Origin of the sequence: Actinomycetospora soli, from assembly GCF_021026295.1 — a bacterium.
Taxonomy (GTDB): domain Bacteria; phylum Actinomycetota; class Actinomycetes; order Mycobacteriales; family Pseudonocardiaceae; genus Actinomycetospora; species Actinomycetospora soli.
This window is the reverse complement of sequence record NZ_JAJNDA010000006.1, coordinates 1-57,529: the sequence shown is the minus strand read 5'-3', so window position 1 is coordinate 57,529 and position 57,529 is coordinate 1. Positions and strand designations below refer to the sequence as shown.

Annotated in this window: 50 protein-coding genes; 33 read left to right on the top strand and 17 right to left on the bottom strand. The window is 75.0% G+C overall.

The genetic code is table 11. The features are described from left to right. Positions 1–16: 16 nt before the first annotated feature. Positions 17–220: a hypothetical protein gene (locus LN037_RS11360; protein WP_230752381.1), complete on the bottom strand. Its 204-nt coding sequence runs from the start codon at positions 218–220 to the stop codon at positions 17–19. Between the two features lie 174 nt (positions 221–394). Between LN037_RS11360 and LN037_RS11355 the strand changes: the two genes are divergently transcribed. Continuing rightward, the gene (locus LN037_RS11355) at positions 395–1,225 is read left to right on the top strand and encodes a FadR/GntR family transcriptional regulator (RefSeq protein WP_230752379.1); all 831 of its coding nucleotides are present in this window, start codon (positions 395–397) and stop codon (positions 1,223–1,225) included. Between the two features lie 58 nt (positions 1,226–1,283). Continuing rightward, the gene (locus LN037_RS11350; protein WP_230752377.1) at positions 1,284–2,453 is read left to right on the top strand and encodes a hypothetical protein; all 1,170 of its coding nucleotides are present in this window, start codon (positions 1,284–1,286) and stop codon (positions 2,451–2,453) included. A gap of 573 nt (positions 2,454–3,026) precedes the next feature. Here the strand turns inward: LN037_RS11350 and LN037_RS11345 are convergent. Then, positions 3,027–3,560: a TetR/AcrR family transcriptional regulator gene (locus tag LN037_RS11345; RefSeq protein WP_230752375.1), complete on the bottom strand. Its 534-nt coding sequence runs from the start codon at positions 3,558–3,560 to the stop codon at positions 3,027–3,029. An 80-nt stretch (positions 3,561–3,640) separates the two neighbouring features. Here LN037_RS11345 and LN037_RS11340 point away from each other — a divergent pair, with 80 nt between their 5' ends. After that, the gene (locus LN037_RS11340; RefSeq protein ID WP_230752372.1) at positions 3,641–4,336 is read left to right on the top strand and encodes an HAD-IA family hydrolase; all 696 of its coding nucleotides are present in this window, start codon (positions 3,641–3,643) and stop codon (positions 4,334–4,336) included. Between the two features lie 253 nt (positions 4,337–4,589). Here the strand turns inward: LN037_RS11340 and LN037_RS11335 are convergent, their stop codons facing one another. Next, entirely contained in the window at positions 4,590–6,440 is a 1,851-nt protein-coding gene (locus LN037_RS11335; protein ID WP_230752370.1) for an HNH endonuclease, read from the bottom strand. A 290-nt stretch (positions 6,441–6,730) separates the two neighbouring features. On the opposite strand from LN037_RS11335, the gene LN037_RS11330 reads away from it, so the two are divergent. From LN037_RS11330 to LN037_RS11295, 8 genes are read left to right on the top strand one after another with little or no spacing between them, the layout of a single operon-like run. After that, the gene (locus LN037_RS11330; protein ID WP_230752368.1) at positions 6,731–8,074 is read left to right on the top strand and encodes a WcaI family glycosyltransferase; all 1,344 of its coding nucleotides are present in this window, start codon (positions 6,731–6,733) and stop codon (positions 8,072–8,074) included. Then, on the top strand, positions 8,071–9,222 hold the full coding sequence (locus LN037_RS11325; RefSeq protein WP_230752366.1) for a glycosyltransferase family 4 protein: 1,152 nt from the start codon (positions 8,071–8,073) through the stop codon (positions 9,220–9,222). Before LN037_RS11330 ends, LN037_RS11325 begins: the two co-directional genes overlap by 4 nt. Next, entirely contained in the window at positions 9,215–9,958 is a 744-nt protein-coding gene (locus LN037_RS11320; RefSeq protein WP_230752365.1) for a class I SAM-dependent methyltransferase, read from the top strand. Before LN037_RS11325 ends, LN037_RS11320 begins: the two co-directional genes overlap by 8 nt. Continuing rightward, entirely contained in the window at positions 9,955–10,635 is a 681-nt protein-coding gene (locus LN037_RS11315) for an acyltransferase (RefSeq protein ID WP_230752363.1), read from the top strand. Before LN037_RS11320 ends, LN037_RS11315 begins: the two co-directional genes overlap by 4 nt. 2 nt (positions 10,636–10,637) lie before the next feature. Then, positions 10,638–11,891, top strand: coding sequence for an MATE family efflux transporter (locus LN037_RS11310; protein ID WP_230752361.1), 1,254 nt, complete (start codon positions 10,638–10,640; stop codon positions 11,889–11,891). Beyond that, a complete protein-coding gene (locus tag LN037_RS33530) occupies positions 11,888–13,330 on the top strand; it encodes an O-antigen ligase family protein (protein ID WP_230752359.1) in 1,443 nt (480 codons plus the stop codon). Before LN037_RS11310 ends, LN037_RS33530 begins: the two co-directional genes overlap by 4 nt. Further along, positions 13,327–14,823, top strand: coding sequence for a tyrosine-protein kinase domain-containing protein (locus LN037_RS11300; RefSeq protein ID WP_230752357.1), 1,497 nt, complete (start codon positions 13,327–13,329; stop codon positions 14,821–14,823). Before LN037_RS33530 ends, LN037_RS11300 begins: the two co-directional genes overlap by 4 nt. Further along, the gene (locus LN037_RS11295; RefSeq protein WP_230752355.1) at positions 14,820–15,527 is read left to right on the top strand and encodes a hypothetical protein; all 708 of its coding nucleotides are present in this window, start codon (positions 14,820–14,822) and stop codon (positions 15,525–15,527) included. The genes LN037_RS11300 and LN037_RS11295 overlap by 4 nt, the downstream gene beginning before the upstream one ends. Here the strand turns inward: LN037_RS11295 and LN037_RS11290 are convergent. From LN037_RS11290 to LN037_RS11280, 3 genes are read right to left on the bottom strand one after another with little or no spacing between them, the layout of a single operon-like run. After that, entirely contained in the window at positions 15,499–16,530 is a 1,032-nt protein-coding gene (locus LN037_RS11290) for a P-loop NTPase family protein (protein WP_230752353.1), read from the bottom strand. The two genes, LN037_RS11295 and LN037_RS11290, sit on opposite strands and share 29 nt — an antisense overlap. A 37-nt stretch (positions 16,531–16,567) precedes the next feature. Further along, a complete protein-coding gene (locus LN037_RS11285) occupies positions 16,568–17,443 on the bottom strand; it encodes a hypothetical protein (protein WP_230752351.1) in 876 nt (291 codons plus the stop codon). Further along, positions 17,440–18,312 (bottom strand): STAS domain-containing protein, encoded by an 873-nt coding sequence (locus tag LN037_RS11280; protein ID WP_230752349.1) that lies wholly within the window; start codon positions 18,310–18,312, stop codon positions 17,440–17,442. The genes LN037_RS11285 and LN037_RS11280 overlap by 4 nt, the downstream gene beginning before the upstream one ends. Before the next feature lie 171 nt (positions 18,313–18,483). Between LN037_RS11280 and LN037_RS11275 the strand changes: the two genes are divergently transcribed. Beyond that, positions 18,484–19,173: a maleylpyruvate isomerase N-terminal domain-containing protein gene (locus LN037_RS11275; protein WP_230752347.1), complete on the top strand. Its 690-nt coding sequence runs from the start codon at positions 18,484–18,486 to the stop codon at positions 19,171–19,173. Positions 19,174–19,191: 18 nt separating this feature from the next. Here the strand turns inward: LN037_RS11275 and LN037_RS11270 are convergent, their stop codons facing one another. Beyond that, positions 19,192–20,202, bottom strand: coding sequence for a patatin-like phospholipase family protein (locus tag LN037_RS11270; RefSeq protein WP_230752345.1), 1,011 nt, complete (start codon positions 20,200–20,202; stop codon positions 19,192–19,194). 34 nt (positions 20,203–20,236) lie between these two features. Next, complete coding sequence (locus LN037_RS11265; protein ID WP_230752342.1) at positions 20,237–21,613, bottom strand: hypothetical protein; 1,377 nt, start codon at positions 21,611–21,613, stop codon at positions 20,237–20,239. 11 nt (positions 21,614–21,624) lie between these two features. Between LN037_RS11265 and LN037_RS11260 the strand changes: the two genes are divergently transcribed. Continuing rightward, positions 21,625–22,233 (top strand): hypothetical protein, encoded by a 609-nt coding sequence (locus LN037_RS11260; RefSeq protein ID WP_230752339.1) that lies wholly within the window; start codon positions 21,625–21,627, stop codon positions 22,231–22,233. Between the two features lie 3 nt (positions 22,234–22,236). Here the strand turns inward: LN037_RS11260 and LN037_RS11255 are convergent, their stop codons facing one another. Continuing rightward, positions 22,237–22,488 (bottom strand): hypothetical protein, encoded by a 252-nt coding sequence (locus LN037_RS11255; RefSeq protein WP_230752337.1) that lies wholly within the window; start codon positions 22,486–22,488, stop codon positions 22,237–22,239. 105 nt (positions 22,489–22,593) lie between these two features. After that, positions 22,594–24,408 carry a hypothetical protein gene (locus LN037_RS11250; RefSeq protein WP_230752335.1) on the bottom strand — a complete coding sequence of 605 codons (1,815 nt, stop codon included), beginning with the start codon at positions 24,406–24,408 and terminating at the stop codon, positions 22,594–22,596. A gap of 469 nt (positions 24,409–24,877) precedes the next feature. On the opposite strand from LN037_RS11250, the gene LN037_RS11245 reads away from it, so the two are divergent. From LN037_RS11245 to LN037_RS11225, 5 genes are all read left to right on the top strand, one after another. Next, complete coding sequence (locus LN037_RS11245; protein WP_230752333.1) at positions 24,878–26,110, top strand: cytochrome P450; 1,233 nt, start codon at positions 24,878–24,880, stop codon at positions 26,108–26,110. A gap of 100 nt (positions 26,111–26,210) precedes the next feature. Then, positions 26,211–28,475, top strand: coding sequence for a transglycosylase domain-containing protein (locus tag LN037_RS11240; RefSeq protein ID WP_230752331.1), 2,265 nt, complete (start codon positions 26,211–26,213; stop codon positions 28,473–28,475). Positions 28,476–28,588: 113 nt separating this feature from the next. Then, positions 28,589–29,644 carry a GDP-mannose 4,6-dehydratase gene (gmd, locus tag LN037_RS11235; RefSeq protein WP_230752328.1) on the top strand — a complete coding sequence of 352 codons (1,056 nt, stop codon included), beginning with the start codon at positions 28,589–28,591 and terminating at the stop codon, positions 29,642–29,644. Between the two features lie 178 nt (positions 29,645–29,822). Further along, positions 29,823–31,502 (top strand): tetratricopeptide repeat protein, encoded by a 1,680-nt coding sequence (locus LN037_RS11230; protein WP_230752325.1) that lies wholly within the window; start codon positions 29,823–29,825, stop codon positions 31,500–31,502. Positions 31,503–31,547: 45 nt separating this feature from the next. After that, a complete protein-coding gene (locus LN037_RS11225; RefSeq protein WP_230752323.1) occupies positions 31,548–31,853 on the top strand; it encodes a Dabb family protein in 306 nt (101 codons plus the stop codon). Between the two features lie 65 nt (positions 31,854–31,918). Here the strand turns inward: LN037_RS11225 and LN037_RS11220 are convergent, their stop codons facing one another. Further along, positions 31,919–32,245, bottom strand: a complete 327-nt coding sequence (locus LN037_RS11220; RefSeq protein ID WP_230752321.1) for a PASTA domain-containing protein — start codon at positions 32,243–32,245, stop codon at positions 31,919–31,921. A 216-nt stretch (positions 32,246–32,461) separates the two neighbouring features. Here LN037_RS11220 and LN037_RS11215 point away from each other — a divergent pair, with 216 nt between their 5' ends. Then, a complete protein-coding gene (locus LN037_RS11215) occupies positions 32,462–32,935 on the top strand; it encodes a hypothetical protein (protein ID WP_230752306.1) in 474 nt (157 codons plus the stop codon). A gap of 1 nt (position 32,936) precedes the next feature. Beyond that, positions 32,937–34,397, top strand: coding sequence for a multicopper oxidase family protein (locus tag LN037_RS11210; protein ID WP_230752304.1), 1,461 nt, complete (start codon positions 32,937–32,939; stop codon positions 34,395–34,397). 25 nt (positions 34,398–34,422) lie between these two features. Here the strand turns inward: LN037_RS11210 and LN037_RS11205 are convergent, their stop codons facing one another. Further along, positions 34,423–36,180, bottom strand: coding sequence for an MFS transporter (locus LN037_RS11205; protein ID WP_308286137.1), 1,758 nt, complete (start codon positions 36,178–36,180; stop codon positions 34,423–34,425). Between the two features lie 94 nt (positions 36,181–36,274). Here LN037_RS11205 and LN037_RS11200 point away from each other — a divergent pair, with 94 nt between their 5' ends. Together LN037_RS11200 and LN037_RS11195 are read left to right on the top strand one after the other, a co-directional pair. Continuing rightward, positions 36,275–38,098, top strand: a complete 1,824-nt coding sequence (locus LN037_RS11200) for an NAD(P)/FAD-dependent oxidoreductase (RefSeq protein ID WP_230752302.1) — start codon at positions 36,275–36,277, stop codon at positions 38,096–38,098. Positions 38,099–38,192: 94 nt separating this feature from the next. Beyond that, positions 38,193–39,161: an aldo/keto reductase gene (locus tag LN037_RS11195; protein WP_230752300.1), complete on the top strand. Its 969-nt coding sequence runs from the start codon at positions 38,193–38,195 to the stop codon at positions 39,159–39,161. A 4-nt stretch (positions 39,162–39,165) separates the two neighbouring features. Here the strand turns inward: LN037_RS11195 and LN037_RS11190 are convergent, their stop codons facing one another. Beyond that, positions 39,166–39,975, bottom strand: a complete 810-nt coding sequence (locus tag LN037_RS11190) for a class I SAM-dependent methyltransferase (RefSeq protein ID WP_230752298.1) — start codon at positions 39,973–39,975, stop codon at positions 39,166–39,168. A gap of 70 nt (positions 39,976–40,045) precedes the next feature. After that, entirely contained in the window at positions 40,046–41,671 is a 1,626-nt protein-coding gene (locus LN037_RS11185; protein ID WP_230752296.1) for a pectate lyase family protein, read from the bottom strand. Positions 41,672–42,077: 406 nt separating this feature from the next. Between LN037_RS11185 and LN037_RS11180 the strand changes: the two genes are divergently transcribed. From LN037_RS11180 to LN037_RS11130, 11 genes are read left to right on the top strand one after another with little or no spacing between them, the layout of a single operon-like run. Next, positions 42,078–43,586, top strand: a complete 1,509-nt coding sequence (locus LN037_RS11180; RefSeq protein WP_230752294.1) for a sugar transferase — start codon at positions 42,078–42,080, stop codon at positions 43,584–43,586. A 23-nt stretch (positions 43,587–43,609) separates the two neighbouring features. Continuing rightward, on the top strand, positions 43,610–44,929 hold the full coding sequence (locus tag LN037_RS11175; protein ID WP_230752292.1) for a glycosyltransferase: 1,320 nt from the start codon (positions 43,610–43,612) through the stop codon (positions 44,927–44,929). After that, complete coding sequence (locus LN037_RS11170; protein WP_230752290.1) at positions 44,926–45,525, top strand: LbetaH domain-containing protein; 600 nt, start codon at positions 44,926–44,928, stop codon at positions 45,523–45,525. Before LN037_RS11175 ends, LN037_RS11170 begins: the two co-directional genes overlap by 4 nt. After that, complete coding sequence (locus LN037_RS11165; RefSeq protein ID WP_230752288.1) at positions 45,522–47,054, top strand: hypothetical protein; 1,533 nt, start codon at positions 45,522–45,524, stop codon at positions 47,052–47,054. The genes LN037_RS11170 and LN037_RS11165 overlap by 4 nt, the downstream gene beginning before the upstream one ends. Beyond that, complete coding sequence (locus LN037_RS11160) at positions 47,051–47,761, top strand: acyltransferase (RefSeq protein ID WP_230752282.1); 711 nt, start codon at positions 47,051–47,053, stop codon at positions 47,759–47,761. The genes LN037_RS11165 and LN037_RS11160 overlap by 4 nt, the downstream gene beginning before the upstream one ends. A 39-nt stretch (positions 47,762–47,800) precedes the next feature. Further along, positions 47,801–49,420 (top strand): tyrosine-protein kinase domain-containing protein, encoded by a 1,620-nt coding sequence (locus LN037_RS33525; protein WP_230752280.1) that lies wholly within the window; start codon positions 47,801–47,803, stop codon positions 49,418–49,420. Further along, positions 49,417–50,178, top strand: coding sequence for a class I SAM-dependent methyltransferase (locus LN037_RS11150; protein ID WP_230752272.1), 762 nt, complete (start codon positions 49,417–49,419; stop codon positions 50,176–50,178). The genes LN037_RS33525 and LN037_RS11150 overlap by 4 nt, the downstream gene beginning before the upstream one ends. Continuing rightward, complete coding sequence (locus LN037_RS11145) at positions 50,175–50,909, top strand: acyltransferase (RefSeq protein WP_230752259.1); 735 nt, start codon at positions 50,175–50,177, stop codon at positions 50,907–50,909. Before LN037_RS11150 ends, LN037_RS11145 begins: the two co-directional genes overlap by 4 nt. After that, positions 50,906–52,186, top strand: a complete 1,281-nt coding sequence (locus LN037_RS11140) for an MATE family efflux transporter (RefSeq protein WP_230752257.1) — start codon at positions 50,906–50,908, stop codon at positions 52,184–52,186. Before LN037_RS11145 ends, LN037_RS11140 begins: the two co-directional genes overlap by 4 nt. Then, the gene (locus LN037_RS11135; protein WP_230752255.1) at positions 52,183–52,893 is read left to right on the top strand and encodes a hypothetical protein; all 711 of its coding nucleotides are present in this window, start codon (positions 52,183–52,185) and stop codon (positions 52,891–52,893) included. Before LN037_RS11140 ends, LN037_RS11135 begins: the two co-directional genes overlap by 4 nt. 2 nt (positions 52,894–52,895) lie before the next feature. Beyond that, the gene (locus LN037_RS11130; RefSeq protein ID WP_230752253.1) at positions 52,896–54,527 is read left to right on the top strand and encodes a glycosyltransferase family 4 protein; all 1,632 of its coding nucleotides are present in this window, start codon (positions 52,896–52,898) and stop codon (positions 54,525–54,527) included. Between the two features lie 9 nt (positions 54,528–54,536). Here LN037_RS11130 and LN037_RS11125 read toward each other — a convergent pair whose 3' ends face one another. From LN037_RS11125 to LN037_RS33520, 3 genes are all read right to left on the bottom strand, one after another. After that, positions 54,537–55,535, bottom strand: coding sequence for a beta-ketoacyl-ACP synthase 3 (locus tag LN037_RS11125; RefSeq protein ID WP_230752250.1), 999 nt, complete (start codon positions 55,533–55,535; stop codon positions 54,537–54,539). Between the two features lie 77 nt (positions 55,536–55,612). Further along, a complete protein-coding gene (locus LN037_RS11120; protein ID WP_230752247.1) occupies positions 55,613–56,470 on the bottom strand; it encodes an LLM class flavin-dependent oxidoreductase in 858 nt (285 codons plus the stop codon). A gap of 72 nt (positions 56,471–56,542) precedes the next feature. After that, the gene (locus LN037_RS33520; RefSeq protein ID WP_230752221.1) at positions 56,543–57,448 is read right to left on the bottom strand and encodes a type IV toxin-antitoxin system AbiEi family antitoxin domain-containing protein; all 906 of its coding nucleotides are present in this window, start codon (positions 57,446–57,448) and stop codon (positions 56,543–56,545) included. Positions 57,449–57,529: the final 81 nt, after the last annotated feature.

The following is a 57,529-nucleotide window of genomic DNA, read 5'->3' as shown; positions in this document are numbered from 1 at the left end:
CGGTTGTCCGACAACCTCAGTGGAGGAGCGGAGCCACGGTCGCGAGGGCCGACGCGGCCGGCTGGAGCGGGAGCGTCTGCGCCATCGCGGCGATCGACACGACCACCTTGGCCAGCACGAGGGCGAGGATGATCGGGATGGCCACGCGCCAGAAGACGATGACGAGGAAGATGCCGAGGGCGAGGACGAGAACCAGCTGACCGGCCGGGATGCTGCTCATGGTGTTCCCCCGATGTCTCGTTGTCTGATGTCTCTCAGCATGAGAAGGAGAGATGTTGTCTGTCAACGCCCTTCTGCTGTCCGACATGTGCTTGTATGCCGTGCTACGTTGAGGTGTCCGTCGTCCGACGTCGTTCGGCGGCACGACGGAGCCGCCGGAGTTCGCGAGGTCGGTATGAGTGCGGATGATCAGGACGAGACGTCCGAGAGCGAACGCTGGTCGCTGCCCGACACGAGGAAGCCCATCCCGGACCTCGTGGCCGACCGCATCCTCGAACTGGTCCGCGACGGGGTCCTCGCACCCGGCGAGAAGCTCATCACCGAACCCGAGCTCGCGCGTCGCTTCGGGGTGGCCCGGAGCTCGGTGCGGTCGGGTCTGCAGCGCCTGCAGGCACAGGGCGTGGTCGAGGTCAACCGGGGCCGCGGCTGGTTCGTGTCGGCGACGCCCGCGCGGACGACGGTCGAGGTGATGCAGGAGCGGATGGCCGCGCGGGAGTTCGACGTCCGGGACGTGATGGAGGTCCGGATCGCCCTCGAGGGGGCGGCGGCCGGGCTCGCGGCCGCGCGGGCCTCCGCCGGTCAGCGCGACGACATCGTCAAGCTCAGCCGGATCGACCAGGCCGCGGACCCCGGCGACGGCGCGGCCCTGCTCAAGGCGGACGAGGAGTTCCACGGCGCGATCGTCGAGGCGTCCGGGAACGAGTACCTGAAGAGCCTGTACGGCATGCTCACCCCGCTGGTGGCCGAGTGGCGCGAGCACAGCTTCACCAGTGCCGAGGTGCACGACCGGTCGGCCCTCGACCACGTCCAGGTGGCGGTGCAGATTCGTCGGGGCGACGAGATCGGCGCCCGGATGGCCATGGCGACCCATCTCCTCGGGCTCTACTCCGGCATCCGCCGTCAGGTCGACGTCGCCTCCGAGAAGCGCGCGCCGGCCACCGTCTCGACCTACATCGAGATCCGGGACACCCCGATGTTCGAGGACCCGCCGCCGGACGGCTCCTGACGATCCCGTCCCGTCACAGTGGTTGTCTCACGCCACTATCGCCACACAAGATGTGAGGGTGAACGGGGGGAACGTTCGGCGCAGCGACCTCGGTCGTCTGCCCTTGGGGCGATGGGCCGCGGGCGGCGTGCTGGTCGCGCTCGCCGGTCTGCTCGTCGTCGTGCTGACGTCGACCGACAAATCGTTCCTGTTCGGCGGTGTCCTCGTACTCGTCGGGTCGCTGGCGGTCGCAGCGGTCGTCGTCATCGGGGTCGTGCGCCGCGAACTCCTCGGGCACGTCGAGTACGTCAACGAGGTCGTCGAACGCGGCGTCGTCGAGGTCCTGCCGCCGGGCCGCGTCGCCGAGCGACTCCTCGACCGCGTCTACGGCCCGTCGCCCTACAACCAGGCGCTCCTGACCGCCCTGCTCGGAGGCGAGGGTCGAGCCGGTGACGGGGGCGACCTGACCATCAGCGAGCACACCGAGATCGACTTCCGCCTCGACAGTCTCGACGACCGCAGCTACCACCTCGTCATCGAGCAGAGGTACTCGTTCCGCAACCGTGTGCCGACCTCCAAGGTCGTCATCTTCGCGACCTCAGAACCGCTGCTGCGGGACTCCATCATTTCCGGCTGCCGGCTCCCGCTCTTCGAACTGTGGTTCGTGCGTGAGGACCCGGACAAGCCTCGTTTCGAGGAGTCGGTGGAGGCGATGCAGCGCTCCATCCACGTCGGACTCGAGTACGCCGATGAGCACGGCCGTAGGCACGAGGTGCCGCTCAGTGACCCGCGGGACGTCATCCGGGAGGTCAAGGTCCAGGAATGGGGCAAGTACCTCACGTTCTTCCGGAGCGACCTCACCGAGGGGCTCGAACTGGACCGTCGCGTGTACATGGATCGTCTACGGATCTTCGAGATCGATCTCCACGCCCTGTCCGGCAGTCGCCACGATGTCGAGACCATCACGCGCCTGACCATCAGTTCGACAACGATCCAGAACATTACCGACGGCTTCAGCTACTGGCAGGCGCCGTATCCGTGTTTCGTCGAGCAGATGACCTTCGACACCAGTTCGTTCTCCATCTCGGAGAACCCGGACCTGCAGTTCAGTATCAAGCCTTTTGCTGTGACCGGCGCCGAGCCTCCGACGTGGAACGCTGGCAAGGGGGTCGCTGTCTTCCCAGCAAGCTCATGGATGCTGCCCGGGCACGGGGTCGCCTTCCTCTGGCGCCCTGCAGCATGGTCGTAGGGCTAGACCAGGTGGCGAACCGTGGACGGGAAGGTCCGCGTGGACGGGGAAGTGCGACCGTCTGGCGTGATAATCCGACCACCAGGCGAACAGTTGAGCTCGTTGGTGGGCTATGCGTCCAGCGGAGGCAACTGGGCTGCGTCCTCAGACATCATAACGATCGCGCAACGGTCAACTGTCGGTCGTGGCGCCACGACTCTCCCTGAGTCGGCGGTGGAAACGCTCCGGAGGAAAACCCGTTTCATGAACGCGTCGCGCGTTGTTCCGCACGTCCGTCAGGCCCAGCAGTGGAACACGCGACGTGAGTTTCTGGTTCGCGCGCCCGGCGGCGGTTGGCAGATGGGTGACGGCCGCTTCGTCCCGCGATCGATCCCGGGCGGCGGCTGGATTCTCGCGGGTGACTCGGAGCTCGACCTTCGCCCGACCACGGCCCCAGGTGGGGGTTGGACTGTGCGGGCATGACCCGATTGCCGCGCTATTGCGGAATCGGAGACGGCCGGTCCGTCGCTCACGGTCGGAACGGTGCGCGCCGCGCTTGAGTTCGTCGACGCTCCGTCGCGTCGACAGCGCCGTCTAATCGGCGGTCGGCGCGGACGTAGGTCGGTCTGCCGCGACGCCGCGAGCGTACTCGAGTGCCTCGGTGGTGCCCTCGAACGCACGCCGGGCGACGGCGCCCTCGAGGAGGAGGAAAAGGAAGTCGGCGCGCTCGGGGTCGCCGGTGAGGCGCTCCAGTTCGTCGCGAACGGCTTGCTTGTGGGCGCGGATCACCGCGAACGCGGGGTGATCGTGCGGCAGTTCGGCCGCGGCGCGCTGGAACCCGCACCCGAGTTCGGTGTCGAACTGGGAGTGCGCCAGGTACGTGTCGAAGACGGTGTCGACACCCGGCCGTTCGGCGAGGCGCTCCTGGAGTTCGGCCCACCACTGGTTGTGGCGGCGCTGCAGGTAGGCGGTGATCAGGGCGGACTTCGAGCCGAAGCAGTCGTACAGCGTCTTCTTCGTGACGCCGGCGGCCTCGGCGATCCCGGCGACCCCGACCGCCGTGATCCCGTGCGCGTAGAAGAGCGCCGAAGCCTGCTCGAGGATGCGCTGCCCGGCGGGGGTGGTCACGACTTGACGGTATACCGACCGGTGGGTCACTGTCTCGACGAGACCGGTCGGTATACCTGGAGGCGAGCATGATCCACGCCATGACGTTCGACGTCGTCGGGACGTTGATCGACTTCGAGTCGGGCATCCTGCGGTGCGTGCGGGAGTTCTCCGCCGTTCCCGACGACGGGTCGGTGCTGGCGGCGTTCGGCGCCGCCGAGGCGGTGCAGCAGCGGAGCACGCCCGAGATGCCGTTCCCGGCGATGCTCGACCCGATCTCGGCGCGCCTGGCCGTCGACCTCGGCATCCCCGAACTGGCGGAGGTGCCCTCGCCTCTACGTCGGTCGATCGGGTCGTGGCCTGCGTTCCCCGACGCGGCGGAGGTGCTGGCCCGGTGGCGGGACCGGTTCGTGCTGATCGCGCTGACCAACGCCGATCGCGCTGCGGTGGAGGCGTGGGGGCCCGCCCTCGGCCATCCGTTCCACGACACGGTGACCGTGGACGAGGTCGGGGTGAACAAGCCGGACCCGCGCATGTTCGAAGCGGCCCTGGCCAAGCTCGCGGCCGTCGGCATCCACCGGGACGAGGTGCTGCACGTCGCGCAGAGTCAGTATCACGACATCGGCGCCGCGCACGCCCTCGGCCTGCGGACGTGCTGGGTCGAGCGGCGGCACGGCCAGGCCGGCACGGGTGCGACACCGACGACGGCCGCCATCACCCGGCCCGACCTCCACGTTCACTCGTTGGCCGAGCTAGAGAGCGCGGACGTGCTCCACGACCGGCGGGCGGCGGGGTAATGGGATCGCCGGGGGAGTGTCCGGCTCGTCCGCCCACGACCGCACGTGTCGCTGATCCACGGTGCCGTGTCGGGCCATCGCGACCCACGGGGCAGCGATCCACCCGACCGCCGCGACGACGGCAGCGCTCAGCGCCACCGTCGCCGCGCGGCGTGGCCCCGGCGCCCGACCGCCCCCTCCCCCCGGCGGGGCGGTGCGTCGGCGCGGGTGGCTCACGCGTCCGATCACACCGCTCCCGCCTTTCGTGGGGCTTTCACGCCGAAAGGTCGGTCGGGTTCTGCCAGGGCCGGTTGTGTCGGGGTTGTCGGGTGGGGTCGAGCCATGTGGGGGGTCGGAACCAGGGCATGTGGTCGGTCATGTGGACGTCCCAGCCGCTGTGGTGGACCAGGTCGTGGTGATACCGGCAGAGGCAGACCAGGTTGTCGGGTTCGGTGTGTCCGCCGTGGGCCCAGTGGATGATGTGGTGGATCTCGGAGTGCCGCGCGCGTCGGCGGCAGCCGGGGAAGGCGCAGTGCCGGTCGCGGCGGGTGACGGCGCGGGCGGTGGCGGTGGGGATCGAGCGGGTCTTGCGGCCGACGTCGAGGACTTCGCCCTTCGAGCCGAGCAGCATGGGGATGATGTCGGCGTCGCAGGCCAACCGCCGCGCGGTGTCGGGGCGGATCCAGGTGGAGTCACCGAGCAACGCCAGCGCGGTGCTGGTGTCGGCGAGTTGTTGGCGCAGCGTCTCGTAGTCGAGGGTGACGGTCAGGGTGACGCGTTCCCGGCCGGGTAGCGCCATGGTGTCGACGTCCGGTGGGGTCCACGGCCGCCGTGGTGGCGACTCTCCCGGATCGGCCTCAGCCTCGGACCAGGACTCGGACTCGGGCTCGGGTTCGGGGGTGGCGCCGGAGCCGCTGCCGGCGGCACCGGTTCCGGCGTCCTGCTCTGAGGCGCCGGGGCCGAACATCGACGGCTCGTCGGCCTCGGCCGCAGGCTCGTCCGTGGCGGACGCTGCGGGCGCGGTGTTGTCGCCGTCGCCGTCGCCGTCGGGGAACGACATGGCCGCCTGCCCGGGGCCGGGCTCGGGGTCGGGTTCGTTGAGGCCGGCGTGGTGGCTGGCGGAGATCAGGTCCAACAACCCCGAGGCTTGCCGGGCCGGGAGGGAGCGGTCGGCCTCGTCGCGCGGGTCGTGCCCACGGTTCCCGTCGGCGGATTCCGGGGCTTCCCCGGTGTCGGGGTCGGCGACCACCGAGGACGCCGGAGCAGGCGTGGCGGCCCGGATCGCGTCGTCGAACAACGCCGCGGCGGCCCGTTCGCGGAGCACGAGTTTGGCGTGCAGGTCCCCGTTGCGGCGCTTGGTGTAGCGCAACTCGTTGCCCGACGCGTCGTCGTCCTTCGGCGCCGCGCCGTCGGGGTCGAGCCGGTCCGCGATCACTCTGGCGGCCGAGAACAGTGCTTTCGGGCTGTGGGTGGTGGCCAGCGCGGCGAGCTGCTCCTCCGCCGTCGCCAGCACCGCCGGCTCCAAGCCAGGGACCGCGCCGAGGCGCTGCATCGTCTTGCGGATCACCTCGACGTGGTGCTCGTCGACCAGCCCGTCGTCGACCACCGCCGCCGTCGCCGGCAGATCCGCCGGTGTCCTCGCCCCGGTGGGGGTGACGGTCTCCCGCAACGCGTCCGCCTGCCGCTCCAGCAGACGGACCGTCGTGGGGTCCAGGCGCAGATGGTCCTCCAGCAGCCGCGACATCCGCCGGTAGCCGGTCTCGTCGAGCACATCGCTGTCACGGATGGCGTTGATCGCCCGGTACAACCGGGCCCCCGCCAACCGTCGGGCCCGGACCGCGGCCGCGCCCTCAGCCAACAGTGACAACGACTCCGCCGACACACCCTCCCCAGAAGAGGGCTCAGCGTCCGAGACTCCCGGCACCGCCCACCCAGGCTCCACCGGCTCGATTGGCTCGGTGGCGAGTGGCGGCTCCTCCTCGTCATGGAAGGAGTACGCCGAGATCGGCGCGAGGGCGTCCTCGACCGCCCACGCCGCGAGCTCCTCGTCCGAGAGCGGCACGAACGGCGCATCGTCAGGCAGCGGCATCCCCGTGTCGGGGTCCCACCCTGCCTCGATCGCCATGCACCCATCATCGAACACCAGTTCGACAAGATCCAGAGGCCATTCGGAGTAATCACGCCTCGTCACCACCACCGCCACCCGATCGGGGCGTAGTGCTCCGATGACGAGCGGTAGTTCTTCAACTTTCTCCGACTTCTCACGTCATGCAGTCACCAGACGCGCGTTCCTCCGGCGTGAGCTACCCCGAACGGGGCAGCGCAAACCACCGATCGGTGGTCCACATGGTTGCTGTCTGTCGGGGACCAGCGATCCAGCGCACGTCAGTTGGTCCACGTCGACGGAGGTGAAGGATGTCCCCGCAGTCGCGGCTACGGGTCACCGTCCTGGGGCTGAACTACGCCCCGGAACCCACGGGCATCGCCCCGTACACGACCGGTCTCGCCCGTTTCCTGGCCGAGGCGGGCCACGACGTCCACGTCGTCACCGGCCTCCCGCACTACCCGCGGTGGCAGGTCGAGCCGGGCTACACGGGCCGCCTGCTGCAGGAGCGCGACGGCGACGTCCGCATCACCCGCGTGGCGCACCCCGTGCCGACCAACCCGACCGGCGCCGGCCGCGTCGCGATGGAGGCGGCCTTCGCCGCCCGCGCCACGCGCGTCGTCGCCCGGCAGCCGCGACCCGACGTCGTCGTCGCGATCAGCCCTGCGCTGCTCGCGGTCGCCGCCGCCGCGACGCTGCGCCGACCGGGCCGCACGGCCGTCGGTGTCGTCCCGCAGGACCTCTACGGCCACGCGCTCGCCGAGACCGGCATCGGGTCCGGCCGCGCCGCTGCGGGCGCCGCCTCCCTCGAGCGCCGGCTGCTCGCCCGGGCCGACGGGGTCGTCGCGATCCACGGACGGTTCCGCTCCTCGCTCGCCGCGATGGGGGTCGCCGAGGACCGCATCACGACGATCCGCAACTGGACCCACGTCCCGACCGTCACCCGCCGGCCCGCCGACATCGCCGCCGTCCGGCGCGAGCTGGGGTGGCGTGACGACGAGATCATCGCTCTGCACGCGGGCAACATGGGCGCGAAGCAGGGCCTGGAGAACGTCGTCGAGGCGGCCCGCCTGGCCGACGTCGACAGGTGCCCGATCCGGTTCGTCCTCCTCGGCCACGGCAGCCGGCGCGACCACCTCCGCGCCGTCGCCCGGGGCGTGCGCCGCGTCCAGTTCCTCGACCCGCTGCCCACCGAGCGCTTCACCGACGCGCTCGCCGCCGCCGACGTCCTCGTGCTCAACGAGAAGGCCGGGGTCGCCGAGATGTGCGTCCCCAGCAAGCTGACCTCGTACTTCGCCGCGGGCCGCCCGGTCGTCGCCGCGACCAACGCCCTGTCCGCCGCGAGCGCCGAGATCGTCGCCTCGCGCGCCGGCGTCACCGTGGCGCCGGGCGCACCGCGGGCCCTGCTCGACGCGATCGTCGACACCCGCCTGCAGCCCGGCGAGTCGGAGGCCATGGGCCTGCGCGGGCAGCTGTTCGCCCACGACGTGCTGCACGTCGACGCCGCCCGCGAGGCCTACGTCGCGTGGGTCGAGGGCCTCGCCGCCTCCCGTGCGCGGCCCGACCACGAGCCCCTCCCGGAGGTGGTCACCGACATCGGCGTGCTCGACGGCGGGGCGCGGCGCCTCCCGAACTCCTGGGTGGAGCCGGCGTGAGGGTCGCGCTCGTCCACAGCTACCACCACACGGAGGTGCCCTCGGGGGAGAACGTGGTGGTCGACGCCCAGGTGCAGGCGCTGCAGGACGCGGGCCACGAGGTCGTGGTCGTCGCCCAGCACAACGACCTCCGCCGGCGTCGTCGCACCTACCCGCTCGAGGCCGCCGCGACCGTGGCGACCGGTCTCGGGCCCGACCCGACGGAGATGCTGCACCGCATCCGCCCCGACGTGGTCCACGTACACAACCTGTTCCCGAACTTCGGGACCCGCTGGCTCGCCCGGTGGCAGGGGCCGCTGGTCGCGACGCTGCACAACTTCCGCCCCATCTGCCCGGCCGGGACGCTGCTGCGCGACGGCAAGCGGTGCACCGACTGCACCCACACCCCGCGTGCCGCGGTGACCCACCGCTGCTTCCAGCACTCGCGGCTGGCGACCCTCCCGCTCGCGGTCGCCACCCGCGGCGGCGCCGTGAACCACCCGGTCATCGCCCGGGCCGACCGGCTGATCACCATCTCGCAGCGCGCCGCCGACGAGTACCTCGCGGCCGGGGTGGGCGCGGAGAAGCTCGTCGTCGTCCCCAACGCGGTGGCCGACGTCGAGCACACCGCCGGTCACACCGACCACGTGCACGACCCCCGCTGGCTGTTCGTCGGCCGCCTCTCCGCGGAGAAGGGCGTCGCGGCCCTGCTCGACGCCTGGCCGGCGCACCTGCCGATCGACGTCGTCGGCACCGGCGACCAGCAGCAGGAGCTCGAGCGCCGGCACGGCGCGCGCCCGAACGTCCGCTTCCTCGGCGGCATGGGCAACGGCGAGGTCCGGGCGCGCCTCGCGCACTACACCGGCCTCGTCGTCCCCAGCCTCTGGGCCGAGGCCGGGCCGCCGCTGACCTACGTCGAGGCCCTCGCCTCCGGCGTGCCCGTCGTCGCGTACGAGGGCAACGGCGCGGCCGACGACGTCGCGCGGCGCGGCACCGGGGTCGTCGTCCGCCCGGGCGACGCCGCCGAGCTCGCCGTCGCCCTCAAGGACGTCCAGCGCGACCGGGCGGCCCTCGGCCACCGGGCCCGCGCGACCTACGAACAGCACTTCTCCACCCGCGCGTGGGTGTCCACCCTTGTCGATCTCTACCGGGAGACCAGCCATGGCTGAAGCCGGCGGCGGCACCTACGCCGCGATCCTGACCGACCTGCTCGACCGCGGCGTCATCGGCCGCGACGACGCGATCCTCGTCCAGTTCGCCGGGGAGTTCGACGAGGACGTCACGGCCCGGGTCGGGCTGACGAACTGCACGTTCTCCAACCTCGCGCCCGACTCGCCGTCGTCGCGGCTGCGGGCGGCCAACGCGGGCGACGCCCACGCGATGCCCTACGCCGACGCGAGCTTCGACCACGTCATCGGCCACGCCGGGCTGCACCACTGCTCCCGCCCGCACCAGGCGCTGCACGAGATGTACCGGATCGCCCGCCAGACCGTGGTCGCGGTGGAGAACCAGGACTCGCCGCTCATGCGGCTCGCCTGCTCGCTCGGCCTCGCCGGGGTCTACGAGCACGACGCGGTCGCCGACGGCGGCGGCACCACGGGCGGCGTCGACGGCAGCGGCGTCCCGAACCACGTCTACCGCTGGACCCGCCACGAGGTCCGCAAGACGGTGGCGAGCTTCGACCCGGGACGGGTCGTCCCGATCGAGTTCCACTCGCGCTGGCTGATCGGTTCCGACCGGGCCCTGACGCCGGGCATGCGCTCGGCCATCGGCGGCCGCGACCGCGTGATCGGCCTGCTCAACGGCGGGCTCAACACGCTCGCCCGCCGCCAGGGCAACATCTTCGGCTTCACCGTCCGCAAGGACCTCGCGGTGGCCCAGCCCTGGGTCGGGGTCGCGGCGTGATCACCCACCGCACCCTGCGCACCCTCGCCGCCGCGGCCGCCGTCGTCGCGCCCGGCCGGCTGCGCCGGTTCGTCCACACCCGCCTGCTCGGCCACGAGCTCGCCCCCACCGCCTCGATCGGGCACTCGTTCGTCGACGTCGACCACCTCGTCATGGGCGACGGGGCCCGGATCGGCCACCTGGTCGCGATCCGCGGCTGCGAGCGCGTCTCGCTGGGCGCGGGCGCCGTGATCCTGATGCTGGTCTGGGTCAACTCGGTCCGGCGCTCCACCGGCTACTTCGCCGGACTCGAGGGCCGCCGCCCGGAGCTCGTCATGGGCGACCACTCGCTCATCACGTCGCTGCACCTGATCGACGCGTGCGACCTCGTCGAGCTCGGCGACTTCTCCGCGATCGCGGGCTTCGGGACGATCGTGCAGACCCACGCGGTGGACGTCGTGAACATGGTCCAGGACGCCCGCCCGATCCGGCTGGGCGAGTACGCCATGGTCTCCACCCGGTGCCTCCTGCTGCCCGGCGCCGCCGTGCCCGCACGCAGCATCGTCGCCGCCGGCTCGACGGTGACCAAGGCGCTGCGCGCCGAGCACCAGGTCTACGCCGGGTCGCCCGCCCGCCCCGCGCGGGCGCTCGACCCGGACATGCCCTTCCTGCACCGCACCACGTCGCAGATCGCCTGACGATGCGTCGGGGGAGGGCGGCGACGGGGATCGCGGACCAGCTCGTCAGCTCGGCGAGCAACTACCTCACCGCGTTCGTGGCGTCGGCGGTCCTGGCGCCGGAGGCGTTCGGGGCGTTCGTCGCCGCGTACGCGGTGGTGACGGTGCTGAGCGCGGCGGCCCGCGCGGTGATCGGGGAGCCGCTGCTCGCGCACCTCCCGACGGTGGACGCGGCGCGGCGCCCATCGTCGGGGACCTCGGCCCTCGCGGCCGCGGCGGTGCTCGGCGCCGGCGGGCTCGCGGTGTGCGTCGTCGTCGGGATCGCCTGGGACGGCCCCGTCGGGGACGCCCTCCTCGCCCTCGCGGTGTGGGTGCCGGGCGCCCTCGTGGTCGACGCGGGTCGGTACGTGCTGCTCGCCCGCACCGACACCCACCGGGCGCTCGTCGTCGACGTCGTCTGGCTGCTTGCCCAGGGCCTCGTCCTGGGTGCCTTCCTGACGACGGGTGGGGTCCTGTCGGTCGCGTCCGTCTCGGCCGCGTGGGGGATCGGGGCGCTGGTCGCGCTCGCCGTGGTCGTGGCGGTGACGCCGGAGGCCCGCCGGGTCGGCCGGCCGCAGCGCTGGTTCGCGGAGTCCCGCTACCTGTCCGGCTGGTTCACGCTCACCTCGGTGCTCGGGCAGGCCCAGGTCTACCTGGTGCTGGCGGTGGCGGGCGCGGTGCTCGTCGCCGACGACGTCGCGGGCCTGCGGGCGGTGCAGCTGCTGGTGTTCCAGCCGCCGGTGACCGTGCTCGCGGCGCTGCTGGTCCTCGCGACCCCGGTCATGGCCCGCCTGGCAGCCGACGGGGACCGGGCGGGGCTGCTCCGCGCCCGGCGGGTCGCCCTCGTTGGGGCGGGGGCGCTCGCCCTGGTGCTGCTCGCCGCGATCCCGCTGCGGGAGGTCCTCATGGGCGCGCTGTTCCCGCAGTACGTCCACCACGCCGGGCTCGTCGTGCCGATCGTGCTGCAGACGGCGCTCGCGGCCCTCGCGGTGCCCTTCCTCGCCCAGATCCGCGGGGAGCGCCGGGCGCGCTCCCTGTTCGCGCTCCAGGTGGTCACGGCCGCCGGGATGCTCGCGGGCGCCGGGGCCGGCCTCGTCGTCGGGGGCGCGGCCGGCTCCGGGGTCACGGGGCTGGCGTGGGGCCTGACGGCCTCGTCGCTGGTCGCGCTGGGCGCCGCCGCCTTCGCGACGACGGGTGCGCGTCCCGCACCCGTCGTCGCGACGGGGGTGCCGGCGTGAACCGCACCGTGGCCCTCGGCGGCCTCGTCGCGCTCGTCGTCGCGGGTGCACTGGTGCTCGACGCGACCCGGCTGCTCGGACTCCAGCTGACCGTCCCGGCGCTGGCGGGCGTCGTCGTGGTCGGCCTCGTCGTGGTGCTGCGCGGCCCGGGCGACCTCGGGGTCACGCTGCTGGCCCTCGCCGTCGCGACCGCCACCTGGAACGGCGTCTCCCTCGGCCTCCCGCTGGGCCACCTGTTCCTCGCCGCGGCGCTCGGGGTGCTCGCCCTGCTCGCCGTCGGCTCCGGGGCGCGGCTCGCGGCGCCGTCGTGGGTGTGGCCGCTGCCGACGGCGCTGCTGCTGGTGGTCGCGTGCTCGGTGCTGTTCCCGATCGACCGCGGCTACCTGACCGCCCGCTTCGGCGTGCCGATCGACGCGGCGACCGCCGCGGCCATCCCGAGCCCGGGCATCGCCAACCTGCTCAACGGGGTCCGCTGGATCGTCCCGGCGCTCGCGCTGCCGCTCGCGGTCTGCCTCGCCGTGGCGGGCCGCGAGCCCGGGGCCCGGACACGGCTCGTCCGGACCCTCACCGCCGCGTGGGTGCTCGGGGCGGCCGTCAACGCGGCCGTCGCGCTCGCCGACGAGACCGGGCTGACCGCGATCAGCGCCCGCTTCATCGCCGTCGACGTCGGCGGCCGGCAGGCGGGTCTGACCGCCCAGCCCAACCACCTGGCCCTCTCGGTCGGGCTCGCCGCGCCGGTCGCCGTGTGGTTCCTGCTCTCCACCCGCGGCCGCGAACGCCTGCTCTGGGCGGGCGCGACCGCGGTGATGGGCGGCGGCCTGTTCGTCTCCGGCTCCCGGGGCGGGCTGGTCGTGGCGCTCGGGGCGGTACTCGTCGCCCTGCTCGTCGACCGCCTCGGCCGCCGCCTGCTGCTCCCCCTCGCGGGCGCGGCGCTCGGCGCCGGCACGCTCCTCGTGGCCTTCTTCCCGACGATGCTCGACCGGCTCGGGCGGGAACTGCGGCTCACCGGCGCGGAGAGCGCCGCGGAGTCCGACGCCATCCGCGCCCGCATCCACGCCCAGGCGCTGCTCGACATCGAGCACTCGCCGCTGCGCGGGATCGGGCTGCACGTGATGACCGAGGGCCACAGCATCTACCTGCAGCTCGGCGCGTCCGGCGGGGCGCTGCTGTTCCTCGGGTTCGTGGTCACCGCCGTCGGGGCGCTCGCCGACGGCCGGGCGATCGCCCGCGCCGGCGGCCCGGCGGCCGGCCTCGCGCGGGCCCTCGTCGTCGCCTTCGGCGCCTGGCTCGTGGTCGGCGTCGTCGAGAACCAGATCGCCGACCTCTACCTCTACGTCCCCCTCGCCCTGCTGGCCGGGCTCGCCGTGTCCGCCGGCGCCCGACCCCCGTCCCCGCAGCCCGTTCCGGCCCTCGTCCGCTCCCCGGGAGAACCGTCATGACCTTCGTCGCCCTGCTCACCGCGATCCGTCGTCGCTGGCTGCTGCTGGTCGCCGGCCTCGCCGTCGGGCTGGCCGTCGCCGCCGGTGTCACGGCGTTCCTGCCGCGGACCTACGCCGGGACCGCCAGCCTCTACGTCTCCGCCGTCGACGACACGACCGCGCAGAACGCCTACCAGGGCGTGCTGCTCTCCCAGCAGCGCGTGAAGTCCTACACCGAGATCCTCACCTCGGAGCGGGTGCTGCGCCCGGTCATGGACGCCGCAGGCATCCCCGGCAGCACCGCCGACTTCGCCGACCACGTCGCGGTCACCACCGACACCGACTCGACGGTCATGAAGGTGACCGTCACCGAGGACTCGGCGCCGCTCGCGGCCGACCTCGCCAACGCGGTCGCCGCCCGGTTCGCCCAGGTGGTCGGCCAGCTGGAGCGTCCGGCGGGCGCGGCCGCGGGGCAGGCGCCCGCGGTCACCGTCGCCACGGTCGACGCCGCGGTGGCCGACCCGTCGGCCGTGTCGCCCCGCTGGTCGGTCAACCTCGTCGTGGGCGCCGTCGTCGGCCTGCTGCTCGGCATCGCCGCCGCCGTGACCGCCGCCGCCACCGACCGCTCCCTGCGCCGCCCCACCGACCTCGCGGGCCTCGCCGGGGCGCCGTCGCTGGGCAGCCTGCCCACCGTGCGCGGCGCGTTCGTGCCGGACGCCGAGGGCGGGTACGCCGAGGCGGTGCGGCGGGTCCGCACGAACCTGGCGTTCGCCGACGTCGACCGGGCCGTGCGGGTCATCACCGTCACCAGCGCGGTCGCGGGGGAGGGGCGGACCAGCCTGGTGCAGGCCCTCGCCAGCGCGTTCGCCGCGACGGGCCGGGTCGCCGTGGTCGAGGGCGACCTGCGGACGCCGGTCCTCGGCGAGCGCCTCGGCCTGCGCGGCCGGCTGGGCCTGACCGACGTGTTGCGCGGGCGCTGCGCCCTCGAGTCGGCGCTGCAGCGCCACGCAGGCGTGGACGTCCTCGTCAGCGGCGAGGTGCCGACCGACCCGTCGGGGTTGCTCACCTCGCGGGCCCTCGGCACCGTGGTCGAGCGGCTGCGCGCGACCCACGACGTCGTCCTGGTCGACGCCCCGCCGCTCGGTCCGGTCGCCGACGCGGCCGTGCTCGCCGCCGGTTCGGACGGCGCGGTGCTGCTCTGCCGGGCCGGCACGACGTCGGCCGAGGCCGTCACCTCCGCGACCGAGGCCCTGCGCGCGGTCGGCGCCCGCATCGTCGGGACCGTGCTGACCGGGGACGGTGAGACCCGCGCGACCGTCGCCCCGACCGCCGCGCCGGGCGCGACCGGCTCGGACGGTGGCTGGGGCGCACCGACCTCGATGCTGGACTTCTCCCCGTCGGCGCGTCCCGCCCTGGTCGGGCTGGAGCCCCGTCCGGCGGCGTCGGTCGCGAGCTTCGACCTGTGGTCCGCCCGGCGGTCGACGGGCGGCGGCGCGCACCGGGCCGCGCGGTGACCCTCTCCCGGCGCGGCGCCCTCGGGCTGGGCGGCGCAGCGCTGCTCGGGGTGCTCGCCGGGTGCGGTTCCGGCGCGGTCGTGCCGACGGCCGGGGCGGTCCCCGACGTCCCGCTGCGTCGGCACACCCGGTGGGCGGGCCGCCCCGACGGCCCGCTGCCGGCCGCGGGGGACGAGGGCGTGCCGTTCACGACGCTGCTCTCGAACGCCACCGCGCCGCCCTCGCTGCGCGGCGGGGTGCTCGTCGGCAACCTGCCCGCGGCCGCGTCCGCGGCGTACCTCACCCAGCCGGTCGGCGCGCCGGTCCGCCGGATCGGGGCGCGGATCGCCTTCGGCCCGGGCTCCACGTCGGGCTCGGCGGCCCTCGTGGCGTGGAACGGCGCCCCGAGCGTCGACCGCGTCGAGGGCCACCTGCACATGGTGTTCACCCCGGACCGCTGGATCGCCGGCGTCCTCGCCGGGGGCCAGGTCCGCGAGATCGCCCGCGCGGACTACGGGCTCGCGCTGCCCCAGGACGGGACCCCGCGGCCGGTCGAGGTGATCACCGCCGGCGACGCGGTGGTGCTGCGGCTGCCCGACGGCACCACGACCACCGTCCGCGACCCCCGGTTCGCCTCCGGCACCGGCACCGTCGCGGTGTGGGAGTTCTACCGGGACGCCGAGGACTCGGCGGCGGTCACGTTCGCGGAGACGTGGGCCGGCTGACGGGCGGGTCGACGCGCGTGCCGCGCACGGTGACGGTGAGGTCGGCGGGGCCGGGGGCGTCGAGCACGACGTGGTCGTAGCGCCCGCGCAGCGGGTCGAGCACGGCGGCGACGTCGGCGTCGGCCAGGGGCGGGCCGCTGCGCCCGGTGGGCAGCACGTCGAGGCCGCCGCGCGCCCACGGCCGGATCGCCCGGTCGGTCCCGGCCGTCCCGGCGATCACCTCCCGGACGCCGGGCGAGGGGTCGGCGATCCGGCGTACGCGCGACGACGACGAGCGCGGCCCGGCCTCGACGAGCAGCACCCGGGCGCCGTCGGCGGCGAGCGCGGTGGCGATCTCGACGGCCGCCGAGACCGGGGAGCGCCCCGCGGACTCGACGACGGCGATCACGTGACCCGCGCGTAGGGAACCGGCCACGCGCCGCGTCGCGGCGACCCGTCGGGCGTGGCGGCGCCCCGTCCCGCGGGTGAGCACCACGGGGTCGCGCCGGGAGCGGGGGAGCCGAGCCGACCCGGCGTCGGGACGGCGCAGGGCGACCAGGCCGGGCAGCAGCCCGAGCAGCGCCCCGGCGGCGAGGACCAGGCCGGGGTGCGGCTGCGGCCCGGTCGGGCGCGGCTCGGCCACCGCGACCACGACGGCGGGTCGGTTGGCCGGGCGGGTGTCGGCCCCGGTCTGCGCGAGCCGACGTGACGCGGCCGTGGCCAGGGCGCGGGCGACGACGGCGGCCTCCTCGGTCGTGGCGGCCCGGGCCCGGACCGTGAGCGTGACCCCGACGAGCTCGACCGACGTGGTCGCGGCCAGGTCGGCGGGGGAGGGGACGCCGCCGAGCAGGGCGGAGGCGTCGGCGCGCACGGCCGGACCGGGCTCGGACGGGGGTGGGGCGCCGGGCGCGACCGTCACCGCGGCGTCGAGGGCCACGCCGGACGCCGGCGGATGCACCGTCAGGACGAGGGCGGCGGTGGCGAGCCCGAGGACGGCCGTCGCGAGCACGACCCGCACGCCCATCACCCGATCGTGGCAGGTGCCCGGCCGGGCCGGAAGATCAGCGGACGCCGGTGAGGACCCGGACGGTGCGGCCGTGGCGGTCGTCGTGCACGGTCGCGTGGTCGCAGAAGCGGGTGAGGTGCGCGAAGCGCGGGTCGTGCACGGCCGCACCGGGGCCGTCCGGGCCGCCGGGGACGTCGGCCCGGCACTCCGCGACCACGGCCTCCGTGCTGACCCGCACGTCGAGGGTGTGCTCCCCGGGCGGCAGGTCGGTCCCGGGCACCAGGTCGACCCCGCAGGCCAGCAACATCGCCTCGTGGGCGGCGAGCACGGCCGCCTCGGCGCGCTCGCCGTCGAGCCCGGCGTCGCGGACCGCCGCCGCGAACCGGGCGCGCAATGCCGCGAGCGCGGCCCCGTCCGGGACGGCGACGGTGTCGACCGACGGGCCGAGCACCGCGGCGGGCACCGGGCTCGTCGTCGCGGGCGGACGGTGGTCGGGGGAGGGCACGGAGCCGTATGGCGTGAGCATCCACGGGTGGGCCGCGCGGGCGGCCTCGACCTGGCCCGGGGCGTAGACGCACAGCACGGCGAGCGTGCGGTCGGCGAGCAGTAGGGTCAGCGCGTCCTCGGCGACCGGGCGGTCCGCGGCCGGGGCGTCGGCGCAGCTGCGACCGATCACCACGGCGCCGGCGGGGAGGTCGGCGAGCCGGTGCCCCAGCCCGAGCGGGTCGACGTCGACCGGGGCGGGCAGGGTCAGCGCGGCCTCGGGGCGGGCGTCGCGGAAGGCGCGGGCGCCGCGGCGGTCGAGCACGATCTCGACGGGGGCGTCCGCGGCGAGGGCGGCGTCGAGCACGGGCAGGCAGAGCCGGACGAGGTCCTCCGGGTCCTCGGCGACGACGGCCGCGTGCAGCAGCCCCGGCCCGCCCGGGCTCACGCGGGGCCGCCCTCGTCCAGGACGATCGTGCCCGGGCGCTCGAGGGCGTCGAGCAGGCGGCGCAGCAGCCGGGGCGGCTCGTGCAGCACGAGCCGCTGGCCGGGTGGCGCGGAGCGGGCCGCGAGGACCATGAGCTGGGCGCACGCGACGTCGACGAACCCGACGCCGGCGAGGTCGACGTGCAGGTCCGGGCTCGCCCCGGTGCCCTGCTCGGCGACCTCCCGCATCCGGCGCATCGCCCCGGTGAGCGCGCCGCCGAAGCGCTGGGCCACGTGGGCGTCGAGGTCGCCGGAGACCCGCCAGCGCCCGCAGGTCTCGCGGGCGCCCCACCCGACGTCGACCACGTCGCGGTGGTGGATGCCGAGCGAGTGCACGACGTGCACCTCGTTCTCCACGGCGGTGGTCAGCTGGCAGAGCACGTGCAGCGGGAAGCGGTCCGCGAGCTCGTCGTAGCCGCCCTCCTGCTGCGCGAAGACCGCCACCTCGTCGGCGTCGACCAGCGGCCGGCGCGACGACTCCTGGGTCATCGCCACCGACGTCCAGCCCTCGTCGAGCGCGCGGTGCAGCTCCTCGGACTGCACCCGGTGCAGCCCCTCCGCCGTGCCGCCCACGACGTCGATCAGCCGGGGGAAGTCCATGAACTCCAGCTGCCCGGTCTCGAGCGCCCGCCGGGTCCGCACCGTCGCCTGCGGCCCGGCGATCCAGTGCTTCTCGAGCCGTCCGTCCTCGCCCAGCCAGCCCTTGTAGAAGACCTTGGCGCCGAAGGCGAGCTCGCGGTCGAGCCAGGCGGCGGTGCCGACCCGCTGCGCGTGGTCGCTCTCCGCGACCTGCAGCAGGTGGGCGCGTGCCGGTCCCGCGTCCACCGTCATCGCGTGCGTGACTCCCGGTCGGTCCGTCCCCCGACGTCCGAGGTGCGGCCTCACCGACCGCAACCGCCGACCAGCATCACCCGCCACCCGCCGTCGGGACGGACTTTCCGCGGATGTTCACCCGATCCGCACCGGTTGTCACGGCGCGTGACCGGCCTAGGGTCCACCGGTATGCCGGTCCTCCTCGGTGACGCCTACCGCGACGCCCACGCCCGGGTCGACGCGCGGATGCGCTCGCTCGCCGCCCTCGACCCCGACGCCCTCGGCACCGCCGTGCCGGCCTGCCCCGGCTGGACGGTGCACTCCGTGGTGTCCCACCTCGCGGGGATCGCGGCCGACGCCCTCGGCGGGCGGCTCTCCGGCCCGCCCGACGACGAGTGGACCGCCGGTCAGGTCGACGCGCGGCTCGGCGTGCCGGTCGAGGACGTGCTCGCGGAGTGGGCGCCCCTGGTCGACCCGATGGCCACCGGGCTCAACGACCGTCGGATCCCGCCCCCGGCCTGCGCCGACCTCCTCGTCCACGAGGGCGACCTCGTCGAGGCGCTCGGCGACGAGGTGCCGCCGGCCGCGTCGTGGGCCGGGGTCGCGGGCCTGCTGTGCGGCGGCCGCGTCAAGGGTCTCGAGGTGCCGGGGACGCTGACCGTGCGGGTGGGGGAGAAGGAGGTCGTCGGCGGCACCGGCGACGGGCCGGCGGCCACCCTGACGATCGCGCCGTGGGAGTTCCTCCGCGGCGTGTTCAGCCGACGCAGCCTCGACCAGATGCGCGACTGGGACTGGGACGGCGACCCGGAGCCGTGGCTCGCGCCGCTGTGCGTGTTCGGGACGCGGACCGACGATGGGGCTCCGCCGCGTGAGCACTGACGGTCGCCATAGCGACCCTTAGTGCTCACGTGCCGCAGGCACCTCGCCGCGGAACCGCTCGCGGTAGGCGTCCCAGTCGAACTCCGCCAGGAACGCCGCCGCCGCGTCGTAGCCGCGCCGGTACAGGGCGTCGGTGCGGCTGCGGCTGATCCCGAAGTCGAGCAGGCCGACGGTGCCGGCGTCGACGTGGATGGTGCGGGCCGCGACCCACGGCCGGTTCAGGTAGGCCTGGTCGCGGCCGACCACCATCGTCGTCAGGAGCTGCTCGAGCAGGCGCAGCGCGGTCGGCTGCGGCCAGCCCGCGAGCGGCGTCCGGAAGAGCGCCACCCGGTCGCCGAGGCCGGGTCGGGTGGTGATCGTGACGCCGAAGGTCGGCCACGCGGGGGCGGCGCCGTCGGTGCGGTCGAGGGAGTCGATCGGGAAGTTGGAGAGCAGCCCGCCGTCGACGAGCGTGGAGGACAGCCCGTCCGCGTGGACCAGCGTGGTCGGGCGGAACAGGAACGGGATCGACATCGACGCCCGCACCGCCTCCGCCACCGGCTGGGTGTCGGGGTCCAGCCCGTACACGCCGCGGTAGTCCCAGGGCAGGCGCACGAGCTGGCCGAGCGTGAGGTCCGAGCAGGTCACGACGAGCCGGTAGCGCTGCTCGGGCGGCAGCGCCGGGTCGTCGAGGCGCAGGTCGGCCCACGTGTGCACGCCGAGCGCGGCGAGCTCGGTGGTGATCCACTCGAGCAGGTACGCGCCCGTGTAGAGCCCGGCGCCCGTGAGCAGCGAGAGCCCCGGCCCGACGAGCGGCACCCGGCCGAGGCCGTGCCGGTCGGCGACCGCCCGGAAGTCGAGGCGCCGCGTGATCTCGCCCAGTCGGTCCCCGCGCGCGCCGGCCGCGGCGATCGCGCCCACCAGCGCCCCGGCGGAGGTCCCCGAGATGCGCTGCGGGGTGTACCCGGCGTCGGTCACGGCGGCGACCGCCCCGGCCAGGCCGATCCCCTTGACCCCACCGCCCTCGAGTACCAGGTCCGCGCGTCGCACCCCGCCGATCATGCTCCGTGCGGCGGCCGGACGCTCACCTGCGGGCGCCGCAGTTCCCGCAGAAGGAGGACGACGCGGGGAAGGGCGTGCCGCACAGCGCGCAGGCCGTCTCCGGTCCCGACGACGGGTGGCGCGGCGCGGGATCCGGGTCCGGGCCCGCCTGCGTGGCGTACCACGGGCCGTGCCCGGTGGCGGGACCGGTCGCGGCCGGCACCGCGGGCGCCGGGCCCAGCGCGTGAACCCGGTCGAGCAGGCGCCGCACGGCGGGCAGCGGGGCGTCGCCGACGTGCGCCCGGGCGTCGTCGGGCACCCACAGCGCGCCGATCACCGTGGCCGCGACGGCGAGCCCGAGCAGCGTCCAGCGGTCGAACGCGAGCAGCGCGGCGAGGCCGGCCAGCCCGGCGAGGACGGTCGCGGTGATCCGGGCGCCGCGCGCAGAGCGCGGCGGGGTGCGGGCGAGGGCCGCGAACACCCAGAACAGCACCGCCGCCAGGCCGGCCGAGAACACGGCGGCGACGAGCACGAAGCCGCCGATCACGCCGAGCAGCCCCCCGAGCGCGGCACCGAACTCGGAGTCGGCGCCCACCGAGGCGCTGACCAGCCCGCCCGCCAGGGCGACGAGCCCGATGACGCCGAGGGCCACCGCGGTGAGCACCCACCCGATCGCCGCGCCCAGCGACCCGGTGCGCACCAGCAGCACCGACACGGGGCTGCGCACGGGACGGCCGTACGGCCCGGTGAACCAGGCCCGCGCGTCGGGGACGACCACGAGCACGACGGCCGCCCCCAGCGTGAGCAGGGCGCCCGCCGCGAGGGGGACCACCAGCAGCCCCGAGACCAGCGCGCACACCCCGAGCACGGCCCCGACCAGCGTGAACGCCCGCGCCGGCCGGCTGCCCAGCGCCACGAACCCGGCGACGAGGCCCAGCCACACCGTGCCGACCAGCGCGAGCCCGGGCGACGGGGTGCCGGCCGCGCTCGCGAGCACGGCCAGCTCGTCGGAGGACAGGGCGTCGGCGGCGGAGAGGGTGCCGATCAACGTCGTCAGGCAGAGCACCGCCGCGAGTGCGAGGGCGCCGATCGCGGCCCAGAGCAGCACCGGCATCGCCTGGGCGCGGCCGGGGTGCGGGCCGTCCGGGTGCGGGCCGCCGTGGGGGGAGTGGCCGTGGGGGGAGTGGGCGCCGGCGGGGTCGCCGTGCCACCGGAGCGTGTCGTGCCGGCGGGCGCCCGGCGCGGGCGCCGCGGCAGGACCCGTCGTCGGGACCGGGGGAGCGTCCGCGGGCATGCCGCACGACCGGCACCATCCGCCCTGGACCGGCCCCCCGCCGCACTGCCGGCACTGCTCCATGGCGCCCATGGCACCACAGAACGGGCGGACCCGGCGGGAGGTGCGGCCGTCCGGCGCCTGCACACTGGCCGATCATGGGACTCGCGGACGCGTGGTTCGCCCTGCTGCGCACGGCGGTCGCCGCCGGGGCGCGCGACCGGGTCCTCACGTTGCCCACCGCGGCGGGCCCGGTGCGGCTGCGCGTGGCGTCGCTGACGTTCGGGGGCGGCTCGCTGCTGCGCCCGGGGCGGGTCCGTGACCTGCGGGTGGAGGCGACGGACGTCGAGTGGTCGGGATTGACCGTGCCTCGCGCGCAGGTGCACGTGGCGACCGTCGACGTCCGGCTCTCGGGGGCGCTGGAGCCCGCGGGGGTGACGGTGTCGGGCACGCTGCCGACGCCGCTCGTGCAGGCCCTGCTCGACCGGTCCGCCACGACCCCCGTGCTGGTGGCGATCCGCGACGGCGTCCCGGTGCTGCGGTGGTCGCGGGTGCCGCGCGCGGCGGCGCTCGAGGTCCGTCCGGAGGTCGACGAGGACGGGCTCGTGCTCCGGGCGGTGGCGCTGCGCATCCGACGACGGCGGTGGCGGCTCCCGGCCCGCCTGCCGCCGCTGCCCGGCAGCGGGATGCCGGTGCCGGGCGGGTTCCGGCTCGAGGACGTCGAGCCGGTGGCGGACGGGGTCGCGGTGCGGTTGTTCCGGGCCTGAGGCTCAGCAGACGAGGAGCGCCTCGCGCACGGGGCTGCGCTGGGCGGGGATCGCGGGGAGGTCGGCCGCGCCCGCCGCGATCACCAGGGCCTCCCGACGACGGGCCCGACGGAGCGCGTCCTCGCGGTCGGCCTCGGCGCGTGCGGCGGCGCGGGCGCGGTCGTCGATCGTGCCGCGGCGCGCCATCGAGACGAACGGTGCGACGAGCCAGGCGCCGGCGGCGGCTCCGGCGGCGGCAGCGACGGTGACGATCATGTGGTGTCCCCCGACATCGTGTGGCGGCCCCGGACGGGGCTCACCGTCGGTGTCGCCCGCAGCCGTCCGGCCGTTATCCCGATCACCCGATCGGACGAGGAACCATCACCCGAGTCGCGCTGCGGTGGCGAATCCGACGACCAGGGCGGCCGCGAGGAACAGGACCACGACGACGACCCCGGTCGCCTGGCCGAGCGGCGTGGAGGCCGGTCCGAGGCGCCCGGAGCGCAGGGCCGGGGGCAGCCCGGGAGCGACGACGGCGCCGAGCAGGCCGCCCACCGTGCCCCACGCCAGGCCGAGCACGACGGCGGTCGCGAGGTCGAGCTGCAGGCCGAAGGGGCCGACGACGACGGTGGTCGCGGGCACCGCAGCGGCGAGCAGCAGGGCCAGGGCCGGCCCGAGCGCCCATCCCCGCCGCACGGCCGCGTCAGGGCCGGGGGCATGCAGGGCCGCGACCATCCCGCCGAGCGTGCACACCACGCCGGCGACGAGCGGGGCGAGCCACCACGACGGTCCCTCGCCGAGCAGGTGCGTCAGGCCGACCTGGGCGTCGGCGAACGGCACGCGCGGGCTCAGCGGCACGCCGAGGGCGACGGCGAACGCGACGAGCAGGGCCGCCGGGGCGAAGACGACGACGAGCAGGACGGCGACGACGGGCGGGGTGTCGGAGCCGAGGGTGCCGCCGAGCGCGGTCGGGGTGGGGACGGCTCCGGAGCGGGCCAGCACGGACGCGACGACCAGGGCGAGGCCGGCGAGCCAGCACGACCCCAGGATCGCGCCGAGCCCCGCCACGGGTCCCGCGAGCAGGTCGCGCAGGCCGCGCAGGGCGGGCGGGAGCGCGTCGGGCCGCCGCCAGGCGATCGCGAGGGCGAGCGCACCGCCGAACCAGACGGCCCCGCCGACCAGCGTGGGGGCGACGCCGACGGTGAGCGTGCCGTCGCCCGCCGCCGCGCGCCCGGTCAGCGCGACGGCCGTGAGCCCGGCGAGGAACAGGACGAGGGTCCGCACGGCCTGCACCGGCACCTCGGCGGCGGGTCGGCTGCGGGCGACCACGAGGGCGGCGCCCAGGGTGACGGCCGCGGCGGTGACGAGCAGCGGGGTCGCGGCGACGGTCGCGCCGAGGCCGATCGGCCCCACCGTGACGCCCACGGGCCCGCCGACCCCGAGCGCGACCGCGATCGGCAGGAGCAGCAGCGGTGACCCGCCCGCCGCGTCCCCGCCGAGCGTGACCGCCAGCAGCGCGCCCGGCAGCGCCAGCACGGCGAGCACGGCGACCGCCGCCAGGAGCGCCCCGCCCCAGTCGGCGGCCGAGCCGACGTGGACGGTCGGTCGGCCGACGGGCGCGGGCCCGCGGGGGACCCCGGCGCCGGGCGTGTGGTGCAGCGGGACCCGGACGCGCCCGGGCTGCTCCGGTCGCAGGACCGGCCGGGGCGCGGGCTCGATCGTCGGCCACGCGGCCGGGCGGCCCTCACCCTCGGGCCGGCGGGGTCGTGGGGCCGGCCTAGACGGGGCCTCGCGACCCGTCGTGGGGATCGGGCCCGAGTGGCGCGCGGACCGTGGTGCCGGGACGGGTGCGGAGGCGGGGCCCGTCGTCGGGATCGGTCCGGAGTGGCGCGCGGGCCGTGGGTCCGGGACGGGCCCGGACGCCGGACCCGTCGTCGGGATCGGTCCGGAGTGGCGCGCGGACCGTGGTGCCCGGACGGGTGCGGAGGCGGGGCCCGTCGTCGGGATGAGGCCCGAGGGCGGGTCGACCGGGTCCTCGGCGCGGGCGCCGTGCCGGGCGCCCGCCTCGACCGCGGCCGTCGCCCGTGCCTCCTGCGGCGCCTGGCGCGGTGCGGGGACGTCGACCGCGCCGCAGGAGCGGCAGAACGCCCAGTCGTCCGTTCGCGGCGCCCCGCAGCGTGAGCACGACCCTGCCACCACACACCCCCGTCCGGCCCGCCCCCCGACGGCGCGGCCCCTGACATCCCACGAGGTCGACGCGCCGGGGTCGAGGGACACGAACGGGGGGCCTCGACGGGCGGTACGGCTGAACGAGTGATCAACCCCGGGTGCCCCGGGTCCCGGTGCACACGCGAGCGGCACCGGGGTGTCCGGCGGCCGCACCCTGTCGCGGTCCGCTGCGGCCACCCGCCGACCTTGTCGCGGTGAGTCCCCGCGACAAGGCGTGGTGTGGAGCGCGGGAGCCCGCGCCAGGACGACGGCGACCGCCACCGGGCCGACCGGGCGCGCAGCGGGACGGGTCGGCCCGACGGGTCGGGGGCGTCGATGGCGTCCTGGACGCGTCCAGTGCGAGCCATCCGCCATCGACGTCGGCCGCCGTGCTCCTGCACGCCCCCGGACCCCGGTATATCGTTAGCCTCAGCAACCAAAACGTGGAGGCTGGGTCATGACGGCGACCGTGGACACCACAGCGGCAGGGACGTCGGAGACCGGGGACCCGCACTACCCGATGGCGCGGCAGTGCCCGTTCGACCCGCCGCAGGAGCTGAACGCCATCCAGGCCACGGAGCCGATCACGCGGGTGACGCTCTGGGACGGCAGCCACCCGTGGCTGGTCACCCGGCACGCCGACGTCCGGGCCGTGCTCGCCGACCAGCGGTTCTCCGCCGACGTGTTCACCCCGGGCTACCCCGCCACCTCGGCGAGCGTCGCCACCCGCCGTCGGACCGCCCCGAGCTTCATCGCGATGGACGACCCGCAGCACGCGTTCTTCCGCAAGATGCTCATCAGCGAGTTCAGCGTCAAGGCGATCCGGCGGCTCCGGCCGATGATCACCGAGGCCGTCGACGACCTGCTCGACACGATGGCGGCGTCCGAGCAGCCCGTCGACCTCGTGCAGGCCTTCGCCCTGCCGCTGCCCAGCCTCGTCATCTGCCGGATGCTCGGCGTGCCCTACGCCGACCACCCGTTCTTCCAGGCACGGTCGCACACCCTGGTCGACACCACGTCGTCCGTGGACGACTCGGTGGCCGCGACGAACGAGCTGGTGGAGTACCTGGAGGGGCTCGTCGCGGAGCGGGAGGAGTCCGGCTCCGAGGACGACCTGCTGGGTCGGCTCGCGGTCCGGCACGTGCTGACCGGCGAGATCACCCGGCACCAGGCGGCGTCGATGGGGCTGCTGCTCCTCGTCGCGGGGCACGAGACGACCGCGAACATGATCGCCCTGGGCACGCTGCTCCTGCTGCAGGACCCGGACCAGGCCACGAAGGTCCGCGACGGCGAGTCGGTCGACGGGGCCGTGGAGGAGCTGCTGCGGCTGCTCACCGTGACCCACATCGGACGGCGCCGCGTCGCCACCGAGGACATCGAGCTCGGCGGGGTGACGATCCGCGCGGGGGAGGGCGTGATCGCGGCCGGCGAGATCGCGAACCGCGACCCGGACGTGTTCGCCGACCCCGACGCGCTCGACGTCGACCGCACGCCCAACCACCACGTCGCCTTCGGCCACGGCGTGCACCAGTGCCTCGGCCAGCAGCTCGCGCGCGTCGAGCTGCAGATCGCCTACCCGGCGCTGCTGCGCCGCTTCCCCGGGCTGCGGGTGGACGCGCCGCTCGAGGACATCGCCTTCCGCGACACGATGGCCGTGTACGGCGTCCATGCGCTCCCGGTCACATGGTGAGGCGCTGACACCGCTTTTCCCGACGACGGGTGAGAATGGTTCCGCAGGGGCGGGAGGACCCGTCGTCGGGAATTGTCCGAATTGGTCAGGTCTGGGGTCGATGACGTCGAAGGTGCGGCTGCTGGCCGTGACGGTGATTGCCGGGATTCTCGTGGCGGGGATGGCGTTCCCGCTGGTGGGGGGCCTGGGGCTGCTGTCGAGTGAGGCCATCGTCGGTGCGCAGGACACGGCGCCGGGGGTGATCGGGGGTGACATGCCCTCGATCACCACGATCACCGACATGAACGGTGCGCCGATCGCGTACCTCTATGACCAGAATCGTCAGATCGTCCGGTCCGACCAGATCGCGGTGACGATGAAGGCGGCGATCGTCGCGATCGAGGACCGCCGGTTCTTCAGCGAATCGGGCCTCGACCCGCGCTCGATCGCGCGGGCCCTCGTGAACAACGGCACCGGCGGCTCCACGCAGGGCGCCTCGACGCTCACCGAGCAGTACGTCAAGAACTACGACGAGTACGTCGCCGCGAAGACCCCGGCCGAGCAGCTCAAGGCCACCGAGGCCACCTTCGGGCGCAAGCTGCGCGAGGCGCGGGTGGCCGAGCAGCTCGACCACTCGCTGTCCAAGGACGAGATCCTCACCCGCTACCTCAACGTGGTGTACCTGGGCAACCAGTCCTACGGCGTCGCGGCGGCCGCGCGCACGTACTTCGACGAGACGCCCGAGCAGCTCACGGTGCCCCAGGCCGCCCTGCTCGCCGGGATGGTGCAGAGCCCGACGGCGTACGACCCGGTCGACCACCCGCAGGCCGCGACCGGGCGCCGGAACGTCGTCATCGACCAGATGCGCCAGCAGGGCGAGCTGACCCCGGAGCAGGCGGCCGCGGCCACGGCGGCCCCGCTCGGCGTGGCGGCTCCGCTGCACGGGATCGCGAACGGCTGCGTCGGCGCCGGCGACGACGGGTTCTTCTGCAGCTACGTCCTCGACTACCTCGACCAGGCCGGGATCACCCCCGAGCAGCTGCGCTCGGGCGGCTACACGGTCCGCACCACCCTCGACCCGGCCGCGATGGCCGCCGCCAAGGCGGCCGTGGACGCGAAGGTCCCGCCGACGCAGCCGCACGTGGCCGACACGCTCGCGATCGTGCAGCCGGGCGCGACGTCGCACCCGGTGCGGGCGCTCGCCGCGAACCGCGGCTACGGGCTCGATGCCGCCGCCGGGCAGACCACCTACGACCTGCCCGCGGAGCCGGAGAACCTCGGCGCCGGGTCGGTGTACAAGATCTTCACCTCGGCGGTGTACCTCCTGGGCGGCGGCGGGATCTCCAACGTCATCCCGGTCCCGCCGTCGGGGTACGCCTCCCCGCTCTCGCCGGGCTTCGTCGTCAAGAACGACGGCAACTACCCGGGGGCGCTCACGCTGCAGGACGCGCTCGCGCAGTCGCCGAACACCGCCTTCGTCAAGCTGGAGGAGACGACGGGCGTGGCGCCGGTGGTCGACATGGCGGTGCGGATGGGCATGACGTCGCTGGCGAAGCCGACGGCGACGGGTGGCCCCTCGATCGCGGACACCGTGAAGGCGCAGAACCAGGCCTCGTTCACCCTCGGCCCGACACCGACCAGCCCGCTGGAGCTCGCGAGCGTCGGCGCCACCCTGGCCTCGCACGGCACGTGGTGCCCGCCCGACCCGATCATGTCGGTCACCGACGCCACCGGGGCCCCGGTCACGATCCCGACGACCGCCTGCCACCAGGCCCTCCCGCCGCAGCTCGCCGACACCCTCATGACCGGCATGTCGAAGGACGACCAGCCGGGCGGCACGTCGGCGGCCTCGGCGGTGGCGGCCGGGTGGAACCGGCCGACGGCGGCGAAGACCGGCACCACGGAGACCTCCGAGTCGGGGGCGTTCGTGGGGGCGACCCCCCAGATGTCGGGCGCCTCGATCGTCTTCGACGACTCGTCGTCGCCGCGGCCCATCTGCTACGGCACCCCGCCGACGACCTGCGCCACCGGCAACCTGTTCGGCGGCGAGACCCCGGCCGCGACCTACTACCAGGCCATGACGACGGTCCTGGCCGGGCAGCCGGTGCTGCCGCTGCCCCCGACCGACCCGCGCTTCGTCGCGGGTGGCAACCGGATCACCGTGCCGCAGGAGATCGGGCAGCCGGTGGACCGGGCGGCCGCCGCCCTGCGGGCCGCCGGGTTCGTGGTGACGACCTCGCAGGTCGACAACCGCTCGCCCGCGGGCACCGTGGTGGGGCAGACGCCCGGCGGGGGCGGGGGACAGGGCATCGCGGGTCAGACGATCGCGCTGGTCTCGTCCTCCGGGCACGTCGCTCCGCCGCCGGCGGCCCCCTCCTCCCCGTGATCCGACCTCACTCCATCGGGTGGTAACGGCCGCGGTTCGCGACAGGCCGTGCGAGGCGGCGCGTCTCGCCCCGGCAGCACGGCACCGCACCGCACGATGGAAGGACCCCGCGCGTGAACCAGGCCCCGACCACGAAGACCGCGTTCATCACCGGCATCACCGGCCAGGACGGCTCGTACCTCGCGGAGTTCCTGCTCGCGAAGGGCTACCAGGTGCACGGCCTGATCCGGCGGGCGTCGACGTTCAACACCCACCGCATCGACCACCTCTACCGCGACCCGCACGAGCCCGGGGCGCGCCTGCACCTGCACTACGGGGACCTGACCGACTCCTCGCGCCTGGTGTCGCTGCTCTCCGAGATCGCGCCGGACGAGGTCTACCACCTGGCCGCGCAGTCCCACGTGCGCGTCTCGTTCGACGAGCCGGAGTTCACGGCGAACACCACCGGCGTGGGCACGGTGCGGCTGCTCGAGGCGATCCGGATGATCGGGCTGGACGTGCGCTTCTACCAGGCGTCGAGCTCGGAGATGTTCGGCGCGACGCCGCCGCCGCAGCACGAGGAGACGCCGTTCCACCCGCGCTCGCCCTACGGCGTGTCCAAGGTGTTCGGCTACTGGACCACCCGCAACTACCGCGAGGCCTACGGGCTCTTCGCGGTGAACGGGATCCTGTTCAACCACGAGTCCCCGCGGCGCGGCGAGACGTTCGTGACCCGCAAGATCGCGCGGGCCGCGGCGCGGATCGCGCTCGGCCTCGAGCAGCACGTGTACCTCGGCAACCTCGACGCGGTCCGCGACTGGGGCTTCGCCCCGGAGTACGTCGAGGGCATGTGGGCGATGCTGCAGGCCGACGAGCCCGCCGACTACGTCCTGGCCACCGGCACCGCGTACACGGTCGAGGACTTCGCGCGCCTGACCTTCGCCCACGTCGGCCTCGACTGGACCCGCCACGTGCGCTTCGACGACCGCTACCTGCGTCCCACGGAGGTCGACGCGCTGATCGGCGACCCGTCGAAGGCGGCGCGGGAGCTGGGCTGGCGGCCCCGCACGTTCACGCCCGAGCTCGCGCGGATCATGGTCGACGCCGAGCTGTCCCAGCTGCAGGGGCCGGCCGCCGAGGTCGCCCCGTTCCCCGGGCCGGGCTTCGTGGACCGGTCGATCGCGGGCTGATCCGGGCACGCTGCGTGACAGGCCCGGTCGCCGTCGGGCGTCCCGTCACTCACGCCCCACCACAGCGGTGCACGGCGCGTCGACCTGCAGGTCGACCACACGGGCGGCGGCTGCTCGATGGTGGTGGGAACCGTGACGAAACGTGACCGAAAAGCGCCTGATACGTCACACTGCGTACGTGGGAGCACCCTCGGCACCGACCGACCGACGTCCGCGGCGCGCTCCCGTCTCCCTGGGACGGGTCGCCGAGAAGCTCGTCGGCGTCCGCGTGGGCGCGACGACGGCGCTGCCCGACACCGGCGGCGGCGAGCTCGACGCCGACTACCTGCCGCGGGCCGCCGACGAACGCCTGGCCGAGCTGCTGACCGCCCCGACCCACCCCGTCGTCGTCGTGACCGGCCCGCCGTCGGCCGGGGTCACCCGGACCGCGGCGCACGGCGTGCGCCGGCAGCGTCCCGACGACCTGTTCGTCGCGATCGACGACCCGCACCGCGCGCGGCTCGACGAGGTCGTGGAGCGGGCCCGGAAGCGGGCGTCCGCGTCCCGGTCGGTCGTCGTCTGGTGCGACGACGCCCCGCTGGCCCTGCTCGACCAGGTCCGCGGGGACGTGCTCGCCGCCTGCCGGGCGGACCGGGACATCGTGGTGCGGCTGGTGTTCACCGTGCGCTGGGGGCTGGCCCCGCTCTCCCGGGGGGAGGTCGCCGCGCCGCGCTTCGCGCCGGTGGTGGTCGCCCCGCTGACCCCCGCCGAGGTCGTCGGGCGTGAGTCCCACGCGCTGGTCGCCGCGCTCGGCGTGCCGCGCGCGGTCGGGCGCCGGCTCGGCGACCTCGTCTCGCCGCTCGAGGCCGCGCGGGCGGCTTTTGCCGGCCCGTCCGGCGACGTCGTGCGCCTCGCCGCGGTGTGGCACCGCCTGGGCGTCCCGACCGCGCTCGACCTCGAGACCCTCGACGCCCTGCGCCCCGACGACGCCACCGGCGACCTCGCGTCCGTCGTGGACGGGCTCGTCGAGGCCGGGTGGCTCGTGCGCACGACCCGCGCGGGGGAGCGGCACCTCGCGCCCGCCCGCGTCCTGGTCGACCTCGCCCGCCTGCCCTCGGCCGAGCTCGTCGGGTGCATCGCCGCCCGCCTCGACCACCACGCGCGCTACGCGGCCGCCCGCACCATGCTCGCCGCCGGGCTGGACAGCCTCGCCGCCGCGATGGTGACCGACCTCGAGCCCGACCCGCTCGGCCCCGTCGTCGCGCTGCGCATCGCCCGGGGCTACGCCGGACTGGAGCGCGACCGGGAGGCCGCGCAGTGGTTCGCCTACGTCATCGCGGTCGGCGACGAGGAGCAGGCCCGGGCGGCGCATCGCGGCCTCGGACTCGTGTTCTACCGCTACGACCGGCTCGACCGGGCCCGGCGTCACCTCGACCAGGCCGCCGACCAGCTCGGCGTGCAGGTGGTGCTCGCCGACATCGCCTTGCGGCAGGGGCGGATCGCCGACGCCCGGACCCTGCTCACGGTGCTGCGCCGATCCCGCGACCCCGCGCTGGCCGTCGAGGCGGCCTGTCAGCTCGGCACGCTCGAGTCCACGACCGGCCACCCCGACGCGGCCCGCGAGGCGTTCACCGCGGCGCTGGCCGCCGCCGACCCGGCCGTCGTGGCCCGGGCGCGGACGGGGCTGACGGCGCTGGCACCCGCCACCTCCGGTGACAGCAATGCGTCATGGCATGCATCCAGTGACAGTGACGCCACATCGTCGGCCGGCGAGGACGCCGAGGAGGCCGAGCAGCCCGAGGAAGCCGAAAGCGCCGGGGACGCCGAGGAGTCACCCGCGGCCCGGGTGGTGCCGCTCGCGGCGAAGCCGCGCACCTGAACCGACCCGACCGGTCGTCGGGAACGGGATGGCAGGGTGTGCGGCATGGCCGTCACGCACGTCGTCACGTTCAGCTGGGTCGAGGGCACCTCGGCGGGGACCGTCGAGGACATCCTGCGCAACCTGCAGGAGTGGATCGACCGCCGGGAGGGGCTCGAGGGCCTCGAGTCGTGGAAGGCGGGTCCCGACCTCGGGGTCAACGAGGGCAACGCCGACTTCGCCGTGTCGGCCACCTTCACCGACCAGGACGCCTACCTGCGCTACCGCGACCACCCGGAGCACAAGCGGATCATCGCCGAGCAGATCGCGCCGCTGATCTCCTCGCGCTCGGCGGTCCAGTTCGCGCACTGACCCCGGAGACGGGACGAGCCCGGCGCACGACGAGGTCGTGGGCCGGGCCCGGGAGTCGGTGGGCGCTACTTGGCGCCCGCGGTGGGCGTGGTCTTCGGGCCGTCGGGCAGGCGGGAGCCGCCGCCGCCGCCGGACCCGTCGTCGTCGGGACCCTCCTCCGTCGACGGTCCGGCGGCCGGGTCGTCGACCCAGATCATGATCGTGTCGCCCGGGGTCGCCGCGGCGCCCGCCTTCGGGCGCTGGTTGGTGATGATGCTGCGCCCCGCGCCCGTGTGCCGGGCGTTCTGCGGGATCGCGAGCAGACGCGCGTCGAGGGCCGCGTCGTGGGCGTCGGCCGCGGCGAGCCCGACGAGCTCGGGGACCGTGGTCGTGTCGGTGAGGCTGTCGGCCATGGCCCAACGGTACCGACCGGTGACGCGTCGTGTCGGCGGGGTGCCGGGGCGTGTCCCGATCGCTTGACAGGGTGATTCACCCGTAAAGACTAGGATTTCGATCACACTGTGGACTTAGAGTAGCCGCCACTCCGGTCGACTCCGACGAATCGAGACCACGGTTCACGGATGCGGACGCGAGAACCACCACACCGTGATCGAACCGGGGGTTACGTGATGCGTGCCGTCTACCGTGTCCTGGCCTATCTGCTCGCGCTCGAGGTCATCGTGCAGGCCGCCGCGATCGCTTGGGCGATCTTCGGCCTCACCGCGTGGATCGAGGGCGGGGGCGTCCTCGACAAGGCCGGGATGGAGAGCGAGAGCGTCGTCTTCGACGGCGTCACCGGCTTCATGGTCCACGGCATGAACGGGACCCTGATCGTGCCCGCGCTCGCGCTGCTCTTCCTGATCTCCTCGTTCTTCGCGCGGTTCCCCGGGGCCGTCGCGTGGGGCGCGGCGGCGTTCCTGCTGACCGTCGTCCAGGTCGCGCTCGGCATCTTCGCCCACGCGATCCCCGCGCTCGGCATGCTGCACGGCGCCGTCGCCCTGGGCCTGCTCGTCGTCGCGCTCGTCGCGGCCCGCCGCAGCAGCGCGGCCGACCGGACGCGTGAGCCCGCCGCCATGGGCAGCCACCACGCCCCCGTCGCCTGAGGTGCTCACCGAGGTCCGGCCGACCGCGGCGGCCGCATCCCGCGGCCGCCGCACCCGTCGTCGCACGCTGGTCGCGGTGCTGGCGACGCTCGTCGTCCTCGCCCCGATCGCCTGGTTCTGGGCCGCGAGCCTGCCCGCGGGCAGCTGGTCCGTCGCCGACATGGGCGTTCCCGACGACGGGGGTGGTCCGGCCCTCATGGCCGGTCACGGCCACGGTCACGACGGCACGGTCGGGCGCTCGGTGGACACGCTGCGGCTCCCGGCGTCGGTCCCCGCGGACGTGACGGTCACGCTGGTCGCCCGGGCCGACGGCGCGCGCTACACGCTGAACGGGCGGACGCCGGGGCCGGAGATCCGGGCCGTGGCGGGCCAGGTCGTGGCGGTCCGGCTGGTCAACGAGAACGTGGCGCGGGGGATCACGCTGCACTGGCACGGCCTGGACGTGCCGAACGGGGACGACGGCGTGGCCGGCGTGACCCAGGACGCGGTGCTGCCGGGGCAGGAGTTCGTCTACCGCTTCCGCGCCGACCAGGTCGGCACGTACTGGTACCACTCGCACCAGGTCGCGGACGAGCAGGTCCGGAACGGGTTGTTCGGGTCGCTCGTCGTGGAGCCGCCCGGAGGCGTGAGCCCGGACGCGACCGCTCTCGTGCACCTGTTCGACGGGAAGCGCACCGTGAACGGCGCCCCGGGGGAGGTCGCGGTGCCCGCGGCGCCGGGGAGCACGGTGCGCGTGCGGATCACCAACACCGACGACGGGCCGATGCGGGCGTGGTCGGCGACGCCCTACCGCGTCCTGGCGGTCGACGGCACCGACGTGCACGCGCCGACGCCCGTGTCCGGCGCGGCCGTGCTGGTCACCGCGGGCGGGCGCGCGGACCTGGAGGTCGTCGCGCCGGCGCGGATCGAGCTCGGGGGAGCGGCGGTCGTCGTGGGCGGCGGTGGTGCCCCCGCGCCGGTGCCGACCGCGACCGTCGACCTGCTGACCTACGGCTCACCGGTCGCGCTCGGCTTCGACCCGACGACCCCGAACCGCGTGTTCGACTACGCCATCGGCCGTCGGCCCGGCTTCGTCGGCGGGGTCCCGGGGCTGTACTGGACGATCAACGGCGGGCTGTACCCCGACGTCCCGATGTTCATGGTGCGCGAGGGCGACGTGGTGCGGATGCGCATCAGCAACTCCTCGGGCGAGGTCCACCCGATGCACCTGCACGGGCACCACGCCGTGGTGCTCGCGCGCAACGGCGTGCCGGCGACCGGGAGCCCGTGGTGGATCGACTCCCTCGACGTGCCCGACGACGCGACCTACGACGTCGCCTTCGTCGCCGACAACCCGGGCGTGTGGATGGACCACTGCCACAACCTGGCCCACCCGAAGCAGGGCCTCGTGGCGCACCTGATGTACGAGGGCGTGACGACCCCCTACCGGGCGGGCCCGGACACGCCGAACGACCCGGAGTAGGGCCGGGTGCCGGCACGGGGATGCGTCAGACCCGCACGTCGCGCGCCATCGCGATCTCCGGCGCGGCCACGCGGACCCGCTCGGCGAGAGGGCGACGGCCGTCGGCCGAGACGACGAGCAGGTAGTCCCCGGCGCGCGGCACCTCGACGCGGTAGTGCCCGTCCACGGTGCGGGCCGTGGCGACCTGGGCGCCGGTGAGCGCGTCGATCAGGGTCACGGTGCCGTCGACCGCCGCCCCGCCGTCGAGCACCCGCCCGGAGAGGCCCGGGGCGGTGAGCTCGTCGACCGCGTCCGGCCCGCCCCACGCGTCGCGCGCCGCCGGCAGCTCCCGCGGCGCCGGACCGGAGTCGGCCACCACCGCGTGCGGGCGGCCCGCCGGGACCAGCGAGCCACACACCACCGCGGCGACCACGAAGATCGCCGACGCGACGAGGAAGGCGCGGTCGTAGCCGGCGAGCGCGGCGGCCCGGGGGTCCAGGCCGAGGCCGAGGGCCGTCGCGGTCGCGGTGCCGGCGATCGAGGAGAGCAGCGCGGTGCCCACCGAACCGCCGACCTGCTGCATCGTGTTCACCGTCGCCGACGCCACCCCGGCGTCCTGCGCGTCGACCCCGAGGGTCGCGGTGTTGATCGAGGTCGACATCGCGGTGCCCATGCCGAGGCCCATGAGGATCAGCGGCCCCAGCACCCCGCTCGCGTAGGTCGATCCCGGCGAGAGGTGCGAGAACCAGAAGAGCGCGCCGGACCCGAGCAACAGGCCCACGACGATCAGCGGCTTCGGCCCGAGGCGGGGCAGGACGAACGCGGGCACCGTCGTCGACGCCGTCATGATCGAGGCGACCATCGGCAGGAACGCCACCCCGGTCAGCACCGGGGAGAGGCCCAGCTCGGTCTGCATCACGTAGGCGAGGAACAGCGACAGCCCGAACATGCCCGTCGTCAGGACGAGGATCGTCAGGTACGAGCCGCCGCGGAAGCGGTCGAGCAGCACGCGCAGCGGCAGCAGCGGCGCGGCGCGGACCCGCTGCACCGCGACGAAGGCCGCCAGCAGGACCACACCGGCCGCGAGGAGGACGTAGACGGGCCACGAGCCCCAGCCGTCGGTCTCGGCGGTGGCGAAGGCGAAGACGACCCCGAAGAGGCCGGCCGAGGCGAGCACGGTCCCGACGAGGTCGAGGCGCGGCCGCGCCCCCGCGGGGTGCGCCGGCATGAGGACCAGGGCGCCGACCAGCGCGATCAGCGCGAAGACGACGTTGACGTACATGCACCAGCGCCAGTCGGCGTACTCGGTGAGCGTCCCGCCGAGCAGCAGTCCGATCGCGGCGCCCGAGCCGGCGAGGGCGGAGAAGACGCCGAAGGCGCGGGCGCGGTCGCGGCCGGCGGGGAAGGTCGTCGTGAGCAGCGAGAGCGCCGCCGGGGCCAGCAGCGCGCCGAACACGCCCTGCAGCGCCCGCGCCGCCACGAGCAGTCCGAAGCCCGGGGCGAGCCCGCCGAGCACCGAGGCGACCGCGAACCCCACGAGCCCGACGACGAACGCCGCCTTGCGCCCGAACAGGTCCGAGAGGCGCCCGCCGAGCAGCAGCAGGCTGCCGAACGCGAGCTCGTACGCGGTGGCGACCCACTGCCGCTGCGCGTCGGTGAACCCCAGGTCGGCCTGCGCGGACGGCAGGGCGATGTTCACGATCGAGTTGTCGAGGATGACCATCAGCTGGGCCACGCCGATGACGGCGAGGATCCACCAGCGGCGCGGGGCCTGCTCGACGGCGGACGGGGTCGCGTGGGTCACGGAGCGCGCAACAACGTTGCAACCCTTGCCCGCACCGGCCTCCGCGCGTGACCGTGGTCACCTCACCACTGGGCAACACGAGAAGAGGTGCCGCGTGACGCAGACCCTGGATCGCCCCGGGAGCGAGGTGGCCGACCGCGTCGAGGCATGGGTGTCGGCGTTCCAGGACGCCCTGTCCGCGCGCGACGTCGGCGCGGCGGTGTCGCTGTTCGCCGACGAGTGCTACTGGCGCGACCTGGTGTCCTTCACCTGGAACATCGCCACGGTCGAGGGGACCGACGAGGTCGCCGACCTGCTCACCCAGGTGCTCGACCGGATCGACCCCACGCACTTCGCGGTTGACGGCGAGCCGAGCTCCGCCGACGGCGTCGACGAGGCGTGGCTGACCTTCGAGACGGCGGTCGGCCGCGGGACCGGGCACGTCCGGCTCAAGGACGGCAAGGCCTGGACCCTGCTGACGACGCTCGACGAACTCAAGGGCCACGAGGAGAACCAGCGCGAACGGCGCCCGTTCGGCACCGAGCACGGCGCGAACCCCGACCGCGTGACGTGGAAGGAGAGCCGCGAGCAGGAGGCGGAGGAGCTCGGCTACACCCGCCAGCCCGAGGTCGTCGTCATCGGCGGCGGCCAGGGCGGCATCGCGCTCTCGGCCCGCCTGCGCCAGCTCGGGGTCCCGACCATCGTCATCGAGCGCAACGAGCGCCCCGGCGACTCCTGGCGCAAGCGCTACAAGAGCCTCGCCCTGCACGACCCGGTCTGGTACGACCACCTGCCCTACATCCCGTTCCCGGACAACTGGCCGGTCTTCGCGCCGAAGGACAAGATCGGCGACTGGCTCGAGATGTACACGCGGGTCATGGAGATCAACTACTGGGGCTCGACGACGGCGGAGTCCGCCGAGTTCGACGAGGCCGAGGGCCGCTGGACCGTGAAGGTCCACCGCGACCGCGGCAACGGCCCCGAGGAGGTCGTGCTCCGGCCGACCCAGCTCGTCTTCGCGATGGGCGTCTCCGGCAAGCCGAACCGGCCCGAGTTCCCGGGCACGGACCGCTTCCGCGGCGAGATCCAGCACTCGTCGGAGCACCCCGGGCCGCAGGGCTACGAGGGCAAGAAGATCGTCGTGATCGGCTCGAACAACTCCGCGTTCGACATCAGCGGGGCCGCCTGGGAGGCGGGCGCCGACATCACGATGGTGCAGCGGTCGTCCACGCACATCATCAAGTCGGACACCCTGATGGAGCTCGCCCTCGGCGGGCTCTACTCCGAGGAGGCCGTGCGCAACGGGATCACCACGCGCACCGCGGACCTGACGTTCGCGTCGCTGCCCTACCGGATCATGGCCGACTTCCAGCGGCCCGCCTACGACGAGGCTAAGGTCCGCGACCAGGAGTTCTACGACCAGCTCCGCGCGGCCGGCTTCGAGCTCGACTTCGGGGACGACGAGTCGGGCCTGTTCATGAAGTACCTGCGCCGCGGCTCGGGCTACTACATCGACGTGGGCGCCGCCCAGCTCGTGGCCGAGGGCAAGGTCAAGCTGGTGAAGGGGCAGGTCCAGGAGTTCACCGAGGACGGGGTGACCCTGGAGGACGGCACCCACCTGGAGGCCGACCTCGTCGTCCTCGCCACCGGGTACCGCTCGATGATCACCTCGGTCGCCGACATCATCGGCGAGGAGATGGCCACGCGGGTCGGGAAGGTGTGGGGCCTCGGCTCCGAGACCACGAAGGACCCGGGCCCCTGGGAGGGCGAGCAGCGCAACATGTGGAAGCCCACCCAGCAGCGGAACCTGTGGTTCCACGGCGGGAACCTCCACCAGTCGCGCCACTACTCGCTCTACCTGGCGCTGCAGCTGAAGGCCCGCCACGAGGGCATCGACACGCCCGTCTACAAGCTCCAGCCCTCGCACCACACCGAGTAGCGACCCCGGCTCGGTACGGGCGGGCCGTTCGTGCGTTCCCGGGCCCTTCCCGACGGCGGGTGCGGCGGCTCGGGAGCGCGGGTAGTCGGGGGACATGGAGTACACGAAGCTCGGGTCGACCGGCCTGGACGTCTCGCGCATCTGCCTCGGCACCATGAGCTACGGGGTGCCGAACGACCGCTGGCCGTGGGCGCTGCCCGAGGACGAGGCGAAGCCGTTCTTCTCCGCCGCGCTCGAGGCGGGGATCAACTTCTTCGACACCGCCGACGTCTACTCGCAAGGCACGTCGGAGGAGATCACCGGCCGCTGGCTGAACGAGATGGCCGACCGCGACGAGATCGTCGTCGCGACCAAGGTGTTCAACCGGATGCGGCCCGGCCCGAACGGCGCCGGCCTCTCGCGCAAGGCGATCCTGAGCGGGATCGACCACTCGCTGCGCCGGCTCGGCATGGACTACGTGGACCTCTACCAGATCCACCGGTTCGACCCCGAGACGCCGCTGGAGGAGACGCTCGAGGCGCTGCACGACGTGGTGCGCTCGGGCAAGGCGCGCTACATCGGGGCGTCGTCGATGTTCGCGTGGCAGTTCGCGAAGGCGCTGCACCTGCAGGACGCGAACGGGTGGGCGCGGTTCGTGACCATGCAGAACCACTACAACCTGCTCTACCGCGAGGAGGAGCGGGAGATGAACCCGCTCTGCCTCGACGAGGGCGTCGGCTCGATCCCGTGGAGCCCGCTCGCGCGCGGCAAGCTCACCCGCGACTGGGACGAGTCGACGACCCGCGGCGACACCGACGAGTTCGGCAAGACGCTCTACCGCGACTCGGACCGGCACATCGTGGAGAAGGTCGCCGAGATCGCCGGCAGGCGGGGCGTCAGCCGGGCCCAGGTGGCCCTGGCCTGGCTGCTCGCCCAGCCCGTCGTCGACTCGCCGATCATCGGGGCGACGAAGCTGAACCACCTCTCCGAGGCCGTCGCCGCGGTCGACCTGCAGCTCGACGAGCACGAGCTCACCGAGCTGTCGGAGACCTACGAGCCGCGGGGCATCGCCGGGCACCGCTGAGCGGTCACCGGCGGGCGCGCGCGACCACCCCGAACGTGTTCGGGCGCAGCACGCGCTGCCCCAGGGTCTGCACCCAGCCGCCCTGCGTGGAGAAGTACCGGTGCACGTCGACGTCGGCGAAGGACCGGCGCAGCAGGAGGGCGATCGCGTCCTCGTCGACGCCGTCGCGCACCACGTGGTACTCGGACATGTCCGAGGGCAGCGACTCGTCGTAGACCCCGCGGATCCGGCGCGAGAGCGTGCGGAAGCCGCGGGCGAGCTCGCCCTCGGTCACCCGCCACGCGAGGGTCGCCGCGCGCGAGAGCGCGACGGCCGAGCGGGGCTGGCGCGGGTAGTACAGCGGGTCCTGGAAGGTGACGATCGCGCCGCCGGGCGCGACGATGCCGCAGGCCTCCTCGAGGGAGGCCAGGTAGTCGGGGATGTGGTGCAGCACGGCCATGTAGACCACGAGGTCGACCTCGCCGTGGACGTCGAGCCGGCCGTCGAGGTCGTGGTGGACCCGGACCCGCGGGTTGTGCCGGAACCGCGCGGCGATCGAGCGCGCGCTCGGGCCGCTCATCTCGGTGACCACCACCTCGGCCCCGGCGGAGACCATGGTCTCGGTGAACCCGCCGTGCCCGGCGCCCACCTCGATCACCCGCGGCGGGCGGCCGAGCCGGTCGGCGAGGTTGGTGACCACGTCGTTGAGGGTGTCGCGCATCCAGCGGTTCAGGTAGGCGTGCCGCAGGTGGGGCGAGCCGGAGAGGTAGTCGTGCCCGTCACCGTGGACGGCCTCCTGCAGGTCGTGCATCGGCACGACGGTCTCGGTCGTCATGTGACCCGCATCGCCGCCCGCGCGGCGGCCGTTAGGCCGTTCGGTGCAGTGCCACCCGGGTGGGTGACCCTCAGACCTGGACGCTCGCGCAGCCCGTCGGCGCCTGCCCGGGCGGCGACCAGGACGCGGTGGTCCGGTCCCCGACGATCCGCGTGACCTTCACGTTCCGTCCGGTCGCGACGTGGAAGGCCTGCCCGGCCGGTGTCCCCGACGACGCCTGGTCGAGGTCGAGCGTGACCCCGACCGGCGAGGAGGGCCGCGGGTCGGGCCACCCGACGACGCCGTAGGCGTACATCCCCGGACGGGTGCGCACGAGCAGCGCGAGCGAGAGGTCACGGGGTGGATTCGCGGGCGCCTGCGAGTCGACGATCGCCCAGACGGCCTGCTGCGGTCCCGTGCCCCGGTGTGTCAGCGCGCCCGTGAAGCTGACCTGCCCGGTACTGATGTTGAGGGCGCGCCGGTTCGCGGTGTCCTCCGGCGCGATCGTCACCTGGATCCCGGTCAGGGTCAGGCCGTAGCTCTGCTCGCCGATGTCGATCGCGTCGGCGTCCACGCCGGCCGTGCCCGGCGTCGGCGGCGCCCAGGAGCCCGACACCTCCCGCACGATGCTGGTGTGCGCGGAGTGCTTCAGCTCGATCATCCGCGAGCTGAACCGGCCGTTGACCCGCTCGATCGTCGACAGGACGAGGGCGTTGAACCCGAGCATGTTCTCCCCGACGACGACGAGGTCGTGGAACCAGCCACGCCAGACGCCGTTGCGGGCGGTGAACCCGGCGGAGTCCAGCCACAGGCGGCCGACCTCGATGTCCTGGCAGAGCGACCACGGGCAGCGCATGAAGTAGTCGGCGCCGTCGTTGACGCAGAGGGTGGGGCCGTCGAGCACGGTCGGGTCCGCGGAGGACGCCACGATCGTCCACGGCACGGGAAGCTCCAGCCCGACGACGCCGGTGGTGGCGTTGTAGGACGAGACCCGGTTCCACTGCTGCGCGTCGTAGACGACGGCCTCGCGGTTGACCATCGGGTCGTTGTCGCAGCGGACCATGACGACGTCGCCGACCCGCAGCGGGACCGTGCCCATCGGCCGGGTCAGGCGGACCGACCGCGCGCCCGCCGTGATCGGGGCGAGCGGACGTGTCGCCCAGGAGATCCCGGCCCGGCCGGTGGCGAAGGCGGCCGGGTGGATGTCGCCGATCTGGAAGCTGTGCGCCTGCGCGAAGTCGTAGTCGGTGGTCCGGGTCCGCGTGTTGCGCAGGACCGCGGTGGGGGAGACGCCCGCGGCGCCCGCGCCCAGGTGCCGCTGGTGGTCGCGCACCACGATCGCCTGCGAGTGCAGGTAGGTCCCGGCGGGGTAGAAGACGCCGGCCCGCCCGGAGTCGGTGGCCTTCTGGATCGCGACGCCGTCGAGCTCGTCGGACAGGCTCCGCGCGGAGGGGAAGGCGCGCTGGGCGTCGGCGAGCGTGGCGTACCGGGTCGAGAGCGGGCGGGACCCGCCGTCGCCGACCGCCCCGAAGTCGGTGACGACCGCGTAGCCCGCCGCACGCGCGGCCGTGGTGGTCGTCGGGGTGCTCGCGCTGAACCCGGACGGGGGCGCCGGGAGCGTCGCGGCCCGGGCGGGGCGGGCACCCGCGACCAGTCCGACGCCGACCAGCGCCGCGGTGGCGCGGAGCAGCTCGCGACGGCTCGGTCCGGTTCCCATGGAGCCTGAGTAGCCCGCGCACCCGTCTGAGCGACACCGGTCGGAGGGCGCTTCACCTGAAGGTGCGGCGCGCTCCGCATGCGGAATTCCGACGGATCGCGGTCACCCCGCCGGGTGAACATGCGCCATCGCATCGCGCACAACATCACGCCCGGCGTTCGCGCTAGTGCCCCGTCGCGAGCACCCCTATCGGGTGAACCCGGCGGCTTCCGCGACAGGCGCCGGGCCCCCGCGCGTCATGACCGCCCGACCCGCTCCGCGACCACGTTTTCCGACGCTCATCACCGAGCGTCACCAGGGTCGGACCCCCGGTCGACTGCTCCGATCGCTGTAGCGACTGCCGCCGATCAGTCGATGACGCTCCTCGAACGGCGCAACACGGGTTGACGAAACGAGGTGGGTGTCGGTGACCAGCACGAGCGACCGGGTCCGGCCGGCGTCGGGGGCGTTCCCGACGACGGGTGCGGCCCGCGACGCGGTGGTCCCGGGCCGGGACCCGCTCACGGGGACGACCGGACGGGCCGGCATCGACGCCGTCCGGCGCGTGCGCCGGGGGTGGGCGCGGCGGATCCTCGTCGCCGACCTCCTCGTCGTGGCGGTGGTCGGGGTCCTGGGCGCGGCGCTCGCACCGGCCGCGCCCGGTCCGGCCGTGAGCGCCGCGCTGGTGGGCGGGCTGGTCGTGCTCGTCGGTGCGGCCCTGGCGGTCCGCCGCTGCTGGCACCCGCTGGTGGTCTGCTCGGGCGGGTTCGAGTACACCCGCGTGCTCCAGGCGGGCACCGGCGCGCTCCTCGTGCTCGCGCTGTGCGAGGTGGCCCTGCACGACGACCGCCTGCGCCACTGGACGCTGTTCGTCCTCCCCGCGGCGGTGCTCGCGGTGCTGGCGGTCCGCGGTCTGGGCCGCGCCGTGCTGCACGGGCGTCGGCGGCGGGGGATCGGCCTGACCGGGGTCCTCGCCGTCGGGTCGGAGGAGTCGGTCGAGGCCCTCGTGACCCGGACCCGGCGGGCGCCCGAGCACGGGTGGACCGTCGTGGCGGCCTGCACCCCGGCCGGGGTCGGGACGTGCGCCGGCGTGCCCGTCGTCGGGGGCCTCGACACGGTCGCCGAGCAGGTGCACCGCGTCGGGGCGGAGGTCGTCGCCGTCGGCACGGCGCCGGGCTGGAGCGGCCAGCGCCTGCACCGGCTCGCCTGGGACCTCGAGGGCACCGACCTCGACCTCGTCGTCGACCCGGGGCTCATGGAGATCGCCGGACCCCGCCTGCACGTGACCCCGGTGGACGGCCAGCCGATGATCCGGCTGACCCAGCCCACCTTCCGGGGCGCCGCCCGGGTCTCGAAGGCGCTGCTCGACCGCCTCGTCGCGGCCGTCGCGCTCCTCGCCCTGGCGCCGGTGCTGCTGGGCGTCGCGATCGCCGTCCGGCTCGACGACCGCGGCCCGGTGTTCTTCCGCCAGGAGCGCGTCGGCCGGCGTGGGCGCCCGTTCCGCATGGTCAAGTTCCGCTCGATGGCGGTGGACGCCGAGGCCGCCCGGGGCGCGCTGCGCTCCGACCTCCGGGACGGCCCGCTGTTCAAGATGCGGCGCGACCCCCGCGTCACCCGCGTTGGCGCGGTGCTGCGCCGGTACTCGATCGACGAGCTGCCCCAGCTGCTGAACGTCCTCGGGGGCTCGATGTCGCTGGTCGGGCCGCGGCCGCCGCTGCCGGCCGAGGTCGTCGAGTACGCCGACGACGCGCGGCGGCGCCTGCTCGTCCGTCCCGGCATGACGGGGCTCTGGCAGGTCAGCGGCCGCTCGGACCTCTCCTGGGAGGAGACCGTGCGCCTCGACCTGCGTTACGTCGAGAACTGGTCGCCCGGACTCGACCTCCACATCCTCGCCCGCACCGTGACGGCCGTCCTCACCGGCCGCGGCGCCTACTGACCGACCACCCGGGAGCCCCCGTCATGAGTCTCTCCGTCCTGATCCTGGGCCTGAACTACGCCCCGGAGCCGACCGGCATCGCGCCCTACACCACCGGGATGGCCCGCTTCCTCGCCGAGGCGGGGCACGACGTCCACGTCGTCACCGGGCTCCCGCACTACCCGCACTGGGAGGTGGCCGCGGGCTACCGGCGCGCCCGCGGCGTGCTGCACGAGCGCGATGGCGACGTCCGCCTCACCCGGATCGCGCACCCCGTCCCCGCCGACCCCACCGGCACCGACCGCGTCCGCATGGAGGCCGCCTTCGCGGCCGGCGCGGCGCGGGCGCACCGCGGCGCGCGGCCCGACGTCGTGCTCGCCGTCAGCCCCGCCCTGCTCACGGTGGTCGCGGCGCTGCGCTGGCGGTCGCCGGGCCGGACCGCGGTCGGCGTCGTCACGCAGGACCTCTACGGCCGGGCGGTCGCCGAGACCGGCGCCCTCGGCGGGCGGGGCACGCGCGTCGTCGCCGCGCTGGAGCGGGCCCTGCTGACGCGGGCCGACGGCGTCGTCGCGATCCACGAGAGCTTCCGGCGCTCCCTGGGCGAGCTCGGGGTCGACGACCGGCGCATCACGACCATCCGCAACTGGAGCCACGTCCGTGCGGTCCGGGCCGGCGGTGCGGACCTGCTCGCGCTGCGCCACCGGCTCGGCTGGCGCGACGACGAGGTGGTGGCCCTGCACGCCGGGAACATGGGCGCGAAGCAGGGGCTGGAGAACATCGTCGAGGCGGCCCGCCTGGCCGACGCCACCGGCGCGACGGTCCGCTTCGTCCTGCTCGGCACCGGCTCCCGGCGGGCCGCCCTCGAGACCTACGGCGACGGGGTCGCGAGCCTGCAGTTCCTCGACCCGCTGCCCAGTGCCGACTTCGAGCTCGCCATGGCCGCCGCCGACGTCCTCGTCCTCAACGAGAAGCCGGGCGTCGAGGAGATGTGCGTCCCCTCGAAGCTCACCTCCTACTTCGCCGCCGGCCGACCCGTCGCGGCGGCCACGAGCGCCCGCAGCGCGGCGAGCGCCGAGATCGAGGCCTCGGGTGGCGGCGTGCGGGTCGACCCGGGCGTGCCCGAGGAACTCCTGGGCGCGGTGCTGCGCTGCGGCCTCGACCCCGCGAGGGCCGGGACCCTCGGCCTGCGGGGACAGCTGTTCGCCCGCGACGCCCTCTCGGCGGTCGCCGCGCGCGGTGCCTACGTCGGCTGGGTGGCCGACCTCGCCGACCGGCGCGGCCGCCGACCCGGACCCGACGTCGTCACCGATCCCCGTCCCGCCCCGGCGCCCGTGCGCCCGCTCGTCACCGAGGAGGCGTCGTGACCACGCGGCGACTGCAGGACTTCACCGGTGCCGGGCACGAGAAGGGCCGCTCCACCGGGTGGCGGATCGCGTGGTGGGCGGTCTCGAACCTCGTCTTCCGCGCCTGGTGGTGCCCGGCGCGCCTGCGCCCGGCGATCCTGCGGGCCTTCGGGGCGCGCGTGGGCCGCGGGGTGAACATCCGCAACGACGTCCGCGTGCACTGGCCCTGGAAGCTCGAGATCGGCGACCACTGCTGGCTCGGCGAGGGCGCCTGGCTGCTGAACCTCGAGCCGATCACCCTCGGCGACCAGGTCTGCGTCTCCCAGGAGGCCGTCCTGTGCACCGGCTCCCACCGGCTGCGCGACCCCGCCTTCGCCTACGACAACGCCCCCATCGTCATCGGGGACGGGGCGTGGGTGGCGCTGCGCGCGATCGTCCTGCGCGGCGTCGTCGTGCCCGCCGACGGGCTCGTCCCCGCCGGCGCGGTCCTCGCCCGCACCCCGGGCGCCGTGGCGGAGCCGGCGGCCGCGATCGTCCCGGCGGCCCCCTCGCTGCCGCGGCAGCGCCGAGAGGCCCTCGGCCGCGTGCCGGGGGCGGCGGAGGGCGCGGTCCGGTGACCCTCCTCCTCCCGCCCGCGCCGTCCCCGGACGTCGCCGCACCGGCGCCGCGGCGTCTCACCGGGCTGCAGTTCCTGCTCCCGCTGTTCTCGGTGACGATCCTGCTGACGGTCCCGGCGGCGGTCTTCGTCGCGCCGGTCCTCGAGCGTGGCCCCGTGGCGGCCGGGGTGCCGGCCGCCCTGTTCGCGGTGTCGGTCGTCTACTGCGCGCTGCGCCTCGGCGCGCTCATGTGGGAGGCCGAGCCGCGCTGGGCGGTCCTCGGGCTGTGGATGTTCTCCTACGCCTGGTTGGCGGTCGCGGGCCTGACCCAGACCCTCGCCGGCGAGAACCCGCTCGGGTTCACGCTGGGCCCCGCCCTCATGACCGAGCAGGCCTCGCTGCTGCTCGCCGGGCTGATCTGCTTCGACCTGGCCTCCCGGGTCCGGCCGCGGCACGACCGGTTCCTGCCCGCGGCGCTGGTCGGGCGACTGCGCGGACGCGTCCTCGACCCGTCACGGGTCCTGCTGCTCGGCGTGGTCTCGCTGGTCACCGCGCCGGTCCTGGTCGCCCTGCTCGGCGGGCCCCGGGTGCTGCTCTCGGACCGCCAGGCCGTCTTCGACCAGCTCTCGTCGTCCGGGCTCTACTCCTCGGCGTCCAACGCGACCGGCGGCATGGTCGCCGTCATCGGCAACGTCCTGCCCTTCGTGGCGCTGATCTGCCTGGTGAAGCTCCTCGCCGACGACCCCGCCCAGCGCCGCCGGGCCGAGGTCTGGGCCCTCGGCGCCGCGCTCGTCGGGCTCAACGCCCTGATGAACAACCCGCTGTCGAACCCCCGCTACTGGGCCTTCGCGATCGTCCTCGCGTTCTTCTTCTGCTGGCGGTTCTCCGCCCGGCCCGCGGTCCTGGCGGGCTTCGTCACGGTGTTCACGCTCAGCTCGTTGATCATCTTCCCCTACCTCGACCACTTCCGGGTCTCCGAGTCGCAGATGAAGCAGTACGGGATCCGGAGCCCGAGCTACTCCCAGCCGGTGGACTACGTGCTCGGCAAGACCGACTACGCCTCGATCACCGACGTCGGCGTCGCGCTGCGCGTCGTCGAGCACCACGGGCACACGTCCGGCCGGCAGCTGCTCGGTGCGGCCACCTTCTGGGTGCCGCGCTCGCTGTGGCCGGACAAGCCCGACAACACGGCGTTCCTCATCGCGGACGAGATCGGCTTCCCCAACCGCAACCTCGACTCCCCGCTGTGGGCCGAGGGCTACGTCGACTTCGGCTGGGTCGGCGCCTGCGGACTGCTGGCGCTCTGCGGCGTCGCGGCCCGCCGGCTCGACGACGCCTTCGTCGCCCTCCGCGGGGTCCGCACCCCGGTCGTCCCCCTCGTGGCCGTCGCCGCCCCCGTCATCGCCGGCTACGAGTTCATCCTCGTCCGCGGCTCCCTGCTCCAGGCCATGGCGCGCATCGTGACGCTCCTCGTCCTGCTGGCGCTCGTCTCCCGCTCTCCCCGCACCGGCCGCCACGCGCGGCCCGAACCCCTCGGGAGCCTCCCGTGATCCGCCCCGTCCGCGGTCCGCTCGTCCGTCGCCTCCACACCCTGGTCTGGCTGCTGCCCGCCTCGGGCCTCAAGAACCGCCTGCTGCGCTGCTTCGGACACGTGGTCGCGCGCAGCGCCTCCCTGGGGTCCTGCCTGGTGCCGTCGCTGCTGCGGCTCTCCGTGGGCGAGCACGTCGTCATCGCCACCGGCAACTTCATCCGCGGGATCGCCGAGCTGACCGTGGGCGACCACGGGGTGATCGGGCCCTGGAACATCCTCAGCGCCCACCCGGCCTTCCAGCACGAGGGCGAGAACGGCGTGCTGTGGATGGGGCCGCACGCAGCGATCACCAGCCGGCACAGCATCGACTGCTCGGGTGCGGTCCTGCTCGGTGCCTACTCCTCGATCGCGGGGCACGACACCCAGCTGCTGAGTCACGAGGTCGAGTTCGGCGGCCCCTCGCAGACCTGCTCGACGATCGAGATCGGCGACCACAGCTTCGTCGGGACCCGGTGCACCGTGCTCTCCGGTGCCCGCCTCCCGGACCGGTCGGTCCTCGCCGCCGGCTCCCTGCTGCGCCGCGGCCCGGTCGGGGCGAGCGGCCTCTACACCGGCACGCCGGCCCGGTACCGCCGGGTCGTCGAGGGCGCGTGGTTCGACCGGTCGGTCGGTGCCACCCGCTCGCTGCGCGACCGCGCGGGGCAGGTGCTCGCCGGTGCCTTCTGACCCCCCACCCCACCCGTACCCCTCGGAAAGGACCACCCGGTGACCGCCCGCGAGTACCTCACCCTCCTCGCCGCCCAGTGGCGCTGGATCACCGGCGCCGCCCTCGTCGGGTTCGTCCTCGCGGGCGTCGTCGTCCTGCTGACCCCGGCGACCTACGCGGCCACGGTGACCCTCTACGTCTCCACCGCGTCCAACACCAGCTCCGCCGACGCCTACCAGGGCAGCCTGCTCTCCCAGGACCGCGTGAAGTCCTACACCGAGCTGCTCTCGAGCTACCGCCTCGGCCAGGAGGTGGTCACCGACCTGCGGCTGCCCGACGACCCGCAGGACGTCGCCGACGAGGTGTCCGCCAGCGTCACGCCGAACACGGTGCTGCTCGTCGCCCGGGTCACCGACGCCTCGCCCGAGCGGGCCCAGGCGATCGCCGGTGCCGTCGGCCGGCGCTTCCCGGCCCTGATCGCGGACCTGGAGCGTCCCGCCGACCGCACGCAGCCGCCGACGGTGTCCGCCCGCGTGGTCGAGGGGCCCGTGCTCCTGCCCGGACCGGTCTCGCCGCAGCCGCTCGTCGACCTCGGCCTGGGCCTCGCCGCCGGCGTGCTCGTCGGCGTCACGGTCGCCGTGGTCCGCCGCTCGCTGGACCGCTCCGTCCTCGGGCTCGCCGAGCTCGCGAGGCTCGTCCCGCGCCCGCTCCTCGGGATCCTGCCGCGCGACCGGACCCTCGCGGACGCACCGGTGGTCCTGCGCGACCGGCCCACCTCGCCGCTGGCGGAGAGCCTGCGGGCGGTGCACGGCAACCTGGCCGCCGGCGTCGGCACCGACCGCGTCCTCGCCGTCACCAGCGCCGTCGAGGGCGAGGGGAAGTCGACCCTCGTGGCCAACCTCGCCCTGGCCGAGGCGAACGCCGGGAGCCGGGTGCTCCTCGTCGAGGCCGACCTGCGCCGCCCCCGGGCCGCCGGGTACCTCGGCGTGCCGGCGGGGGAGGGGCTCTCCGGGGTGCTCGCCGGCCGCGCCCCGCTCGCGGCCGCGGTCCGCCCGGGACCCGTCGAGCGGCTCGACGTGCTCGCCAGCGGTCCGCTGCCGCGCAACCCCTACGAGGTGGTCGAGTCCGAGCGGATGGGCGCGGTCCTCGACGAGGCCCGCGAGCGCTACGACGTGGTCCTCGTGGACGCGCCCCCGCTGCTGCCCGTCGCCGACGGGCTGGCCCTGGCCCGCCGCGCGGACGCCGTCGTCCTGGTGGTCCGCGCCGGCTCGACCGGTGCCCCGCTGGTCCGCCGCGCCCACGAGCAGCTCGTCACGGCGGGCGTCACCCCGCTCGGGGTGGTGTTCAACGGCGTCACCGGCGCGGTCGAGGGCCAGTACACCGGCCGCTACCACGCGGCCACCACCGCTCCCGCCGCTCCCGCCGCACCCACTGCGCCCACTGCGCCCAGCGCGTCCACCGCTCCCGCCTCCGCCCCGGCCACCACGCCCACCACGCCCGCCGCGGGGACCCGCCCCGTCGCGAGCCACCGCCGGAGCCGCCCCGTCCCCGCCCACCGGCCGGCGACCGGCGGCCAGCACCGCACGCCCGCCCACGGGGTCGCGGTCGGCGACCTCGTCGGACGCCTCGCCGCCCCCGCCCCGGCCCCCCGCCACCACGTCCAGGAGAGGTCGTCATGACGCTGTCCGTGCCCCGCCCCACCGACGTCCGCCCGGACGTGTTCCCCGAGGTGGCCGCCGGCGGCTACACCCGCCTGGACGGGTCGGTCGAGTTCTGGTCCCGGGTCAACGCCGTCCTCCCGCCCGACGCGACCGTCGTCGACCTCGGTGCGGGCCGCGGCTCGTTCCTCGAGGATCCGAGCGCGTTCCGCCGGTCGCTGCACGACCTCGGGCCCCGTTGCGCCCGGCTGATCGGTCTCGACGTCGACCCGGCGGTGCGCACCAACCCGGCCCTGCACGAGGCCCACGTGATCGACCCCGACGGGCCGTTCCCCCTGGCGACGGGCTCGGTCGACCTGCTCGTCAGCGACTGGACGTTCGAGCACGTCGCGAACCCGGCCCACACCGCCGCCGAGATCGACCGGGTGCTCGCCCCCGGCGGCTGGCTGTGCGCCCGCACCCCCCGCAAGTGGGGTGCGATCGGCGTCCCCACGCGGCTCGTCCCGAACACGCTGCACACCGCCGTGCTCCGCCGGCTGCAGCCCGCCAAGGCCGAGGTCGACACGTTCCCGACCGCCTACCGGATGAACTCCCGCCGGGCCCTGCACCGCTGGTTCCCGACCACCCGCTACGCCCACTGCGTCTACGAGTTCGACGCCGAGCCGGGGTACGTCGGCCGTTCTCCGGCCGCCCTGCGCGCCGGCCTCCTGCTGCAGCGGCTCCTGCCCTCCCGCGCCGCCTCCACCCTGATGATCTTCATCCGCAAGGACGTCCGATGAACGACGACCACCGGCCGCTCGACGTCGACGCGATCGGTCCCTGCCCCCGCCGCCACCTGCGGAACCGCCGCCTGCGCCTGCTCGTCGCGCTGCTGGCCGTCCTCGCACCCGACCGCGCCCGCCGCGTGCTCGCGGTGCGCCTGCTCGGCCACGACATCCACCCGCGCGCCCACCTCGGGCGGGCCCTCGTCGACGTCGACCGCCTCGTCATGGAGGAGGGCGCGGTCATCTCGGCCGGCAACGTGATCCGCGGCTGCGAGCTCGTCGTCCTGGAGCGCGACGCGAAGATGGGGATGCTGAACCTCGTCAACGGCGTCCGGCGCGGCACCGGGTTCTACGAGGGGGTCGAGCGCTCGCCGTCGCTGATCCTGCGCCGCGCCGCCCTCATCACGACGATGCACGTCGTCGACGCCTCGGCCCGGGTCGAGTTCGAGCCGTGGGCGACGCTCGCGGGCTTCGGTTCGCTCGTGCAGACGCACTCGGTCGACTTCGACACCGTGCGCCAGGACGCCCGCCCCGTGACGGTGGGGGACCACTCGCTGGTGATGAGCCGGTCGGTCCTGCTGCCCGGCAGCCGGGTGCCGGGCGCCTCGCTGGTGGCGGCCGGCGGCGTCGTCGCCCGCTCCCTGCCCGCCGAGCCCGCCCTCTACGGCGGCGTCCCGGTCCGGCCGCTGCGCCCGACCGACCCGGCGTCCGCGTTCTTCGTGCGGGACCAGGTGGACATCCTGTGATCGGTTCCCGCCGTGCCGCGCTCGGGGTCGCCGACCAGGTGGTCAGCTCGGCCACGAACTACCTCACCGCCTTCGTGGCGTCCCTCGTGCTCGTGCCGCACGACTTCGGTGCCTTCGTCGTCGCCTTCGCCGTCGTCACGGTGCTCGCCGCCGCCAGCCGGGCGGTGCTCTCCGAGCCGCTGATCGCGCACCTGCCCGGGGTCGCCGACGTCGGGCGCCGCCGCCGGCTCGCCGGGTCCGCGCTCGGCGCGGCGGCGCTGTTCGGGCTCGGCGGGACCGTGCTCGTCGTCGCACTGGGCCTCGCGGGCGGCGACGTGCTCGCGACGCTGCTCGTGTTCGCGCCCTGGATCGTCGGCGTGATCGTCGTCGACGCGGGCCGCTTCGTCCTGCTCGCCCGCCTGCGCACCGGGGCGACCCTCGCCGTGGACGGCGCCTGGGCACTGGTGCAGGGCGCCGGCCTCGCGGTCGTCGCGGCGACGGGGACGTGGAGCCCGGCGTCGCTGGCCGCGTGCTGGGGCGTCGGGGCCCTGGGCGGGGTCGTCGTGCTCGCCGCGGTCGGCGTCGAGCGGCCCGGCCGTCCGGGGGCGTGGCTGCGCGAGGGGGCCTACCTCTCCGGCTGGTTCACCGTCGTCTCCGTCCTCGGCCAGGTCCAGACCTACGCGGTCCTCCTGCTCGCCGGGCTCGTCGTCTCGACCACCGAGATGGCCGGTCTGCGCGCGGTGCAGCTGCTCGTCCTGCAGCCGCCGACGACCCTCATGGCGGCCGTGCTGGTGCTCGCCACGGCGATGTTCGCGCGGTTCCCGGTCGCCGCCGACGGCACCCTGCCGCCGGGCTTCCGGGCCCTGCGCCGCCGGGTCACCGTCGCGATGGCGGGTCTCGGCCTGCTGATCTGCACCGCGATCCCGCTGCGGGACGTGCTCATGGGCCTGCTCTTCCCGCGCTACCTCGACGCCGCCCCGCTGGTCACGCCGACCGCGCTGACGGTCGCCGTGCTCGGGCTGTCGGTGCCCGCGGCGGCGGCGCTGCGCGGGATGCGGCGCGGACGGCTGCTGTGCGGGTTGCAGGTGTTCACGAGCCTCGCGATCGTCGCCGGCGCGACGGCGGGTCTGGTCCTGGCCGGGGTGCTCGGGCTGGCCTGGGGGATGGCCGGCGCCGCCGTGCTCGTCGTCGCCGTCCAGTCCGTCGTCGCGCACCGCGCCCGACCGCGTCCCGCCGGACCACCGGTCGCGGAGCCGGGGGAGACGCTGGTCGACCCGGTGCCGGAGCCGGTCCGATGACGCCGGTCCTCGGGCGCCGCGCCGCCCTCGGGGTCCTGGCGCTGGCCGCCCCGGCCGCGCTCGCGGCGTGCGGTGCCCCGTCCGCGTCGGCCCTGCGACCGGTGTCGGCCGGGGTCCGGCTCGCCACCGACTGGGCCCGCCGCCCGGACGGCACCGGCGCGGTGACCGGCGACGAGGGCGCCCCGTTCCGCGTGGTGTCGCACGACGCGCCCCCACCCGTCGTCCGGAACGGCGGCCTCGAGGCGGGCCTGCCGGACGCGCACGCCGCCACCTACGTGCTCGCGGACGCGGGCGCCGACGTGGTGCGGATCGGCGCCACCTTCGCCGTCGGGCCCGGCTCCGAGGCCGGGTCGCTGTGCCTCGCCACCTTCACCGGCATCCCGCTCGAGGGCCCGGCGCCGCGCACCCGCTGCCACTTCGTGATCACCCCCGAGCGCTGGATCTACGGGCTGATCGAGGACCCCACGCGCCTGACGGTGCTCGCGCGCGGCGTGCACGCGAGCCCGCTCCACCCGGACGGGACGTCATACGCGGCGGAGGTCGTCGTCACCGGGTCGACGGCCTCGCTGTCCCTGCCCGACGGCACGACGACCGCGGTGAGCGACCCGCGGATCGCCACGCTCGGCGGCCGGTTCGCGTGCTGGGAGTTCTACAAGGACGCCGCGGGAGCGGCCGACGTGCGCCTCGTGCGCAGTTGGGCAGGGTGACGATGAGCGCGACCGGGAGCTCGACCGCGGCCTGGATCGGGCCGCTCCCGCCGCCCGTGCACGGGGCGAGCCTGGTGACGGCCCGGCTGCTCGAGCGCGTGCGCGAGCGGATCGACGACGTGCGCGTGGTCGACGTCGCGGGGAAGGGCGCGGGGCTCGGGCACGTCGTCTCCCGGGCCCGGGCGCACCTCCGCGCGCTCGGCGTCGTCCTCGGGCTGCCCGCGGGCGCGGTCGTCTACGTCTCGCTCTTCGGCGGGTTCGGGCTCTGGTACCAGCTGCCGGTGCTCGCGCTGGCCCGGGCCCGCGGCCTGCGACTCGTCGCCCACCACCACTCCTACGCCTACATCACCGCGCGCGCGGTGCCGATGGTGCTGATCACCGCGCTGCTCGGGCGACGGGACCGGCACCTGTTCCTCTCCGCCAGCATGCGGTCCGCGTTCCTCGACCGGTACGCCTCGCGCGCCGACCACCGCGTGGTGAGCAACGCGCACGTCGTCGACCCGGGTCCGGTCCGCCCCGTCGCGGCGCGGCACGGCCTCGCGCTCGTGCACGTCAGCAACCTCTCGGTGAGCAAGGGGTCGGTGGCCGCCGTCGCGACCTGCGCGGCCCTGCGCCGGCGGGGCGTGGACGCGACGCTGACCCTGGTCGGCCCGTGCGGCGACGAGGAGACGGCGGCCGCGATCGCGGCGGCGGGTGAGGCCGTCCGGTGGCTCGGGCCCTGCTCCACCGACGAGGTGAACGAGGCCCTCGACGGGGCCGACGTCTTCCTGTTCCCGTCGAGCTACGTCAACGAGGCCGAGCCGCTCGTCGTGCTCGAGGCCCTCTCCCGCGGGGTCCCGGTCGTCGCGACCGGGCGCGGGGCCCTGCCCGAGCTGCTCCCCGCCGACTGGCTCGTCGCGGACCCGGAACCCGAGGGGATCGCCGACCGCGTCACGTCGCTGCGCACCGGTCCGTCGTGGCGCGCCGACGCCGCGGCCCGGGCCCGGGCGCTCTTCGCCGCGCGGTGCGCCGACGCCGACCCGGTGGCGCTCGTCCTCGAGCCGACGGTCCGGGAGATGGCGGTCCTCCAGGTGGTGCCGTCGTTCGACGTCTCGACGCGGGAGGCCGCGGCCGCCCTCGCGGTGGCGCGCAGCTACGTCGGGGCCTCCGACGCGTCCATCCACACCCTGGCGACGGGGACCCCGGGCGCGGACTGGGCGGACCGGCCCACCGTCGCGGCACCGGGCACGGGCCCGTTCGCGACGATGCGGTGGCTCCTGCGCCACGTGCGCGGCTTCGACCTCGTCCACGTGCACGTCACGAGCGGCACCGCCGCCGCGTCCGCGGCGCTCGTGTCCCGGGTGTGCGGGCGGGCCTTCGTCCTGCAGCCGCACGGGCTGGGCGTGCCGCGGAGCGGTCGGGCCGCCGCGCTCGACCTCCTCCTCACCCGCCCCGCGTTGCGGGCCGCCCGTGCCGTCCGCGTGGAGGACGAGGCCGAGCGCGCCCGGGTCCTCGCGGTCGCGCCCGGGGCGGTGGTGGCGGTCCTGCCGACCACGACGCCGCGTCCGACGCGCACCGCGTCCACCGCGTCCACCGCGCCCGCCGTGCCCACGCAGCGCGCGTCGCGGGTGGCCGGGGAGCTGGTCGAGGGCTGAGCCCGGCCGTCAGGTGCGCGGCAGCACGCACACCTGGGAGGCGAACGTCAGGCCCGCCCCGAACCCGCACAGCAGCGCGAGGTCGCCGGGGCGGGCCCGACCCGTCGTCAGGAGCTCGTGCATCGCCAGCGGCACCGAGGCCGCGGAGGTGTTACCGGTGACGGCGACGTCGCGGGCCACGGCGACGTGGTCGGGCAGCGCGAGCGCCTTGACCAGGCCGTCGGTGATGCGGGCGTTGGCCTGGTGCGGCACGAACGCGTCCAGCTGCTCGGGCTTGCACCCCGCCTTCTCCAGGGCCTCGAACACCAGCGGCACCATCCGCGAGGTCGCCCAGCGGAACACCGCGGGGCCCTGCATGCGCAGCGCCGGGCGCTCCTCGCTCTGGCGGGCCTGCGCCCACGTCGGCGACTGCACGATGAGGTCGGCCTGCGTCCCGTCCGCGCCCCACGCCGCCGGCCCGATCCCGGGCTCGGACGACGGACCGAGCACCACCGCGCCCGCACCGTCGCCGAACAGGAACGCGGTGGACCGGTCGGTCGGCTCGACGATGTCGCTCATCCGCTCGACGCCCACGACGAGCACCGCCCCGTGCCCCGCGGCGACCAGCGACGCGGCCACCTCGAGGGCGTAGCAGAAGCCCGCGCACGCCGCCCCGAGGTCCATCGCGGCCCCGTGCACCGCGCCGATCTCGGCGGCGACCCGGGTGCCGACCTGGGGGCACGCCGTGTCCGACGACATCGTCGCCACCAGGGTCACCGCGACGTCCGCCGCCGCGACCCCGGCGGCCGCGAGGGCGTCCCGGGCCGCCGCCGACGCCATCGCCACCACGGTCTCGTCGGGACCGGCCATCCGGCGCGTCGAGATGCCGGACCGCGCGTGGACCCACGCGGCGTCGACCTCGAGGTGCTCGCACACCTCCTCGTTGGTGACCACCCGACGCGGACGGTAGGCGCCGAGCCCGAGGAGAGCGGCGGGGTGGCCGGTGCTGATCGAGCTGATCGAGCCCAAGGGGGTGCCTCGCGAGACGGTCGGGGGCGGACGTCCTCCCCACGGTCACCCGGCCCCTCGGTTACTCGGAAGTCCTACTATCTGGTACGCGGGTGCAACCGGTCACACAACGCCGCGCCCAGCTCCCGGTCCGGGTTCAGCGGCGCGTAGAGCACCTGCTCCGCGCCCGCGTCGGCGTACTCCAGGAGCCGCGCGGCCACCTCGTCGGGCGTCCCGTACGGCACGCAGGCGTCGACGATGCGGTCCATGTCCTGCCCGTAGATCTCACGCAGTCGCCGGACGGCGAGCTCGCGCGCCTCCGCGCGCGTGTCCGCCACCGCCGACCACGCCAGCACCCCGCCGGCGACCGGTCCCCGGCCCTGCTCGGCGGCCACGTCGTTCACCACGCGGAGACCGCGGGCGACCCGGTCGGGGCTGCACAGGTACGGCATCCACACGTCGCCGGCCCGTCCCGCGCGGCGCATCGACGCCTCCGACCGGCCGCCGATCCAGATCGGGACCGGCCGCACCGGGGGCGGGTCCATCGCGTGCCCCGCGACGGCCTCGCCCCGCAGGTAGGCACGCACGGCCGGGAGCGCCTCGTCGGTGCGCCGGCCCCGCGAGCTGACCGGCACGCCGACCGCCTCGAACTCGGCGGGGTACTCGCCGCCCACCCCGACGCCGAGCTCGAACCGGCCGCTCGACACCCGGTCCACCGACACCGCCAGCTTCGCGGCGAGCGCCGCGGGATACAGCGGCAGCAGCGTCACCGCGGACAGCAGCCGCACCCGGGTGGTCACCGCCGCCGCGGCGGCGAGGGAGACGAACGCGTTCGACGTCGGGCTGCCGAACAGCACGTGTTCGCCGCTCGCGACCAGGTCGAACCCGGCGTCCTCGCCCCACCTCGCGGTCCCGGCCGGGTCGTCGGTGGTGGCCAGCATCAGTCCGAGCTGCACGGGGCCGACCCTAGAGGCGGACCCGCGAGTGCGGCGTAGTGCGTCATCGCTGACGCACATCGCCGCACTCGCTCACGCGCGGGCGGCCAGGATCTCCCGCAGGGCGTCGAGGAACTCCGCCGGCGAGCCGACGAGCTCGTGCCAGTTCGTCCGGACGACGATCCAGCCGGCGGCGGTCAGGGCGTTCTGCCGCCGGGCGTCGCGCAGGAAGGCGCGGAGGTCCCGGTGGAAGGCCCAGCCGTCGATCTCGACGATCACCTTCTCCCGCCGGAACGCGACGTCGGCGACCACGCTCCCGTAGCCGGGCAGGTCCAGGGCGAGGTTCGCGATCCAGCCGACCAGCCCCGCCCCGGTCATGGCGGCATGGGCGCGCCGCTCCGCCTCGGACACCGCTCCGCCCGCCGCGAGGGCGAGGAGCCGGACGACGACCGGCGTGCCCCGTCGTCGCGATCGACCCTCCTGGAGACGCTCCAGGATCGGCAGTGCCACCCGCCCCTGCTGCAGCGCCCGGTCCATCAGGCGGGCGCCCTCCTCCAGGCCCAGGGCGGCCGCCGCGTCGAGGACGGTGTGCGGCACGGTGGTCACCCGGAGCCCGCGCCGCGTATCGCTCGCGGCGCGCGGGACGTGGCGGCGCTCGATCCGGACGCCCGGCCGCGGACGGTGCTGGTGCTGCGGGTCGACGGCGACGTCGATCACGGCCGGGCACTCGTCGATCAGCCCGTGCCACCAGGCCGCGGCGGGCCCGGCCAGCACGGCGTGGTCCCCGATCGACAGCAGGGCGGCGCGGACCCGCACGGTCGGGGTCAGCCGGTGCGACCCGACCAGGTAGACCCGCGGGGCCACGCGGGTCCATTCGCCGGCGGCCACGCGACGGCGGACCGTCGTGTGGCTGTACCCGCAGTCCAGGGCCTGCGCGAGAGTGATGGCGCCGTCCTGGCGGCGCACGGTGTCGTTGAGTCGGCGCTCGTCGATGCTCACACGGGTTCTGACTCTGCCGGGGCCTCCACGGATCCATCGGATCTCCGAGTGCGGCGATGTGCGTCATCGCTGACGCACAAC

Excerpts from the sequence above, each read along its gene's own strand:
- LN037_RS11360 (WP_230752381.1), bottom strand. The coding sequence starts at position 220 with ATGAGCAGCATCCCGGCCGGTCAGCTGGTTCTCGTCCTCGCCCTCGGC.
- LN037_RS11355 (WP_230752379.1), top strand. The coding sequence starts at position 395 with ATGAGTGCGGATGATCAGGACGAGACGTCCGAGAGCGAACGCTGGTCG.
- LN037_RS11340 (WP_230752372.1), top strand. The coding sequence starts at position 3,641 with ATGACGTTCGACGTCGTCGGGACGTTGATCGACTTCGAGTCGGGCATC.
- LN037_RS11335 (WP_230752370.1), bottom strand. The coding sequence starts at position 6,440 with ATGGCGATCGAGGCAGGGTGGGACCCCGACACGGGGATGCCGCTGCCT.
- LN037_RS11330 (WP_230752368.1), top strand. The coding sequence starts at position 6,731 with ATGTCCCCGCAGTCGCGGCTACGGGTCACCGTCCTGGGGCTGAACTAC.
- LN037_RS11320 (WP_230752365.1), top strand. The coding sequence starts at position 9,215 with ATGGCTGAAGCCGGCGGCGGCACCTACGCCGCGATCCTGACCGACCTG.
- LN037_RS11310 (WP_230752361.1), top strand. The coding sequence starts at position 10,638 with ATGCGTCGGGGGAGGGCGGCGACGGGGATCGCGGACCAGCTCGTCAGC.
- LN037_RS11300 (WP_230752357.1), top strand. The coding sequence starts at position 13,327 with ATGACCTTCGTCGCCCTGCTCACCGCGATCCGTCGTCGCTGGCTGCTG.
- LN037_RS11290 (WP_230752353.1), bottom strand. The coding sequence starts at position 16,530 with ATGGGCGTGCGGGTCGTGCTCGCGACGGCCGTCCTCGGGCTCGCCACC.
- LN037_RS11280 (WP_230752349.1), bottom strand. The coding sequence starts at position 18,312 with ATGACGGTGGACGCGGGACCGGCACGCGCCCACCTGCTGCAGGTCGCG.
- LN037_RS11275 (WP_230752347.1), top strand. The coding sequence starts at position 18,484 with ATGCCGGTCCTCCTCGGTGACGCCTACCGCGACGCCCACGCCCGGGTC.
- LN037_RS11260 (WP_230752339.1), top strand. The coding sequence starts at position 21,625 with ATGGGACTCGCGGACGCGTGGTTCGCCCTGCTGCGCACGGCGGTCGCC.
- LN037_RS11255 (WP_230752337.1), bottom strand. The coding sequence starts at position 22,488 with ATGATCGTCACCGTCGCTGCCGCCGCCGGAGCCGCCGCCGGCGCCTGG.
- LN037_RS11245 (WP_230752333.1), top strand. The coding sequence starts at position 24,878 with ATGACGGCGACCGTGGACACCACAGCGGCAGGGACGTCGGAGACCGGG.
- LN037_RS11240 (WP_230752331.1), top strand. The coding sequence starts at position 26,211 with ATGACGTCGAAGGTGCGGCTGCTGGCCGTGACGGTGATTGCCGGGATT.
- LN037_RS11225 (WP_230752323.1), top strand. The coding sequence starts at position 31,548 with ATGGCCGTCACGCACGTCGTCACGTTCAGCTGGGTCGAGGGCACCTCG.
- LN037_RS11220 (WP_230752321.1), bottom strand. The coding sequence starts at position 32,245 with ATGGCCGACAGCCTCACCGACACGACCACGGTCCCCGAGCTCGTCGGG.
- LN037_RS11215 (WP_230752306.1), top strand. The coding sequence starts at position 32,462 with ATGCGTGCCGTCTACCGTGTCCTGGCCTATCTGCTCGCGCTCGAGGTC.
- LN037_RS11195 (WP_230752300.1), top strand. The coding sequence starts at position 38,193 with ATGGAGTACACGAAGCTCGGGTCGACCGGCCTGGACGTCTCGCGCATC.
- LN037_RS11190 (WP_230752298.1), bottom strand. The coding sequence starts at position 39,975 with ATGACGACCGAGACCGTCGTGCCGATGCACGACCTGCAGGAGGCCGTC.
- LN037_RS11185 (WP_230752296.1), bottom strand. The coding sequence starts at position 41,671 with ATGGGAACCGGACCGAGCCGTCGCGAGCTGCTCCGCGCCACCGCGGCG.
- LN037_RS11175 (WP_230752292.1), top strand. The coding sequence starts at position 43,610 with ATGAGTCTCTCCGTCCTGATCCTGGGCCTGAACTACGCCCCGGAGCCG.
- LN037_RS11150 (WP_230752272.1), top strand. The coding sequence starts at position 49,417 with ATGACGCTGTCCGTGCCCCGCCCCACCGACGTCCGCCCGGACGTGTTC.
- LN037_RS11145 (WP_230752259.1), top strand. The coding sequence starts at position 50,175 with ATGAACGACGACCACCGGCCGCTCGACGTCGACGCGATCGGTCCCTGC.
- LN037_RS11135 (WP_230752255.1), top strand. The coding sequence starts at position 52,183 with ATGACGCCGGTCCTCGGGCGCCGCGCCGCCCTCGGGGTCCTGGCGCTG.
- LN037_RS11130 (WP_230752253.1), top strand. The coding sequence starts at position 52,896 with ATGAGCGCGACCGGGAGCTCGACCGCGGCCTGGATCGGGCCGCTCCCG.